Source organism: Micromonospora sp. L32 (genome assembly GCF_052068055.1).
In the GTDB taxonomy this organism is placed as follows: Bacteria; Actinomycetota; Actinomycetes; order Mycobacteriales; family Micromonosporaceae; genus Micromonospora; species Micromonospora purpureochromogenes.
Window position 1 is genome coordinate 1 of the sequence record NZ_JBQHDD010000007.1, and the last position, 57,671, is coordinate 57,671.

Genomic DNA, 57,671 nt, shown 5'->3' on the forward strand with positions numbered 1-57,671 from the left:
GCCTGGAGGTAGTGGTGCAGCGCAGCCTTCGGGTCGCCAAGATCAGCCATGCCTTCCAGTCTTCCTTATGAGCCTGAGCGAACCGTGCGAGGTGTCGCCTGCAGGATCAGCGCCCGGCTGGACGGGAGCGGGATAGACAACACGGGTTCACGGTGACCGCGCCCGGTCACAGCACTTGGGATGCCGAAGGCACCAGCTTGTTCGAACCGGCCAACCGGCAGCCGACCGGCGCCCAGGGAGCAGTCTCGTAAGACTGCCGGCGCGCTGACGGATCAAAAGTGCTTGGGCGGCTGGTCGCTAGGACGCCTGGCGGATGGGCATGCCGGCCAGCCAGACGTCGGCCAGGTCGCTGAGGGGGACGTCGAGGGCCTGGCTGAGGCAGACCACAGTGCCGAACGCCGGTGCGGGAAGGCGGCCCGCCTCGATCTTGCGCAGCGTCTCGGGGGACATGCCGGCTGCCAGGGCCACCTCGACGAGGCTGCGGCCGGCCCGCGCGGCCCGAAGAGCGGCTCCGAGGCGCTGGCCCGCTGCGATCTGTTCGGCGGTGAGTGGTTGGCGAACCATGCCGGCAGGATATCCCACCGGAGCAGCCCCGACCTGGCGTGGTATAAAAATACCGCATACAGAGAGGGAGGCTGTCGTGATCGAGCTCAAGTCCGCCGAGGAGATCGGCCGGATGGCGGTGACCGGCCAGTTCGTCGGCGAGCTGCTCGCCGAGCTGAGCGGTGTCGCCGCAGTCGGCGTCAACCTGATGGACCTCGAACACCACGCCCGCCGCCGGATCAAGGAACGCGGCGCCGAATCCTGCTACTGGGACTACGCCCCTTCGTTCGGCCGCGGCCCGTTCCGCAACGTGCTGTGCCTGTCGGTCAACGACGCGGTGCTGCACGGCCTGCCGCACGACTATGTTTTGCGGGACGGTGACCTGCTCAGCATCGACATGGCGGCCGGCATCGACGGCTGGGTCGCCGACTCCGCGCTCTCCGTCATCGTCGGCACCCCCGACCCGGCCGACCTGAAGCTGATCGAGGCCACCGAGGTGGCACTGGAGGCCGGCATCACCGCCGCCCAGCCCGGCGGCCGCCTCGGCGACATCTCCGCCGCGATCGGCGAGGTCGCCCACTCCTACGGCTACGGCGTCAACGCCGAGTTCGGCGGTCACGGCATCGGCCGCACCATGCACGAGGCCCCGCACGTCTCCAACAACGGCCGCGCCCGCCGCGGCATGAAACTCGAGCCCGGCCTCACCATCGCCATCGAGCCCTGGTTCTGCCGCTCCACCGACAAAATCAAGTTCGACAACGACGGCTGGACGATCCGCTCCGCCGACGGCTCCCGCACCGCCCACTCCGAACACACAGTCGCCATCACGGCTTCCGGCCCCCAGGTCCTGACCCGCCGCCCCACTCACGGCGCCACCTCGGCCGACCCCACCAAAGAGCCCGCTACAGCCTCCTGACCCACTGCCCGCCCTGGGGCGCGACTCAGGACGTTCCGGGACGGGATGCCAGCGGAGGCGGGGGAACGTGGCCTCCTCACCAAGGTCGCGGCCAGGCAACCCGCTTTATGGATCAGCCTGGGTGCTGTCCGGATCGCCGCCTGCACTGTTGTCCGATCCAAGTGCGCACGTGACCTACTCTCCAGGGCAGCGACGCCAGGCCCGGTGCGCGGCGTGGGCTGGTGACAGCCAGGGAGGCGGCGACATGTCCAGGGCGCAGTTGTACGACACCATCGGAGCCACTTACACCGTGACGCGGCGCACCGAGCCGCGGATCGCCGCAAGGGTCTGGGCTGCGCTCGGCGATGCACGGACGGTATTGAATGTCGGGGCTGGTACCGGCTCCTACGAGCCCGCCGACCGTGACGTCACCGCGGTGGAACCGTCGGCGCTCATGCGTGCGCAGCGCCCCACAGGCGCAGCGCCGTGCGTGGCTGCCGCCGCGGAGAGCCTTCCGTTCGAGGACCAGTCCTTCGACGCAGCGATGGCTTTCGCCACCATCCATCACTGGCGGGACCCGATCGCGGGCCTGCGCGAGATGCGGCGCGTTGCTCGTCGCGTGGTGGTGTTCACGCACGACACCAGTGACACCGGATGGCGTCGTCGGTTCTGGCTTACTCGCGACTACCTTCCTGAAGTCGCGGACATCCTTGTCGGCCGGCCTTCGCTGACCGAGCTGGCCAGCGCGATCGGAGCCCGCGTGGAGCCGGTGCTCATCCCGTGGGACTGCGTTGACGGCTTTTTCGAGGCCTACTGGCGCCGGCCCGAGGCGTACCTGGACGAGAACGTCCGTCGCGGGGTATCGGTCTGGGCCAGAGTCGGGCCGGACGCGGAGCAGAGGGCAGTGCACAGCCTCCGTGATGACCTCGCCTCAGGTCGGTGGGCAGAACGAAACCGCGACCTCGTCGATCTCGATGCAGCAGAGCTTGGCCTTCGCCTGCTTGTCGCCTGATCCCGCCACATCCGGGTACGACTTCGCTGTCCGAAGCCATGGGTGGCCCAGGCCCCACTCGCATCGGTCAAACGGTTTGCTTCGAACCCAGCGGCCGTCGTCACATGTTCAGTAATGTCCACGGCAGACGACCATCTAGCGTAGGCAGCCCAGCGCATCTCCCTGAGCGGGCCCACGCGCCGCCGCACCGGCGCGCGCCGGCCGCTGTCGCTGTCGCTCTGCGGCCGTCACGCCTGATGAAGCTGGTCGACGCGGGGAAGCGTGATGGTGAATGTCGTCCCGACGCCGACCTCACTCGTGACCGTGATGGTGCCCTGGTGATCCGTGACGATCTGCCGGGCGATGGCGAGGCCGAGGCCACTGCCCCCGGTACGGCGGCCCCGCGCGGCGTCGGCCCGCCAGAACCGGTCGAACACATGCGGCAGTGCGTCCGCTGCGATTCCCGAGCCGGTGTCGACGACCCGGACGACCGCCTGCGTGTCGGTGCGGCTCGCGACCAAGCTGACGCTGCCGTCGGCAGCGGTCGCCCGTAGCGCGTTGGTGACGAGATTGCCCACCACCTGGCGGAGCCGGTCGGGATCGGCGTGTACCGCAACCGGCTCGGCCGCCACGCGCAACGACACCCCGGCCGACTCCGCCCTTGCGTGGTGGGCGGTGCGGCAGGTCTCCAGGAGTTCGGCCAGATCCACCGTGACCCGGTGGTACGCCAGGTTGCCGGCCTCGGCCAGGGCCAGGTCCTGCAGGTCGTCGACGATGCGCTGTTGCAGCACCGCCTCTTCGTGGAGTGATGCGAAGAGATTCCGGTCCGGCGTGATCACGCCGTCGGAGAGCGCCTCGAGATAGCCGCGCAGGTTGGCCAGCGGGGTGCGCAGTTCATGTGCGACGTCGGCGACCATCCGGCGTTGCCGCTCCTCCCCGCGCTGCAGGGAGTCGGCCATCCGGTTGAACGACCGGGCCAACTCCGCCAGCTCGTCGTTGCCCGACACCGGCACCCGTCCGGTGAGGTCGCCCCGGCCGAGCCGCTGAGCGGCCGCGGTGAGCGTGTCGATGGGGCGCAGCACCCGCCGGCTCAGCAGCACGGTGCCGATGACCGCGACCGCCGCAACGCCCGCTGCCGCGGCGAGCAGTGGGCCGGCGGTCAACACGGACGCCGGATCGCCGCGAGCACCGAGATAGACCCGGGCGGGTACCGGCGCGACGTCACTGATGTCGTTGGTGAAGGCCTGGGCCAGGCAGGAATCCAGTGCTTCCACCGTCGAGGTGCCGCACACCTGCACCGAGGCAGCGTCTGCCAGGTGCCGGCCCGGCTCTGCCGCGACGTCGGCGCAGCCGTCGACGATCTCTGCGACACCAGGGCGATCCCGCACGTCGGCCGCGCTCAGGCCGGCGTCGAACTGCGGAACTCCGATGCTGGTGGGTGAAGCGACAACAGGGACGGATTCCCGGGTCAGGCAGGCCGCGAACAGCACGCCGGTGCGGTAGCCGGCGATCGCGGCGGCCACACCTTTCTGCCGGCTCGCCGGCTCCGCTGGCAGTGCGGCCAGATTCAGAACCGGCCGCGGGTCGACGACCCCGACCATCGTGCCGAGCGGCCGGGCGGTGCGGTCCTCCTGGGTGTCCGTGTCCACGATCACCTGGCCCGTGTCAGCGACCAGGTGGATCCGCTGACCGGTCTGGGCGCGCAAGTCCCGCACCAGGCCGGGCACACCCTCCCAGGTGCCGTGCCGGCTGCCGTACGTCGTGAGTCGGCCGACGACCTCATCGAGTTGCGCCCGGTCGGTGGTGGCCGAGTCGTTGATCTGTTGCGAGGCCTGCCGCAGGGTCAGCCACGCGGTCGCCGCGGTCGCGCTCACCGCGACGAGGATGACCAGCCAGAGCACCCGTAGCCGAAAACTCACCGGCTGGCTCCGGGCGTGCCCTGGGGCGTCGGCGCCGCCGCCGGTTCCGGCTCCGGTTCGGCGAGCCGGTAGCCGCGGCCGTAGACGGTCTGCACGTACCGCGGCTCGGCAACGTCGTCCTCGATCTTGCGGCGGAGGTTCATCACGTGCGCGTCAACGGTACGTTCGAGCACGAAACGATCGAATCCGAAGGCCCGGTCGATGATCTGCGCCCGGGTGAACGCCCGCCCGGGCTCGCCGGCGAGCACCTCGAGGATGCCGAACTCCTTGGCCGTCAGGGCGACCGGCCGGCCACCGACGCGTACCTCGAACCGGCCGGCGTCCACCTCGAGCTCGCCGACGCGCAGCACCGCCCGGTTGTCGGCGCTCACCACCCGGGCCCGGCGCAGCAGCGCCCGGACCCGAGCGGCCAGCTCGCGTGGGCTGTAGGGCTTGGTGAGGTAGTCGTCGGCACCGAGGTCGAGGCCCAGCAGGACGTCGTCCTCGGTGGTACGGGCGGTCAGCAGTAGGATCGGAATGTCCGATTCGGCGCGCAGGATCCGGCACACGTCCAGGCCGTCGAGGACCGGCATCATCACGTCGAGGACCACCAGGTCCGGCCGGCGGGACCGGCACTGGTCCAGCGCGGCCCGCCCGTCGCCGACCAGCAGCACGCTGTGCCCCTCGCGTTCGAGATAGATCCGCACGAGGTTGGCCTGCTTGGGGTCGTCCTCGGCGACCAGGATCCGCCCGCTCATGTTTTCCCCGTCCTGCCTGCTGGTTGCGGGGTCAAGTAAACCCGAAACCCGTGAAGAACTGATGTGGGCGGGCTCCGGAGGCGGCGAGTGGGATATCCGCACAGCTGGCCCACGGCTTCTTCAAGGGTTCTTCACAACCGGCTGCCTACCGTTCCCGTCGTGTCAGTCAGGAGCCGGACATGATCTTCGAACCAGCACACCCAGGCCGCCGCGACGAGCAACAGCGGCGGGCGGTCCGGCGGCGGATCCGGGAGACGCTCGCGGTGCGCCGGGCCGCCGCGGTCGGCGGGCAAGGGGCCCCCGAACCGCCGGATGAACCGCCCGTCGAGCCCGGGGCTGCCGGGTGACGCCGGGTACGCGTGGTCGGCGTGCGGGGACCGGTGTGATCAACGAGAGTGCCCAGCTGGCCGATGCCGTGATCGATCTTGCGGCGATCGCGGAGAACATCCGGGCGATCGCGGCGATCGCACGTACCGGGCTGATGGCCGTGGTGAAGGCCGACGGGTTCGGGCACGGCTCGGTGCCGGTGGCGCGGGCTGCGTTGGGCGCCGGCGCCGCCTGGCTGGGTGTGACCTCGGCGACGGAGGCGGTGGCACTGCGATCGGCGGGCATCGACGCGCCCGTCCTGAGCTGGCTGCACCGGCCGGACGAGGACTTCACCCGCCTGATCGCCGCGGACGTCGACATCGCGGTGTCGACCCTGACCCACCTGCGCGCGATCGCCGACGCGGCCACGGAACTCGGTGTGCCCGCCGCGGTACAGCTCAAGGCGGACGTCGGTCTGTCACGCAACGGTGCCGACGGCGACGAATGGCCCGAGCTGGTCGCCTGGGCTCGCAAGCACGAGGCGGAGGGCAGTGTCCGGGTACGCGGGGTGTGGTCCCACCTGACGAACGCCGACGTGCCGGGCTGCCCGAGCATCGCCCGGCAGCTGTCAACGTTCCAGGAGGCGCTGCGGATCGCTCGGGAAGCCGGGCTCGACCCCGAAGTGGTGCATCTGGCGAACTCGGCGGCGGCACTGGCCGCCCCGCAGACCCGGTTCGATCTCTGCCGGATCGGCCTGGCCATGTACGGCGTCGACCCGTTCGGCCCGGCCGGTCCCCGCCGTTACGGCCTTCGACCCGCCATGACCCTGCGGTCAAGGGTGATCAACCTGAAGCGCGTGCCCGCCGGTACCGGCGTGTCCTACGGCCCCGATCATGTGACCGATCGGCCGACCACGCTCGCTCTGCTGCCGCTCGGGTACGCCGACGGCCTGTCGCGCACCGCCGAGGGCCGCGCGTGGGTCTGGCTCGCCGGTCGGCGCTGCCCGATCGTCGGCCGCATCGCCATGGATCAGTGCGTCGTCGATGTCGGCGACCTGCCGGTGGCGCTCGGCGATCCGGTGGTCGTCTTCGGTCCCGGCGCCGAGCCCGGCTCGCCCGACCCGGCCGAGCCGACGGCCGCCGAGTGGGCGCGGTGGGCCGGCACCAACCCGCACGAGGTCTTGACCGGAATCGGCGCGCGAGTGGCGCGCGTACACCTACACGGGGAAGCGGCAACATCATGACTGTTCGTTTGGCGGTGCTGTTCGGCGGGCGCAGCGGGGAGCACGCCGTCTCCCGGCGCTCGGCGGAGAGCATCCTGGCCCACCTCGATCCCGCCGCCTACCAGGTGACCGAGGTGCTGATCGAGCGGGACGGCCAGTGGCGGGTGAACGGCGACCGGGCCACGTTCGCGCAGGCGCTGCGGACCCTCGGCGACCAGGACGTGGTGTTCCCGGCGCTGCACGGCCCGTACGGTGAGGACGGCACCGTCCAGTCGATGCTGGAGTGGCTCGGCGTCGCGTTTGTCGGAAATGGTGTCTTCGCCAGCGCCGCAGGGATGGACAAGCCGGTCACGAAGAAACTCCTCGCCGCCGACGGCCTGCGCGTGGCCGACGGGGTGACGCTGCGGCCCGACGAGGATCTGTCGTCGCGGGATCAGGAGCGGCTGGGGCTGCCCGTCTTCGTCAAACCGGCCCGGGCCGGCTCCAGCCTGGGAGTCTCCAAGGTCGAACAATGGGCGCAACTGCCCGCCGCCCTGCGGCTCGCGCGCGAGAGCGACGCGAAGGTTCTCGTCGAACGCGCCGTGCGCGGGCGCGAGATCGACGTCGGCGTCCTTCAGCATCCCGACGGCCGCGTCGAGGCCGGGCCGCCGCTGGAGATCCGGGTGGCGAACGCCGCCTTCTTCGACTACGACGCCAAGTACGACGGCGGTGCCATCTTCCACATTCCGGCCCGCCTCGACCCCGGCACCACCCGACTACTGCAGGACCGGGCCGTGCGGGCCTTCCACGCGCTCGGCTGCCGTGGGCTGCTCCGCGTCGACTTCTTCCTCCCGGATCCGGACGCCGACCACGGCGCAGGGTGGACCGGAGACCATCGGGAGCCGGTGATCAACGAGGTCAACACCTTCCCCGGATTCACCGCCGCCTCGCAGTACCCGCAGATCTGGCAGCGGGCCGGCGTCGGCTACTCCGCACTGCTCGACATCCTCATCCAGGGCGCACTGCACCGACGCGACACCGCCTCCCCCTGCCCGAGTCCCTGCTGATGGCCGTCTACACCGCGGAACATCTCCGTGGTCTCCGCATGATCGTCACGGGCGGGGGAACGGGTGGGCACACCTACCCGGCGCTGACCACGATCCATACGCTCCGCGACCGGCTGGCGGCAGCCGGCACCGCACCGGACGTCCGCTGGGTGGGCGTCGCCCACGGACTGGAGGCCAGGATCGCCCGGCAGGAGGGCATTGCCTTCACGGCGATCACCACCGGCAAACTGCGCCGCTCGCCGAACCTGCACGAGTGGGGCCGCAACGTCGCCGACGCCTTCCGCGTGCCGCTCGGCATCCTCCAGGCCATCATGATCGTGGTGCGCACCCGGCCCGAGGTGGTCTTCTCCACCGGCGGATACGTCTCCGTCCCGATCGGGATCGCCGCCTGGATGACCCGCCGCCCGCTGGTCATGCACGAGCAGACCCTCACCGTCGGGCTGGCAAACCGGATCCTCGCCCGCCTCGCCGATCGAGTCCTGCTGAGTCACGAGTCTTCCATCGACCATCTGCCCGCCCGAGCGAGAACCCGGGCGGTGGTCACCGGCAACCCGATCCGGCCCGAGATCCTCACAGGCGACCGCGAGCGGGCGCTCGCCGCGTACCACCTGGATCCGCGCCTGCCGCTGGTGTACGTCACCGGCGGCGCCCAGGGCGCCGTCCAGGTCAACAACCTGATCGCCGACATCCTCCCCGGACTCCTGCAGAAATGTCAGGTGCTGCACCAGTGCGGCGACTACTCCCTCGACCGGATGCGGCAGGTCGCGGCCGCCCTCCCGGAACACCTGCGCAGCAGGTACCGGGTGGTCGACTACGTCCACGGCGAGCTGCCCGACGTCCTGAGCGCCGCGGACATCGTCTTCGCGCGCAGCGGCGCCGGCACCGTCGCCGAACTCACCGCCCTGGGCAAGGCATGCGTCTTCATCCCGCTCATCCCCACCGGCGGCGACGAACAGCGGCGGACCGCACGGCACCTCGCCGACGCCGGTGCCGCCCGCATGCTCGCCGGCCCCGAGGCCTCCGCCCACCGCCTCTACGAGGAGATCATGGTGCTGCTCGACCACCCGGAGCGACGCCGGGAGTTGGCCAACGCTGCCCGCCAACACGGCCGGCCGTATGCGGCCACGGCCGTGGCCAGCGCGATCATCGACGCCGCTGGGCGGTACCGGTCATGATCCTGCTGTCTGATCGGCGAATCTCGGCCATCCCGCTCGGCGACAACGGGGAGGCCCTGGTCGACGTACGCCAGGTCGCGGACCTTCGGGTGGACGACCGGCTGGCCGACGAGGCCGGCGCGTACGCGCACCTGCGCGAGGCGACGGTGCAGCGTCTGCTCGCCGCCCAGCGGACCCTGCCCGAAGGGCTGCGACTGCTGGTCATCGAGGGGTACCGGCCGCTCAGCCTGCAGACGACCTACTTCGAGAGCTACCAGGACGAACTGCGCCGCAGGTACCCGGAGTGGGACTCGGCGCGCCGGCGCGTGGAGGCCAGCAAGTACATCTCGCCGCCCGAGGTGGCTCCGCACAGTACCGGCGGGACGGTCGACCTCACGCTCTGTACGGCCGATGGGATCGAACTGGACCTGGGCACGACCGTCAACGCCAGCCCGGTGGACAGCGCCGACGCCTGCTTCACGGGATCACCCCACATCTCCCCGCGGGCCCGCACCAATCGCGGCATCCTGGGCCGGGCGCTGTCGTCCGCCGGCATGGTCAACTACCCGACCGAATGGTGGCACTGGTCGTTCGGCGACCGCTACTGGGCGCTGAGCACCGGGGCCGCCCGGACCCGGTACGGGCCGGTGGATCTGCCGTGAGGCGGCTGTACGAAATCGACCTGTTGCGGATCATCGCAGCCCTGGCGGTGATGATCTTCAAAGGCCACTTCCCAGTCTTGGGGGTGGCCTTTCTGCTGTCGAACAGCAACGGCGTCAGCGGCCGAGCGAGTCGCCGAGGCGCTTGAGGGCTTCCCGCGTCGCCCTGGGACGAGACCTGCGTGTAGAGCTGCATGGGCGGTCTGTTCGACGCCCCAGCGGTATCGACGGCACTCCCGACCGGGTCGGCTGACCCGGAGCCCCACCACTTGCGTGCGGACATCTACAGTCCCGCCCGTGAACCGTCCGGGCACGGGGTGCGGATAACAGGTGATGCTTCCCGACTCCGCGAAGGGCCATACATGAAACACCTGCGACGAGTGAAGGATGTCGACGTCGGTGCGGTGACGGACGCAGCGATCATCGCGCGGTCTGTGCAGGAACCCGAAATCTTCTCCACGATCTTCGACCGGCACGCGCCGTACATCCATCGCTACCTGGCACGGCGCCTCGGTGTGCCGGCCGCGGACGACCTGGTCGCTGAGACCTTCCTCGCGGCGTTTCGTCGTCGGGATCGATTCGACATCACCTGTCCGAACGCCCGGCCCTGGCTGTACGGGATCGCCACCAACATCGCCGGCCAGCACCGGCGGACGGAGGAGCGCGAATACCGACTGCGGCAGGCGTACGTCCCCGCGACGAACGAGGCATCACATGCCGACCGGGTCGCCACCGTGGTGACGGCGCAATCGCTACGCCGACTTCTCCTCGACGCGTTGGCCACGCTTTCCGACGGAGATCGCGACGTGTTACTGCTGATCGCCTGGGAGGAACTGACGTACGAGGAGGTTGCCGCCGCACTGGGGATCCCGGTCGGCACCGTGCGATCACGACTCAATCGAGCCCGCAGGCTGCTCCGCGAGCAGTTGGGCGGCGAACCGGCCAGCACGATCGAGGAGGCACTGAGCAATGGATGAGATGCGACTGCTCCAGCAATTCGGAGACGAGACCGAGCTGCCGACTGCCGAGCGGTTGAGCCCGGCCCGCAGCCGGCTGACGACCGCGATGGCCGCGATGACGGCACAGTCGTCCGTACCCATGACGTCGACCGTGCCCTCGGCGCTTCGTCCCTCGAGGCGACCGACCTGGCGGCTCGTGCTCAGCGGGGTGGCATCGGCGGGCGTCGCGGCGTCGCTCGCCGCGGTACTGGTGCTTGCACCGGACCGGCTCGGTGGCAGCACGCCGCCCGCGCGGGCCGATGCCACCCAGGTTCTCCGGAACGCGGCAACCGCCGCGCTGCGAGTGCCCGACGTCAAGCCTCGGCCCGACCAGTTCGTCTACTCCCGCAGCCGGGAGGGTCGGGGGATGCGGGAGAGCTGGATGTCGGTGGACGGAACCCGAGACGGACTGGTCATCGAGACCTCTGCCACCGGTCGCACGGAAAGCATCGTCCCCGGCTGCCGGAACGGACGGGCGGCGGTGCTCAAGGGCGGCGAGGTAGTTCCGGGCGCGACCGAGCGGTGCACCCCAGCACCGGCCTACCGTGCCGACCTGCCCACCGATGCCGCCGCCATGCGGACCTTTCTGATCGAGCATCGCAGCGGTGAACCAGGCGACGCCAATGCCGCCGGCAAGGACGTGCTCTACTACCTCACCGGCAGCTATCTACGCCCGCGCACCCTTGCTGCGCTCTACGAGGCCGCGGCGACGACGCCGGACCTGCAAGCCGTTGAGCAGGTCAAGGACGGCGCGGGCCGATCGGGCATCGGGATCACCTGGCCATCGACGCCCGGTTCAGGCGAAATTGTGCTCGTCTTCCACCCCGAGACCTACACCTTTCTCGGGGTGGGCGGATCGGCGGGATCGTCGGCCGTGCTTGGCCTGGCCATCGTCGACCGAGTTGGTCAGACGACCTGAATTCCGTCTCACCGGGCGGGCCGCCTCGGCGCGCCCGCCCGGTCTCCGGATCTGAACCGTCGGCTTCCTACGGGTTGGCCGCCCGGCGCGTGGCCCTTTGTCGCCAGGAAGCCGCCAGGAGGAGGACGGCCAGTACGACGGCGGCGGCGAGGCCGAGGATGGCCGCCAACGAGAACGATGATCCTGCCCCAGCATGACCGTCAAGGCCGCCTCTGACCTCGGCAATGGGACGGTCCTGCTTCTTTTCATCGGGGGTGACCAGGCGGCCGACCGACGCGTCGGGCGGGAGAGCGAAGCCCCAGTCCAGCAGGGCCGCCGCCTCGCCCAGGCTCCCCAGTGGCGCGGTCTCCGCGCCGAGCAGGGTCACGGCGAGCCGCCGGCCGTTACGTTCGGCCACCCCCACGTATGTCTGTCGCGCCAGGTCGGTGAAGCCCGTCTTGCCGCCGAGCGTCCCCGGGTAGTGGTCCAGCAGGGTGTTGTCGTGTTTGATGGAGAAGCCTGGCGTTCCCGGCATTGCCGGTATCTCCGCCACCCGGGTGGCGATGTATCGCCGGAAGTCTGCGCGGGCGTAGGTGGCGCGCGCGATCAGCGCCAGGTCGTACGCGCTGGTGTACTGACCGGGACCGTCCAGGCCGGACGGTGTCGCCGCGTGGGTCTGGTTTGCGCCCAGCCGCTGTGCCTCGTTGTTCATCGCCTGCACGCCGCCCTGCCGCCCGGCGGTGCCGCCGCCGGCGCGGGCCAGCACGTTCGCCGCGTCGTTTCCCGATTTGAGGAGGAGCCCCAGCCACAGGCTCTCGACCGAGTAACGGCCGCCCTCGATCACCCCCATCAGTGAGCTGGCCGGATCGAGATCCTGCAGATCCGCCCGGGTCACCTGGACCACCTGCGCGGGGTCGAGGTGCGGCATCAGGGCCGCGGCCAGCAGCATCTTCTGCACGCTGGCGGGCGTGCGGTGTTCGTGCGGGCCGCATCCACCCAGCACCGCGCCACTGTCGAGGTCGGCCACGACCCACGAGGTGGCGGTCACCGACGGCGCCATCGACGCGCCCGCGGGAATGGCCAGCCCCGCCGTCGCCAGCGTCTCGCCGCCGACGGCCAGGTCGGCGGGACCGACCGGTGGCGGCGACGGTGCGGCGGGCGGGGGCACTGGCGGCTTCACGGCCGGGCAGGGCACGTACGGCGCGGGCGCCGCCAACGTCGAGGACCCGACTGCCACGGCGGGCGTGGTCAGTACGGCGCTGAGCACCACGGCAGCAATACGAACGACCGTCATGTTAAAGCACCGTAACTGCTGACAAGGCAGGCACAGCCCGGTTGTAGAAAGACGGCGAGAATTCCGTTCTTTGAGTGCGCTGCGCTCTTTCGATCACCTTGTGCCGTTTACCAGGGCCCTCTGTGAATATTGGGACGTACGCGATCGCTGTGTCCGAAGACGAACAGCACAGCGTGGCCTGACCGGACCGAAAGCGGAAAGGCCGGGCGTACCCGGTCAGCACGGGACGGGCGGCCAGTGCCTTGCACTTTCGGCCGGAACAGTCGCGAACAGAGACACCCGGGACGCCTTCGCACGGCGGTGCCCGCGCCCGGCGGGCATCAATATCTAGACCACGCCGGACAGGTACTCCCGACGTCGCTGCGGTTCAAACTTTTCGATCGCGTACCGCAGCATGACCCGCGGCATGACCCGGTAACGTCGGGCCAGAAACTCCTCCTCCGCCGCTCTGTCACGGTTGCCCACCTCGCGCAGCATCCAGCCCACCGCCTTCCGGACGAGGTCGTGCGGGTCGTGCAGGAGCCGCTCACTGAGGCGGAAGGTCCAATGGAAGTCACCGGCTTTGATGAAGGCGAAAGTTGCCATGATGGCGATGCGCCGGTCCCACACCAGGCTTGACTCGGCCAACCGATCCAGAACGCGCCGATCCTTGTCGATCAGCCAGGGGCCGACGATGTACGGCGCGGATGAGTCCACCAGGTCCCAGTTGTTGATGCGGTCGGTGTTGGCGAGGATGATGCTGAAGATCTGGCCCCGCTCCTCCTCGTCTCCCTTGGTGAACTTTCGCACCAGGATGAACAGCGCCGTCAGCCTCTCCTCGTGCACGCTGCTGGTCAGCAGCTTCGCCGTTTCGGCCAGGGAGAGGGCGCGCCAGTACCGGGCGGCCACCCTGCGCTGCTCCGGCACGGAGACACCAATGGCCGTGTCGCCCTCGCCATACCCGCCCGGAGTCATCTGCAGAAACCGGCTCGATGCCTCCGCCCGCCGCGGGTCGGCGAGGCTGGCGAGCTCGTGACGGACGTCGGCAGTCGTGGCCATGACTGTGCAACCTACCGCGACCGCCGTTGCCTACGGTGCTGCGTCTATTGACGGGATCCGCTCTCGCCGACGCGGCACTTCTGGTCGACGCTGTCCTGATCTGCGGGCCCGGCGGTTGAGGATGGGCCGATCGGCCGGCCAGGCCCGATGGCTCGGGACCAGAAGGCCTCGGTAGTTTCCCTGTCATGAGTGAGGACACCTTCCGCTCGGTGGAGATCGAGCGCACCAGCGTGGGGAAGTACGTCGCGCGGAATGTCCGCGGCGGATCGCTGTCGATGGGCACGGGCGAGGACGCCAGCTTTACGCCGGTGGAACTGCTTCTGGCTGCCATCGCCGGCTGCACCGCGATAGACGTGGACCACATCACCAGCCGTCGCGCCGAGCCGACCCAGTTCTCCGTCGAAGTCACTGGCGACAAGATCCGGGACGAGGCCGGAGGAAACCGGATGCAGAACCTCAGGGTCGAGTTCACCGTGACGTTCCCGGTGGGCGCGGACGGCGACAGGGCGCGCGAGGCGCTGCCCCGGTCGCTGCAACAGTCGCACGAACGACTGTGCACCGTCTCCCGTACCGTCGAACTTGGCACTCCCGTCTCCATCGTCGAGGCTGCCGGTTCCACCGGAGACTGACGTCTCCGGGCGTCACTTCCCCGACACTTCCGTCTACCCGCCGTCGGATCGCTCGCTTCGCGCCGTAGGGCGGACGGCCCCGAGGATGCCGCGCTCCGGGCCGCGTGGCCCAGCGCAGGCCGAATCTCGCCGCAGACCAGTCGCGCCTGACTGACCGGGCGTGCTTGCGACCGCCGTAAGGCCGTGGGGCAGAGCCCCTCGCTCGGCGCCACAGGCGCGGATGCTGGGCTGCCGGCTACCCGTCCGCGACCCACACTCGGCCCGGTTCGAACGGAAACTGCGCACGATGGCATCACTCTGCTTGCGCATGGCATCAAGATGATGCCATGCTGGCGTCATGGAACTCCGCGCTTACGTCGACGCGATCCGGCATCAGCTCGCGGTAGCCGCCGCCGCAGGCGGTGACGATGCCCGGGAACTGGCCGAGCGGCTCACCGCACCGCTGGAGTCCGCGATCCGGCTCGCCCTGCTGGACGCGCTTTCCGAAGCGGCCACCGAGATCACCCGCGATCTCGCGCCCGGTTCGGTTGACCTGCGCCTGCGTGACCGGGAGCCCAGCTTCGTCGTGACGCCACCGCCCGCCGAGCAGTGGGCCGACGATCCAGAGGCGGCAGCGCCGGCCCCGCCGAATCCGGTGCCGCAGCCGCCCGCGGACGGCGAGGACGAGGCGACCGTGCGGATCAGCCTGCGCCTGCCGGAGCACCTCAAGGCGCGCGTCGAGCACGCGGCCGGCCGCGCCGGCGTCTCGATCAATACCTGGCTGATCCGGGCTGCAGCCGCTGCCGTCGACACCGACAACCAGCAGCACCGGGCCGACGCCCCCCGGCGATCCGGCGTCGCCACCGGCGGTCAGCGCTTCACCGGCTGGGTGCGCTAGCAGCGCCGGCCCCATCGACTACCCGAGAGGGGAGCACCATGCCATCCTTCGACACCCCCGGACCGATTTCGGCATCGGTCGAACTCGTCGCCGGCGAGGTGCGGATCACCGCCGGTTCGCGAACCGACACCGTCGTGCAGGTGCGGCCGGCCGACGAGACCGACGACCGCGATGTGCGCGCAGCGGCGCAAACCCGGGTGGAGTACGCCTCCGGCCGCCTCGTGGTCCGCGGCCCCAGGCAACCCGGCTTCGGCATCTTCGGCAGGACCGGCTCGGTCGAGGTGACCATCGACCTACCGGCTGGTTCCGGCGTGGACGGGAAGCTGGGCGTCGGTGCGATCAGCTGCTCCGGCTCGCTGGCCGACTGCCGTCTCAAGACCGGCGCCGGCGACCTGCAGGTCGAGGACACCGGCACACTCAGCCTCCACACCGGCTTCGGCGCGGCAATCGCCGAGAACGTGGCAGGCGACGCCGAGGTCACCACCGGCTCCGGCAAGCTCAGCGTCCGCGCCGTCGGCGGTCGCGCCGTACTGAAGAACGGCAACGGCGACACGTGGATCGGCGAGGCGGGTGGCGAGCTGCGGGTCAATGCCGCGAACGGCCACGTCGCCGCCGAGTACGCCGCCGCCTCGGTCACGGCGAACACCGCCAACGGTGACATCCGCATCGGTGAAGTGGTCCGCGGATCGGCCACGATGCGCACCGCGGCCGGGCGCATCCAGGTCGGGATCCGGCGTGGTACCGCAGCCCGGCTCGACCTGCACACCCAGTTCGGCAAGGTTCGCAACGACCTGGACGCCGCCGCCGGTCCCGCCGACAGCGACGAGAAGGCCGAGGTGCGGGCTCGCACCGCCTTCGGCGACATCGCGATCCACCGCGCCTGAAGCATCCCACCAACTGTTTGACCGGTCGCGGGCGTCCCGCCCGGACCGGGGATGATGCGCACCTTCGTATCCCGGTCCGCCCGTGCGGCCTGACCGACGATGACGCGCGCCTCCGTATTCGTGCACAGCCCTCGATCAGTGGAGGAAGCAATGGCGGTAACGACCGCGACGCGGCCGGCCATCTCGGTGTCCGGCCTGCGCAAGACGTTCGGGGACAAGGTCGTCCTGGACGGCATCGATCTCATGGTCACCGAGGGAACGGTCTTCTCGCTGCTCGGACCCAACGGCGCGGGCAAGACCACCGTGGTGCGGATCCTGTCCACCCTGGTGCCCGCCGACGCCGGTTCGATCCGCGTCACCGGCCACGACCTCACCAAGCAGCCCGACGGAGTACGGGCGGCGATCGGTGTGACCGGCCAGTTCTCCGCCGTCGACAACCTCCTCACCGGCGAGGAGAACCTCAAACTGATGGCCGACCTGCACCACCTCGGGCGTACCGAGGGCAGACGCCGCATCGCCCGGCTGATAGACCGTTTCGACCTCGGTGAGATGGCGAGCAAGCCCGCCTCCGTCTACTCCGGCGGCATGCGGCGCCGTCTCGACCTGGCGATGACCCTGGTCGGCGACCCGCGGCTGATCTTCCTCGACGAACCCACCACCGGCCTCGACCCTCGCAGCCGGCACGCGATGTGGCAGATCATCCGCGGACTCGTCGCCGAGGGCGTCACCGTGTTCCTGACCACCCAGTATCTCGACGAAGCCGACCAGCTCGCCGACCGCATCGCCCTACTCGACCACGGCCGCATCGTCATCGAGGGCACCCCCGACGAACTCAAGCGCCGTATCCCCGGCGGACACATCCTGCTCCGCTTCGCCGACCCCACCGCGCTGCACACCGCCGCCCACACACTCACCTTCGCCCAGCGCGACGACGTCGCCCTCACCCTGCAGATCCCCAGCGACGGCGGGGTCCGCTCACTGCGGGCCGTGCTCGACCGGCTCGACGACGCACACGTCGAGGTCGACCAACTCTCGATCCACACCCCCGACCTGGACGACGTCTTCTTCGCCTTCACCGGCACGCCCGCGCCCGCTGCAGGACGCGACCTCACCGAGGGACACTGATGACCAGCCTCGCCTACACCCTGACCGACTCGGCGACCATGCTCCGCCGACAGATCCGCCACATCCAGCGCTACCCCTCGTTGACCGGGATGCTGATCGGTCTCCCCGTTGTCATGCTGTTGCTGTTCGTCTACGTGTTCGGCGGGACCCTCGGCGCCGGACTTCCAGGCGGCGGGAGCGGCGACCGCGGCGCCTACATCAACTACCTGGTTCCCGGCATGCTGCTGTTCGCCGTGTCGGGGGCCGCCCAGGGAACCGCCATCTCGATCGCGATGGACATGACCGAAGGCATCGTCGACCGCTTCCGCACCATGGCCATCTCCCGGGCATCCGTCCTGACCGGACACGTCCTCGGCAGCTTGATACAGACCATGCTCTGCATCGCCGTCCTGCTCGGCGTCGCACTGGCCATCGGCTTCCGTCCCACCGGCGCCCCGGTCGAGTGGCTCGCCGCCGCCGGCATGCTCGCCGCGATCGCGTTCGCGCTGATCTGGCTGTCGGTCGCGCTCGGCCTCGTCAGCGACAGCGTCGAGACCGCCAGCAACCTGCCGATGTTCCTGATTCTCCTACCGTTCCTGGGCAGCGGTTTCGTGCCCACCGACACCATGCCCGCCGGGCTGCGGTGGTTCGCCGACCATCAACCGTTCACGCCGGTGACCGAGACGCTGCGCGGACTGCTGCTCGGCTCGGGAATCGGGAACAGCGCGGCGATCGCGCTGGGCTGGTGCGCGGTGATCTCGCTGCTGTCCTACCTGTGGGCCAAGCACTCGTTCCACAAGCGGGCGGCCCGCTAGGAGGTGTCCTGGAGGTGCCCGTTCCCGAGGGCTGGCGCCGGGTGAATGACCCCTCCTGACCATGCTTCGGCCCGTCCGCGGGTGCCTCGTCGCCGGGCGCGCTGGCCGGCAGATCTGGACGTTCCCTCAGTGAAGAGTGCGTGACTCGAACGCCTCGTCTGGGCCTGCCATCTGATCAGGAATCGAGAAGCGCCAGGGTGTCGTCGGGCCCTAGCCTTTTCCCAGGTAGCCGGCATCACGCCGAACCTTTACGACAAAGGGGAGCCCTAGAGTGTCCGCGAAGAATTCCACCACCGTGTCCGACGGCTTCAGCGCTGAGGAGCGTGCCGCGATGAAGGAGCGCGCCGCCGAGCTGCGCGCCGAGGGCAAGAAGGGGACCAAGAAGGCCGAGGGGCTGCAAGCGCTCCTCGACAGGATCGCGCAGATGGCGCCGGAAGATCGTGCGCTCGCCGAGCGTGTGCATGTGACGGTGACCGCTGCCGCCCCGGAGCTGTCGCCAAAGACCTGGTACGGGATGCCTGCCTACGTGAACGCGGACGGCAAGGTTGTCATCTTCTTCCAGGACTCGGGCAAGTTCAACTACCGGTACTCGACCCTGGGCTTCCAGGACACGGCCAACCTCGACGACGGAGACCTGTGGCCGGTGGCGTACGCGCTGCAGAAGTGGAGCCCCGCGGTGGAGAAGAAGGTCGTCGAGCTGGTGAAGGCCGCGGTCTCCTGACCGCTGCGGACGCGATGTCAGGAGTTGCGCGGGGTTGCCAGGCCGGATTCATAGGCGAGGACCACGAGTTGGGCGCGGTCGCGGGCGTGCAGCTTGGTCATGGCTCGGTTGATGTGGGTTTTCGCGGTCAGCGGGCTGATCACCATGCGTCCGGCGATCTGGTCGTTGGACAGGCCCTGGGCGACCAGGGCGACGGCCTCGCGTTCGCGGCTGGTCAGCTCGTCCAGCCCGGTGTCGGCGGCGGTGTGGAGCGGCTGGTTGACGTACCGGTTGATCAGCCGGCGGGTGATCGACGGTGCGAGCAGGGCGTCGCCGCGCGCGGCGACGCGTACGGAATGGAGGAAGTCTTCCGGTTGGATGTCCTTGACGAGGAATCCGGCCGCGCCGGCGCGCAGCGCGTTGAAGACGTATTCGTCCAAGCCGTAGTTGGTCAGGATGACGACGTGTACCCCGGCCAGCGTCGGGTCCGCGGCGATGCGCCGGGTCGCCTCGATGCCGTCGACGACCGGCATCTGAATGTCGATGAGCGCGATGTCGGGCAGGTGTTCCCTGGCCAGCGCCAGGCACTCGCTCCCGTCGCCGGCCTCGGCCACCACCTCGATGTCGTCCTCGACGTCGAGGAGCGCGCGGAACCCGCTGCGAATGAGCGGCTGGTCGTCGACCAGCAGGACCCGGATCACGACGTCTGGTCCACGGGGAGTTCGGCCCGGACGCTGAAGCCGCCCTCACTGCGCGGTTCCGCGCGCAGACGGCCGCCGAGGGCGGTGACTCGTTCGCGCATCCCGAGCAGCCCGACGCCGGGCATCGGCGCGGTGTCCGGCGTGGCCCTGCCGTCGTCATCGACCTGTATGGCGAGGACGTCGGCACGGCAGTCGATCCGGACCGACGCGGTAGCCGCGGCGGCGTGCCGGGCGATGTTGGTCAGCGACTCCTGAACGATCCGGTAGGCGGTCCGGCTCACCGCGGCCGGCACGTCGTGCCGCTGTCCCTCAATCGTCAGCGTCGCCGCCAGGCCGGTCCTGCCAGCCCGCTCCACCAGCTCCGGGATGTGGTCGAGCCCGTGCGGCGGGGTGGTGTCGTCGTCGCGCAGCGCCTCCAGAGTCGCTCGCAGCTCCCGGGCCGCCTCACGACCGGCCTCCCGGATCGCCAGCAGGGCCTCCGGCACCGGCTCACCCCGCTTGTGGGCCAGGTGGACGGCGACTTCGGCCTGCACCTTGATGACCGAGATCTGGTGGGTGAGCGAATCGTGCAGCTCCCGCGCGATGTGCAGCCGCTCCTCATCGGCGCGGCGCCGTGCGGTCTCCTCCCGGGTGCGCTCGGCTTCGTCCGCCCGCCGCTCGGCCTGCCGCAGCGCCTCCCCGGCGGCGCCGGCAGCGATCAGCCAGGCGATTTCGAGGGCGCCTCGGGCCTGCGCGAACGCCTCGCCCGTGTCGTGCAGGCCCGAAGCCAGGGCCGCCAGGGGGAGAGCGGCCAGCAGGGTCACGCTCGCCGCCACCGTGATGATGCGGTGTCCCGCCCGCACCGCCGCGTACACCGCGAACAGATACGCGACCGCAGGCACGTCGAAACCGGCCGCCTGGTAACCCACCGCGCACAACCCGGTCACGGCCAGCACGGGAACCGGAGCCCGGCGACGCGCGGCCAGCGCCAGACCACCCGCCGCCAACAGCGCGTAGCCGAGCAGGTCGACGTTCGTGTCTGACTGCTGTCCGGACAGCCCGGCGGCCAGCAGCGCCGCCGCCACGCCGACGGCGATCGCCCAGTCTCGGACCCCGGCCGGGACACCGAACCGTCCTCTGTCCATGCGCGCACCCTAGCCGGACGCCGCTGCGAGCGAATCCCGCTCCCGGACGACTGCTGTATACCGCGCCCGCAGTACCTTCGCGGCGCCTGCGGCATCCGCGGCAGCCGGCTACGGCATCGGCGGCAGCGCGAATTGCCTGCGTCCGCAGGACGACCGGCGGTGGGTCCAGCGGACAGGATCAGGCGACGTCCAGTCGTCAGAGGAGAAGGAGCACCTCATGTCCGTCCGTCACCTGCTTGCCGCCGCCGAGTTTGCCATGCTCGGAGATTTCGGGCCTGCCACACCGTCGGCCGCGCACGTCGTGGCCCAGTCAGCCGCCGCCAGTTCCTACACCTTGACCGCCGGGCGTTTCTGGTCCCTGGTGGCCGCGCTGCTGGGGCTGGTCGGCGTGGTCATCGGTGGGCTGGCTCTGGCCCGCTCGGCCGGTCGTATCGGCACCGGCACCGGGAAGGGAGGGGCCATCGTGGCCCTGGCGGCGGGGCTGGCCGCCGCGGTCATCGGCGGGCTGGTTGTGGCCGGCGCCGATGGTGGTCCCGGTACCGGCGGCGGAATAGTCGGCGGCTTCGTGGCCCTGGTGGTGGGGCTGATCGCCATGGTCCTCGGCGGGCTGGGTCTGGCCCGCTCCCACCGCACCGGCTGACCGGCTGGTCGCAGCGAATACGAGGGCGCGCTCAGGTCTGCCGGAAGACCGCCCCACCAGGTTCCAGCGCGCCGTACGCGCCCGTCGGGCCTCCGCACCACCGGCACGAACGCCGACGGATCTTTTCCCGGCGGGCTGCGGTCAGGTGGTCGGCGTGGCGGGGGACTGGTGAGCGGGTTGGAACAGCTCGATCAGGTTGCCGGCGGGGTCGGCGAGCAGGATCTGCCGCCCGCCGGGCCCGGAGATCGGCTCGCTGCGGAACGACAGCCCCGCGCCACGGAGCCGGTCGACCTCCGTGTCCAGGTCGTCAACGATGAGGTGGATGCGGTTGCGGCCCGGGCTGGTGGCGTCGTTGGGGGTGGCGCGGGCGCCGGAACTGGCTGGCCCGGACAGCAGCAGCCGCAGCGGGCCGCGCAGCACGTCAGCGAACGCGGGCGCGGCGCTGGTGTTCAGGGTGAAGCCGAGATGGGTGGTGTAGAAGTCGACGGCCGCCTGGACGTCATCAACGAGGTAACGGACGTTGGCGTACTGGTCGGATGCTGTCACGACGGAATCTCCTTCAGGACCGGGTGGCGGTGAGCACGGGCAGCAGGTGCCTGACGCGGGTGTCGATGTCTGTCGCGGTGTGCTGGAAGGCGGGGTAGCTGGTCTGGTCGGTGTCGCCGGCCGTGGCGGGGTCGGGGATGCTCCAGTGCACCCGCCGGGGATGGTCCGGGAAGTCGGGGCAGGCCTCGCGGGCCTTGTCGCACAGGCTGATCACGTGGTCGAACCGGCAGCCGGTCAGGGTGTCCAGGTGCCGGGGGCGCCGGCCGGTGATGTCGATGCCGAACTCGTCATGTAGCACCCGGATGGCGTTGGGATGATGGCGGGGCTTGGGTCGGCTGCCGGCGCTGGCCACCTCGACCTGGCCGCCGGTGCGGTGGCGTAGCAGGGCCTCGGCGATCGGTGAGCGGGCGCTGTTGCCTGTGCAGACGAACAGCACGCTGACGCGAGGCGAGCGCCGCAGGTCCACCGGTGTGTGCGGGGCGGGCTCCCGGCGCAGCGCCGGGTGCAGTGCGGCGCCGGTGTCGGCCAGCGCATCCGTACAGCGATCCAGATCCAGGTGGTAGTAGCTGTCGCGGCCGTCGAAGCTGCTGCGCGTGGCCGTGACCAGCCCGCCGTCACGCAGCAGGCGGAGATGGTAGGAGACCAGGTTCTGCGGCTCACCCACCAGCGTCACGAGTTCCCGGACCCGGTAGTCGCTGTCGGCGAGTGCGATCAGCAGCCGCCACCGCAGCGGGTGGGGGGCCAAGCGCACGAACGCCGGGGGAGCCTGACTCGACAACGCCACGATCAACAGAATACATCAAATCAGTTTGATGAAATAGCGGGCCGACGCTGGAGCCCGCAACCGGGTCGAGATCGCCGCGTGGGCGTGGGAGAACCGCATCCTGGAGAGACACGAGGGACAGGACCGGAGGCGGGACCGGGTCTTCGGTCAGCGTCCGAGCCGGCAGTGCGGGACCAGTCCGGACGGCGGCCGGGAGGACCGGCCGGCACCGACCAGGGCCACATCGAGAAAGGCACCGACCCCGACCTGCGCCACGAGGGCCAGGTGGGTGATCAACAGCAGCCGCCGCGTCGTCTCCTCCGGATCACTGGGCGTCGCCGCTGGTCGTCGATGGTCACGCCGGGAGAGGAGGGCGAGCAGACGCGGGTCCGCCCGCGCCCACGGCGCGAGCCCGGCACCGGGCGGCACCGGGAGTGGCCAGTGGACAGACCCGGGCGGGCCGATTTCCTCGGCCAGTAGTTCGGCGGTGTGGTCGAGGACCTGGTCCGCCCACGGTTGGGGGAGGCGTCGCAGGCGGCTGACCGCCGCCTCGAAACCCGCCCGATCCGATGCGCCGGCCGCGCGGACGCCGTCCACCACGGCGCTCCACAGTGCCCGCTCGGTCGGCGTGTTCGGTGGATACGACATGCTGTCTCCCTTCGGCCCTCGCCACGGGGTGAGTCGATGCGGGTCCTTCGCCGACGCCCCGGTGTCGGGACCGCCCGCCCTGGAGGTGGCCGGCACGGGTCCCGTAGGAGGGCGAAGGCCCGTGCCGGCCGTGGTGACCACCCAAGTCACCGTCTTCCCGCTCGCGGGCGTCCGGATGGATCGTGTCCGTGTCCGGTCGGCCCGCAGCGGCGTCTCACCCGCCGGGGAACCGTCCGCCGTCGTCCTTTCGGACGCGGCGGCCTCCGGTGTCGCCCCGGACCTGTGGCGGGGGAGGCGCCAAGATGAGTCAATAATACGACAAAATTAACTGAATGTTACATTTCGCCTGCATGGGACGTACGTGTCGCCTGGTCATCGCATGGCGGCCGCCTCCTGCCGCCGAACGTCCGCCGCGGTGACGCCGCCCGGTTTCTCTCCGACCGACTGAGCGGGTCCGGACGCCCTCGTGGGACGTGTCCAGGGCAGCAGCCGGGGCCGACGCCGGGCGCTGACGTCCTCGATCCAGCCCAGGGCCAGCACCACACCGGCGAGGATCACCAGGGCCACGGCCAGGTAGCCCACCTGGCCCACCCGCCAGAGGCCCATGCCGTCGCCGACGGCGAAGCAGACCGCGATGGCGGCGTTGTGCCAGAGGTAGATGGTCAGGGCCCGGCTGTTCAACGCCGTGACCAACCGGTCGAGCGGCCGGATCCGGGTCAGCCAGCCCATCGGGGGCGTGACCCGGAGCAGGACCAGCACGAAGGCCAACGACCAGAACGCCTGGGCGACGGGGATGTCATTGAGGTCCAGGCCCCCGGCGGGGTGGGTGGCGAGCCAGCCGAGCGCGAGCCCCAGGCACCCGGCTGCGGCGGCCAGCAGCGCCGACAACGGAAGCCGCCGCAGCCGGCCGTCGCGGTGCGCGAAACCCACCAACCAGCAGGCGCCGAACGTGGCCAGGTCGGTCAGCGCCGACCCCACCGGCCCGCCGGGTGACGGGTCAGCCGTCTGCAGCACCACCACGGCGGCCAGCGGGACGAGTACGGACCCGACCGGCCACCGCCGGTACACCGCGAGCAGCCCGGGGGAGAGCAGGACCAGCCACAGGTACGCCACGAGATACCACAGCACCCCTGTCACGTCCGCCGCCCACTCGTTGCCCGGCGGCTGCACCAGCGGAACCAGCCAGCTCAACAGCGCCGGCCAGGCCGGCCGGTCGGACCAGCCGTGCCAGACCATCACGGGCACCAGCACGAGCCCCATCGCGCACAGGGCCGGCAGCAGGCGGCGCAGGCGGCTGATGACCGCCCGGTCCGGCGCCCGGTCCAGCGAGGCGGCCATCAGCGAACCGCCCAGCGCGAACATCACCCCCATGGCGGGGAAGACGAAGCTCAGCCAGGCGGCGCCGAACATGTGGTACACGACGACGCGGCCCAGCGCCACGGCCCGTAGCGTGTCGAACCAGCGGTCCCGGACCGGGTGTCCTCCCGCGCCACCGTCCGTCGACGCGGGTGGCGCGGCCTGGTGCCGCACGACGTCGCCAGCGCGCTTGACCTTGCGCCAACCCAGGCGGGAGCCGGTCACCGCCGTCACCACGGACCGGGCCAGTACCAGGTACATCAGTTGGCGGTAGGCGAACTGCTGAATCGGCAGGGTGAGCAGCGGGCGCAGCGGTTCCCCGTCGAGCCGGAAGGCCACCGCCGCGGTCAGGGCCTGCACGACCAGCATCGCGACCCACGCCACGGCCGTCGTCTTCGTGTCCATGAAGAAGAGCCCGTACAGGGCGAGCAGGTCGAGCACCGGACCGAGCAGGGGCAGTACCACGCCGAAGAGGGCGAGCATGGGCAGGCCGAAGCGGCCGAAGCGGCCCGAGGCGCCGCGGTCGAACACCGCACTCCGGTGCTTCCACATCGCCTGCAGGGTGCCGTAGCTCCACCGGCAGCGCTGTCGCCACAGGTCGCCCAGCGACGCGGGCGCCTCCGTCCAGGCGCGGGCACGGTCCTGGTAAACCACCCGCCAGCCGGCACGGAGGATCGCCATGGTGACGTCGGTGTCCTCGGCCAGCGTGTCGCCGCTCATCCCACCGACATCCGTCAGGGCGCGCCGGCGGAAGGCGGCGATCGCCCCGGGCACCGTCGGTATGCAGCCGAGCGTCTCGTAGAACCGGCGGTCCAGGCTGAAGCCGATGACGTACTCGATGTGCTGCCACTGGCCGAGCATCCCGTGCCGATTGGTGACCTTCACGTTGCCGGCCACCGCGCCCATCCGCGGATCGGTGAACGGTTCGACGAGCCTGCGGATCGCGTCCGGCTCGAAGACGGTGTCCGCGTCGACGGTCACGATGATGTCGTGCGAGGCGTACAGGAGCCCGGTGTTGAGGGCGCTCGCCTTGCCTCCGTTGGGCTTGCGGATGACCCGCACGGTGTCGAGGCCGAGCGCGTCGACGAGGTCGGCCGTGCCGTCGGTCGAACCGTCGTCGACCACGATCACCTCGATGCCCGGGTGGTCGTTGGCGGCCAGTGAACGAACCGTGGCAACGATGCCGGCCCGTTCGTTGTAGGCGGGCACGATCACCGACACCGGTGCGGTGGTGACCCCCCAGGGCCAGCGGTGCGCCCGCCGTCGCCGCGCGAGTTTGCGGGCGAGCAGGACCAGCAGCAGCGTCCGGCCCAGCATGAGCGCCCCGACCACCACGAAGAGGACGGCCAGACCTCGCAGGATCGAATCGGCCAGCACGATCGCCCAGCGGATCGGGGCCGCCCGCCAGCGGTCTGCGGTCGACGCCCGGACGTTGCCGACGAAGGCTTCCGCGCCCGGCCGCGCCCGGTTCATCCCGTCGCTCACCGTGGTGAAGGTGTAGCCCCGTGCCTGCATCAGGGGAATGAACCTGTCCAGTGCGGCGATGGTCTGCGACCGGTCGCCGCCGGCGTCGTGCAGCAGCACCACGGCACCCGCACCCTCCGCCGGCGTCATGTTCCGCACGATCGCGTCCACGCCGGGGCGGGCCCAGTCCCGGCCGTCGATGTCGTTCACCACGGTCAGGTAGCCGAGTCGGGCGGCCGCCCGGATGACCGGCCAGTTCGAGTCGTCGACGGCGCTGGGCACCGACGAGTAGGGAAACCGCAGGAGGCTGGTCCGTACGCCGGCGGCGTCCACGATCGCCATCTGGGTCTGTGCGTACTCCATCCGCTGCCGCCAGCTCGGCAGCACGCTCACGTCCGGGTGGGTGAACGTGTGCACGCCGAGCTCGTGCCCCTCCGCGACCGTCCGCCGGGCCAGGTCGCGGTGCCTGGCCGACTGCGAACCGATCACGAAGAACGTGGCCCTGGCCCGGTGCCGCCGCAGGACGTCGAGCACCTTGGGGGTCCAGGTGGGATCGGGCCCGTCGTCGAAGGTGAGAGCGATGGTCTTCGCGGGCATCCGGTAGGACCGGGGTTGCTCGCCCCGCGCGTCGAGGACCGGGCCGCCGCGCAGGATGTCGGTCGGAACGGTGAGCTGGTCCTCGGACTCGCTCACGTGGTCGGGTCTGAATCCCGCATTCGCGTACGCCTCGACCAGGAGCACACACACGACCACCGTCAACAGGGACGCGCAGACGAACCGGCCGGTCCACAGACCGGGGCGGCCGGACCTGCGCCGCCCGGGTGGGCCACTGGCGCGAGGGCGACTCCGAACGGTCATCTGACCGGCACCGGGCCGGGAGCGGGCAGGGCCGGCGAGGCCGTGACCGGTGCCGGTTCGCTGCTTTCGGGGGTCGACGGCGTTGCCTCCCGGCCGGGAACGGGCCGGGCCGGCGAGGTCCTGACCGGTGCCGGGTCGATGCTCTGGGCGGTCCGGGGCGCATCGAACTCGGGCCGGTCGGGTGCGGGATCGAGCGGCTGGGCTGGCAGGTCCGGCTCGTTGGGCTCCCGTTCCTGACGGGCTGGACGCGGTGCCCGGGCCACCGTGTCCGAAGGCCTCTCGGTCGTCTGTGGGTACGCGGCGTCGAGTGGCGATGGTGTGCTGGCCGGCGGGCGTCCGCTGCGATCGAGTAGAACGCCGCCGACGGTGAGCGGCCCGGGTTGCGCCGGCGCCGGCGGACCGGGCAGCAGGCCGCTCCCGGCCATCGGCAGGTACGTCAGCGACGCGAGGGCGACCATCACTCCCGCCCGTCCGATCCGTCTGCGGCGGGTCCCGGTGACATCGACGAACACCGGTCTAACGGGTCCGGACGGGAGGATTGGCGGAGCGAACTGCGGGCGACGGGGGAGTCCATCGAAGGAGACGCGAAAGGGCACCGGTCGAGGCTACGAGTCCGCTGACAGGGGATATGTCCTGATTGACCAATCAAGCGGTCCGTGGATGTACCACTATCTGCGCATTCGAATTTCGGGTCATAGACACACCAAACAGAACATCCAAACCTTGAGCGACTGAACAGGATGTAAAGGTTGAAAACACTGGAACTCTGAGCGACGGAACAGGACACAGAGGTTGAAAACGCTTGGGCGCGCCGCGAGTGAGGCAGCCTCATACCCGGCCAGCTGGGGCGGTCCGGTGGGCCGGTAGGGGCCAGCCGGTCCTCGCGCCCTGCCTGCCGGCGGGCTCGCGGGGTCCGACGTCGACGCTCGATGCCGCCGCTCGCGGACGGCCGAACTTCACAGCAGGGGTTGCATCCCGCCCCAGCTCACACCGAGCCGGATTCTGGCGGCGAAGCTCGTGCCCTGACCGCGGTAGAAGTACAGGTAGCTCGTGGACTTCTCGATGGCGAGCAGATCCGGGTAGCCGTCGCGGTTGAAGTCACCGACGCCGACGAGGTCACGCATGCTGTTCCACGCGGTGCCGACCTGCAGCCTCGTACCGAGCCCGCCTGCCCGTCCCGGGTAGAGGAAGAGGTTGCCGGTGGACTTCTGCCGGGCGAGCAGGTCTTGGTAGCCGTCGCGGTTGAAGTCGCCGACTCCGGTGAGTTCGTCCATGGTGTTCCAGCCGGTTCCGAGACTCGTTCGTGGACCGAACGACGTGCCGCGGCCCGGGTACAGGTACAGGTATCCGGTGGAGGTCTGCACGGCGAGCACGTCCCGGTAGCCGTCTCGGTTGAAGTCGTTGGCCGGGGTGATCTCGCGCATGGAGTTCCAGCCGGTACCGAGGCGGATCCGACTGCCCCACCCCGACGGCGTGCGCGGATACAGCCACAGATGGCCGGTCGCCTTGTCGCGGGCGACGAGGTCTCCGTGACCGTCCCCGGTGAAGTCCGTCCGGACGATGACGTCCATGCCGTTCCATCCCGTGCCGATGGTCGTGCGGATGCCGAGGGACGTCCCGTTGCCGGGGTAGAGATAGAGGTTGCCCGTGGAGGGCTGGCGGCTCAGCAGGTCGGACCAGCCGTTGCCGTTGAAGTCCCCGAAGGGAGTCGCCGGAATGGGAGCGACGTCAAGGTAATCGTTGTCGATGTTGATCGTCACCCCGCCCCACGTCTCGTTGTGGTCGCCTCGGTACTGCTTCATCCGTCGCTGGGGAGACCAGTACGAGCTGGGGATCGCCGGGTCGGACACGGTGGCGACTCCGTCCCAGCGGGCGAAGTCCAGGTAGTCGGGGCGGACGTAGCCGGGGGTGTTGTAGGCCGCGACCTGGTCGGCGACGCCCGAGGCCATGCTGCTGTAGAAGCCGGAGAGGTAGCCGAGGTCGTGGAGCCGCGCCGTCCAGGCGCTCATGAACGCGAGCACCGCGGAGCGGCAGGCCGAGTCGTCGGTCCGGTACGCCTCCATGTCGAAGATGAGTACGCTCTCCGGCGCCAGGCCCAGCGCCTTCGCCTGTGCGACCGCGTCGTCCGCCTGGGTGCGTCCCTGCGCCGCCGCGTTCGCTGCGTCGATGAGATAGCGCTTGGTGGACGTCGTGCACGGTGCCTGCAATCCGAGATAGACCGGCACGAGATGCCAGCCCGCCGCCTGCTGCGCGGCGACCCACGAGGGGGTCAGGTTGGGCTGTGCGCACGCGCGGTTGACACCGCCGAAGTAGATGACGATCGCCCGGTAGGGCGAGGCCGCCAGCCACGCCTGCATGGTCGCCGACGATGGGGCGGTGCAGGCGTCGAAGCCCAGTCCGGTGAACGTGCCGGGCGACGGGCCCGTCACCGCGGCCGCCGTCGTGCGGCCGGCGGTGGCCGGGGCAGCGGTGGTGCGGCCGGAGGCCGGCGCTGCTCCGCCGAACGCCAGCAGGGTGACGACGCCGACCAGGAGGGCGCAGCTCAGGCGGCGCGCGCTTCGAGGGAGATACATGTTGTCCATGCCGGTCTCGATTCCGGTCCAGATGACCAACCGAGTGGTCCTATCCCTCAGCGGACCAGGTCAGACATGGTTTCACCAGAGCCGAACGGGCTGGTTTCGGCTGCTGCTCGGAGGCGTTCCGAGCGACCGCGGCGTGGCGTACCGGCATGACCGGCGACGGCAAGGTGGACCTCGTGCAGCGGTGTGGGGGAACGGTTGCGGCGGGTCGACGAGGAGTTGCCGGCCCCGCCGTTTTCGTCGCCGTCCCGGAGACCCGGTGGTCGAAAGGTCCGGTTGGCGGGTCGCCGGTTACCGTTGCCGGTGTGCGGGCGGAGGCGGGGGAGACGATCGGCTTCTCGGTGCTCGGCTCGATCAGGGTCGTCCGCGCCGGCGCCGAGCTGCATCTGGGGGCCCGCCAGCAGCGTCTGGTGCTCGCGTTGCTGCTGGCCCGGGCCGGTTCACCGGTCTCCCTGGCCGAGCTGGTCGACCTGCTCTGGGACGAGGAGGCCCCGGCCAGCGCCGCGAACGTCGTGCACCGGCACGTCGGGGTGCTCCGGCGGCTGTTCGAGCCCGGCCTGCCTACCCGGTCGGCGGGCCGGCACATCCTCCGGGAGCTCTCGGGCTATCGGTTGCGCGCCGACGAGGAGTCCCTCGACCTGCTGAAGTTCCGGTCGCTGAGCCGGCTGGCGGGCCGGAGCCTGCAGGACGGCGACCCCGAGTCGGCGCTGCGGCATTCCCTCGACGGGCTGCGGCTGTGGCGCGGCCGGTGCGCCGCGGGCCTGGAACCGGCCTCCCGCCTGCATCCCGCGTTCCTCGCCGTGGAGGCCGAACGCGCCGAGGCCGTGCGCGAGGCCGCCGACGCCGCCGAGCGCTGCGGCCGGATGAGCGCGGTGCTGGCGCCGTTGCGGCAGGCCGCCGAGCAGCACCCGCTCGACGAGTCGCTGCAGAGCCGGTTGCTGCTGGCGCTCGCCGCCGACGGCCGCCAGGCGGAAGCCGTCGAGATGTACCGGATGGTGCGCCGCCGACTCGCCGACGACCTGGGCGTCGATCCGGGCGACGAGCTGCGGGAGGCGTACGACCGGCTGCTGCACCAGCGCACCCAGCCGGCGCGTACCGAATCGCCGTCGCCGTTTCCCCGGCCCGCGCAGCTGCCGCCGGACCTGCCCTTCTTCAACGGCCGGGACGACCTCGTCGCCGAGGCCCGCGCGGCGGTCGCGCGCCCGGGCGGGCCGGCGGTGCTCGCGATCGACGGCATGCCCGGGATCGGCAAGACCGCCCTCGCCGTCCACCTCGCCCACGAGTTCGCCGCCGGTTACCCGGACGGGCAGCTCTACGTCGACCTGCGCGGATACGACGGCCGGGAGGCCGCGATGAGCCCGACCGAGGCGCTGCGCGGCTTCCTCGGCTCGCTCGGGGTGCCCCAGGAGGGCATTCCCGCCGAGCTGCACGCCCAGGCGGGGATGTACCGCAGCAGACTTGCCGGCCGGCGCGTGCTGATCCTGCTCGACAACTGCCGGGATGCCGAGCAGATCCGGCACCTGCTGCCGGGCAGCCCCGGTTGTCTGGTGATCGTCACCAGCCGCAGCCGGCTCAGCACCCTGCTGACCACGGCCGGCGCCCACCCGTTGCCGGTCGGCCTGCCGAGCGTCGACGAGGCCCGCGCGCTGCTCCTGCCAGCGCTCGGCGCCGGCGGCGGCGCGGCGGACCCGGTCGCGATCGACGCCATCATCGCCAGCTGCGGGCGGCTGCCGCTCGCGCTGGCCGTGGTGGCCGCCCGCATGGCGAGCCTGCCACCGACGCCACCGGCACAGATCGCCGCCGAGCTGGCCCAGGCGCCCGGGAGCCTGGACGGCTTCGACGGCGACGACCCGCAGACCGGCCTGCGTGCCGCCTTCTCCTGGTCCTACCAGGCACTCTCCGCCCCGGCCGCCCGGCTCTTCCGGCTGCTGCCGATCCAGCCCGGCCCCGACATCTCGATCGCCGGGGCAGCGGCCCTGGCCGGCGTCCCGCTGCGGACCGGGCGGGCGCTGATCGGCGAGCTGAGCCGCGCGCACCTGATCAGCGAGGACCTGCCGGGCCGTTACCGCGCCCATGCCCTGCTGCTGGCCTATGCCACCGAGCTCGGTGAGGAGCACGACAGCCCGGCCGAGCGTGTCGCCGCGGAGCTGCGCTGCCGGCAGTTCCAGCCGGCACCGGCTGACCGGCGCACCGGGGGCTGCTGGCCTACGCCGACCACCACCCGATGATCGAGCCGGCGCCGGGCGAGGCTCCGCTGCGCTTCGCCGGCCACGGCGACGCTCTGAGCTGCTGGCCCTGATCCCCTACGCGCAGGCCGGGACCGGTCGGCGGCTGGCTGGCCTGCTCGTGGCGGTCACGTCGCGTCCGTGACCGGTTGCGATCGGCGACGGCACTCGATCCGCACTTACGCGTCATTTTATTCGCATCGATCGTCCCTAGGCTCGTGCCTCATTCACCGTTGCTCCTGCCTGTGGGGGGAAACATGGTGCTCCGGGCACTCGATGACTCGCCGGTCGGCCGGGCTGAGCGCATGACCGCGCTGCATGCGGAGCACGCCCGTGCCGTGCTGCGTCTCCTGCTGGTGTTGACCCACGGTCAGCGGCAGACCGCCGAGGATCTGCTCCAGGAGACGATGCTGCGGACCTGGCGGCACCTCGACTCGGTGCCGGCCGAGCCCGATGCCGCCCGCCGGTGGCTCTGCACCGTCGCCCGGCGGCTCGTCATCGACGGGGTCCGGCTGCGGCGGGGCCGCCCGGCCGAGGTCCATCTCGTCGACATGACCTGGATTCCCGCTGGTGACGACACCACCGGCAGCGCGCTGGCGTCGCACGCCATCCGGCACGCGCTCAGCCGGCTCAGCCCGGCGCAGCGCAGTCTGCTCTCCGAGGTCTACCTGGTCGGGCGGTCACCGGAAGAGGTCGCGGGCCGGCTGGGGGTGCCGATCGGCACGGTGAAGTCCCGGACCCACTATGCGCTGCGCGCCCTGCGCACCGGCCTCAAGGCGGCCTGAGCAGGGACGACTCCGCCGATCGGCGATCAGCGCCGCTGAGTCGAAGATCACATTGCCCCGGCGCTCCCGTCGGGCGGCGCGGGCCCTGCCATGCTATGGCGATCGTGGCAACCAGCCCTGTGTGGATCGCATCGAGATGACCACCCCGCTCTCCTTCGCCGTGCTCGGCCCGGTGCGGGCCTGGCGCGGCCCGTCCGAGGTCGACCTGGGTACCCGGCAGCAGCGGCTGATCCTGGCGTTGCTGCTCGCCCGGGCCGGCGGCGCGGTCAGCGTCGCCGAACTCGTCGACCTGCTCTGGGAGTCCGACCCCCCACCCAGCGCGGTCAACGTGGTGCACCGGCACGTCGGGATGCTCCGGCGGCGGTTCGAGCCGGGCCTGCCGACGCGGGCAGCGGGCTCGGTGCTGATCCGCGACGGCGCAGAGTACCGGCTGCGGATCGACGGGGAGGCGCTCGACCTGCTGCGCTTCCGGCGCCTGGTCGCCCAGGCCGCCGCCAGGTCCGGCGAGCCGGCGGTCGAGCTCTACCGGGAGGCGCTGGCGTTGTGGCGGGACCGGTGCGCCTCGGGCCTGCAGCCCGGGGGTCGGGCCCATCCGGAGTTCGTCGCTGTCGACGGCGAGCGGTTCGCGGCCGTCCGGGCGGCGACCGACGCCGCCTTGCGGGCCGGGTGCGTCCACGCGGTGCTGCCCGCGATCCGGCTGGCCGCCGAATACGAGCCGCTGGACGAGGCACTGCAGGCGCGGCTGCTGCTCGCGCTCGCCGCGGACGGCCGGCGGGCGGAGGCCCTCGCGGCTTATGCCGACATCGAGCACCGGCTCGCCGACGAACTCGGCATCCAGCCGGGCGGCGACCTGCGCGCGGCCCGGGACAGCGTGCTCGACCATGACGCCTCGAGCGACGGCTCCAGGTCGCGGCGCGGCGTCAGTCGCGCCGAGCTGGAGTTGTCGCAGCCGACCCGGGCCGAGCCGCCGGCGCAGTTGCCGGCCGACCACCCCCACTTCACCGGCCGCCGCGACGTCCTGGCCGCCGCGGAGGAGCTGCTGGCCGGGGAGCGGCGGACCAGCGCGCTGGTCATCGACGGAATGCCCGGCGTCGGGAAGACCACCCTCGCGGTGCACCTGGCCCACCAGTTGGCCGCCCGCTACCCCGACGGGCAGTTGCACGCGGACCTGCGCGGTTTCGACTCCGGCGACTCGGTGATGACACCGGCGGAGGCGCTGCGCGGCTTCCTGTGGTCCCTCGGGGTCGCGCCGGCCGCCATCCCGGCCGAGCTGCACGCCCAGGCCGGCCTCTACCGCAGCATCCTGGCCGAGCGTCGGATGCTGATCCTGCTCGACAACTGCCGCGACTGGGACCAGATCCGGCACCTGCTGCCCGGCACCGGCGGCAGTCTCGTCATCGCCACCAGCCGCCGCCGGATCACCGGCGTGGCCGGCCAGGGGGGCGCCCACCCGCTGCACCTCGACCTGCTCACTCACGCCGAGGCCCGCGAGCTGCTCACCCGCCGGCTGGGCGACGCGGCGGCCGCCGACCCGGCCGCCGTCGACGAGATCATCGCGCGGTGCGGCCGACTGCCGCTGGCCCTGGCGCTGGTGGCCACCCGCAGCGTCGGCCGGCCCGGGCTCAGCCTGCCCGCGGTCGCCGGCGAACTGGCCGAGGCCGACGGCCGGCTGACCGGCTTCGGGGACACCCACGCCGACCTGGAGGCGATCTTCTCCTGGTCCTACCGGGCCCTGACTGCCGACGCGGCCCGGCTCTTCCGGCTGCTGCCCCTGCACCCGGCCGGGGAGCTGAGCGCGGAAGCGGCGGCCGCCCTGGGCGGCCTGTCCCTGCGCTGCGCCCGCGGCCTGCTCGCCGAGCTCGGGTCGCAGCTGCTGGTCCAGCCCGGCAACGGCCGGTGGCGGATGCACGATCTGCTGCGCGCCTATGCCGTGGAGCTCGGGGAGGAGCACGACGACGCGGCCGAGCGGGACGCCGCCGTCGAGCGGGTCTACGACTACTACCAGCTCAGTGCGTACGCGGCGCATCTGCCTCTGCAGCCGCAGGTGCCGCTGCCGGAGCCGGAGCCGTCCGAGCGCGGGGTCACCGGGCGCGGCTTCACCGGCCGGGCCGACGCGATGGCCTGGTTCGCCGCCGAGCAGCGGGTGCTGACCGCCATCGTCGCGCGGGCCAAGGAGCGCGGCCGGCCGCGCACGGCCTGGCAGATCGCGTTGGCCCTGCAGAACTTCTTCCAGGACACCGCGCAGTTCCGGCAGTGGGCGGCAACGATGAGCACCGGCCTCGCCGCGACCGGGGACGACCCCGCCGCCCAGGCCCTGCTGCACCGCAGCCTCGCCGGCGCCTGCTACTTCCTGGCCGATCTGGACCGCGGGCTGTCGCACCTGCAGCACGCCCGGGCGCTCTTCGAGCGGCTCGGCCGGCGCAACGAGCAGGGCCACGCGGAGAACAACATCGCCGAGATCCGGCTGGACCAGCGGCGCTACCACGAGGCGATCCGGCATGCGGAGGCCGCGCGGACGCTCTTTCGCGCCGAGGGCAACGTGCGGGGCGCCACCAACGCCCTGCTGGTCATCGCGCGGGCACAGGGCTGGCTCGGCCGGCACGCCGAGGCGCTGGGCATGTTCGTCGAGGCGCGCCGGCAGTTCGAGGCCCTCGGCGACCTGCACGGGACGGGCACCACCCAGGCCTGGCTGGCGCACACGTACTCGATGATTGACGACGTGCCGCACGCGATGGCGACCTGGCAGCAGGCGATCGACATCTTCCGCGACGCCCGGGCCACCCACCACACCGCGGAGGTGCTGGTCTCCATCGGCGACTTCCACTCGGCCAACGGCGACCCGGCCCTGGCCGGGCAGGCGTGGAGCGAGGCCCTGGCCGAGCTCGACGGGACGGACTCGCCGATGGCCCGGCGGATCCGCGACCGGCTGCTCTGGCACCGGTGATCCCGGACGCGGCGCCGGTGGGCGCCGCGTCCGGGGGCCGTTCTCAGTACCGGTAGGCGCGGATGACGGTCTGCTTGACCGTGTTACCGCTGGTGTCCGTCGCAGCGGCGCGCAGCGAGACGAAGCCGGTGCCGGCCGGGTTGCGCACCCAGGCGACCGCCTTCTCGCCGGACCGCCGCACGGTCAGCTCCTGCCAGGTCTTGCCGTCGTCGAAGGACGCCTCCACGGTCAGCGCCGTGGTCTGGCCCGGCGCCGCCCCGACCTGACGGTCGAGCGAGACCGGGATCGCGAACATCCGGCCGGCCGGCGCCCGGTTGTCGATGTCGAGCTCCGGGGTGTACCGGATCGCCGTCATCGGCAGCTTCACCAGTTCGCCGTCGCCCACGTGCCCGGACTTGAAGGTCCACTCCGCGTCGACCACCGTCGACAGGGTGAACGCCGGGTCGCTGCGGAACGTCGCCGCCAGCCGGTAGTCACCCGTCTCCGCCGGCACGTTCCACACCCAGGGCGTCTGGTTCGCGTCGCCGACCTTGACCCCGTTGCGGTAGAGGTTGACCTCCACGCTGCCGCCGCGCACATGCCGGAAGCCCATGTGCCCGGTGCCGTCGCCGTGCAGCGGCCCCGGCCCGCCGATCAGGTCGCCCCAGTAGCGGGTGGCGAACTGCTGGCCGAAGTTCGGTTCCGGGAAGACCGGCCCGGCCACCGCGTTGGCCCACTTCACCGTGTACGTGCGCCCGGGCCGGAAGCTGGTCCACGGCGACTCGTAGTACGTGTACCTCAGCTGGGCCGAGGTCGACTTCCACACCGCCTGCTTGTCCTGGTTGTAGTACTCGGTGATGGTGCTCGGCGCGTCGTACGTGAAGCTCGGCGGGATGTTGCGCTCGTCGCGGTAGATCGGCGAGTTGCCGGGCGCGTGCGCGACCGCGGTCCGCGCAACCGGCACGCCGGCCACGTCCGCGCTGATCTGGGAGCGGACCGTGGCGAAGTCGCCCGCGCGCAGCTTGCGGGTCAGCCCGGTCATCATCTTCTTCGGCTCGTACAGGTAGACCCGGTAGGCGTACGGGCTGTTGTGCAGGGTGAACTCCGGGGTCACCTGGCCCCACATGCCGTTGACGTAGGAGACGAAGCCGGGCGTCTCGCCGGCCCCGATCTGTGCGGTCCGCAGGTGGTCGAAGGGGATGTTCATCAGCACGCCGTACAGGTCGTTGCTGCCCCAGATCTGCGGCTCCTCGGTCCGGATCGTCCAGCCGAACTCCTGGTGGACCGCGGTGGCCTTCGAATTCGGCACCGACACCGCGATCGGCCTCGCCATGCGGGCGTCCATGGTGAGCGCCTGGTCCGTGGTCAGGTCGAGGCTCGGGCGTACCAGCGTGATGACGTCGTCGCCGCTCACCAGGTAGGTCTGGACCAGGTAGCGGCCCGCGCGGACCCGGTACCCGGTGGTCGCGAGGTCGCCGAACACCTGGATGGTCTGCCGGTCCAGGTCGGTCAGGACGGTCACCCAGCCCTGCTCGGGCGTGGGCGCTCCACCGTCCGGCCCGATGAGCTTGAGGGCCAGATCGTGGCGGGCGACGTCGAGCGCGACCGGGGTCTGCACCTGCGCGCCGCCGCCGGTGGCGGTCACCTCACCGCCGAAGTAGTGGTCGGGCAGGTCGGCGCCGGCCTGCACGGTGACGGTCACGGTGGCCGTACCGCCGGCCGGGACCGTCACCGAGGAGGCGCTGAGGCTGAACAGGCCGGCCGGCGCCGGTGCGCCCTCGGCGTCCTTGGCGTCGAGGGAGACGGCCAGGGTGAGGGCGGAAGAGCCGCTGTTCGCGTACGTGATCGTGTGCTGCTGCGCAGCGGTGGTCCGCTCGAAGGCGACGCTGACCGGGCTCGCCGTGACGGTCTGCTGGATGGCCCGGGCGACGTCGAGGAAGCCGGCGCCCTGCTCGTAGACACCGATGCCGGCGTTCGGCTGCGCGGCCGCCATCAGCGTGGACTTGATCCGGTCAGGCGTCCAGTCCGGGTGCTGCTGGGCCAGGATCGCCGCCGCGCCGGCCACGTGCGGAGCCGCCATCGAGGTGCCGTTGAGGCTGGCGTACTGCGGGTTCTCGTCGTTCGGCCAGAGGTCGGAGGTCGAGCTGCGGGCGGCGACGATGCCGACGCCGGGCGCGGTGATGTCCGGCTTGATGCCGGCATCGCCCGCGCGCGGCCCCCGGCTCGAGAACTCGGCCAGCTCGCCCGTCTTGGTCACGGCGCCCACGGTCAGCGCCTCGGCCACACCGCCGGGCGAGCTCACCGTGGACTCGCCGGCCTCGCCGCTGTTGCCCGCGGAGACGACGAAGAGCACCCCGTGGCGGGAAGTGAGGTCGGTCAGGGCCGCCTCGATCGGGTCGGTCCCCGGGCTGTCCGGGCCGCCGAGGCTCATGTTGACGACCTTGACGCCCTGCTCCGCCGCCCAGGTCATGCCGGCCAGGATCGCCGACTCCGGGCAGCCCTCCGCCATGCAGACCTTGGCGCTGTAGAGGGTCGCACCGGGCGCCACGCCCTTGTGACGGCCCTGCGAGGCGGCCGCGCTGCCGGCGATGGTGGAGGCGACGTGGGTGCCGTGGCCGACCCGGTCGAGGGCGTCCGGTTCGGCGGTGAAGTTCTCCGCAGCGGCGACGCGGCCGGCCAGGTCGGGGTGGGTCTGGTCGACGCCGGTGTCGATGACGCCGACCTTCACCCCCGTTCCCGTCCAGCCGGACTGCCAGGCCTGCGGCGCGCCGGTCAGCGGGACGCTGACATCGAGGGTGGGCTGGCGCAGCCCGTCGAGCCAGATCTTGTCGAACCCGGCCCGCAGCTGCCGCTCGGTGCCACTCCCGGCGAACGTGACGGTGTTCCAGAAGGACACCGCGTCCGCGCGGCTCTCCGCGACAGCGCTCGCCCCGGAGAGCTGCCGGGTGGTGCGGGCGCCGGTGAGGCCGGCGGCGGTGCCGCTGCCGTGTTGGAGGATGAGCGGCAGGGTGGCCCGGGTGTCGTCGTAGCCGAACTCGACCAGCTTCGAGATGTCGAAGAGCCGCGTGTCGAGCTTGCCCCGGTTGAGCAGGCCGACGGCGTCCGCGGGGATGACCCGCACGTCCTTGCCGGCGCTGTGGGTGAGGAACGGAATCCGTTCCCGTCCCTTGCCCGGCACCACGTCGACAGTCGTCTGGCCGTTCACGGTGCCGAGGTGGACGGTGTCGCCGGTGAGCAGAGTGACCGTCCGGGGCTCGGCCGCGACCTTGGGTGTGGTCGTCGGCTTCGCGGCCCCGGGCTGCGCCGATGCCGGCACACCCCCCGGAGCCGCCGCCGAGACGCCGAGCACCAGCAGTGCCAGCGCCGATATCTTGCGAATTGAGCGCATCATTCTCCCTGGAGGAACGCGAGAGGTATCCGAGTGCTCCGGACGTGACCGGCGGATGAAAGTTCATCCGGTGTGACCTGGGTCACTTCCTGCCCCGATCCGCGGGCGTCCTGGTTCGCGCCACGCGGCACCTCGACCGCCCCTACCCGGTAGCTCAGGCGAGGCCGGCGACCACCGCGCTGTCATCGCATCGAGCCCGCTCGGCAAGCGGGTGCGGTCGGGCGAGCCGGCCATGTCCTGGGTCGTCGGGTACGGCGGCGATCCCGTGTCTGGTTGTCCCGTCCGCTGCGCCTCGCACCGGGTCTGAGACAGGAGCGCACCATGCGGGTGGCGGTCGCCGGCGCATCCGGCAACATCGGGTCCCTCACCGTGACGGCCCTGCAACGTCACGGGCACGACCCGGTACCCATCAGCCGGTCGCACGGCGTCGACCTGCTGACCGGACGGGGGCTGGACGAGGCCCTGAGCGGCGTCGACGTCGTCGTCGACGCGATCAGCGCGCCACCTGCCGACCGCGAAGCCACGGCGAGGTACTTCGCCACCACCACGCAGAACCTGCTGCGAGCGGAGCAGCAGGCGGGGGTGCGACACCACGTGTTGCTCTCGATCGTCGAGGTGCACCGCATCGCGGGCACCGCGCACTATTCGGGCAAGCGCGAGCAGGAGCGCCTGGTGTCCACCGGACCGGTGCCGTGGACCATCGTGCCCGCCACCCAGTTCTTCGACTTCGCCGCCACGGTGGCCGGATGGACCGAACGGGATGGCACCGCCTACCTCGCGCCACTGCTCGTCCAGCCGATCGCGCCGGCTGACGTCGCCGAATTCCTGACGGTGGCCGCAGGTGGCTCACCGCAGGGACGCCATCCTGGTGTGGCCGGCCCCGATCGGCACGACCTCGTGGACATGGCGCGCCGTACCCACCAGGCGTTGGGACGTGACCTGAAGATCGTCCCCACCTGGGAGGCGATCCTCGGCGCGGACATGGCAGGAAACGTGCTACTGCCGGGACCGGATGCCCGGATAGCAGCCACGACCTTCGACGACTGGCTCGCGGAGCAGGCGGCCGATTGAGTACGGCCCGGGCCGGGGGGCATCACCGGCACCGATCGCTCGCTATCGTGCCCTCGTTCCGGCCACCCGGCCGGCCACCACGCGGGAATCCACCGCACAGGGTAGCCGGATCGTGATCGGGACCGACAGCTACGTACGGCCGTCCGACGAGAAGGACTGGGTGCACGTCGACCTGAAGCGGGTGAAGCGGGACGGCCCTTCCTGCGCTTCGACTGGGCCGACCCGACCGGCCTGAAGACGTTCACCTCTACGATCACCTCGGCGCAGCGGACCGGCCCGCACTCCTGGACCGGCCGCTTCGACCCGGACGGTGAGGACGTGGAGTCGTTTCTGCCCGTGGGCGCGCCGAGCATCGTCTCGATCGGTATGCCCCTGTCGCCGTTCACGATCACGACCGACGACCGGGGCTGGGTCACCTCGATCAGGGTGGAGCTCACGCCCAGTGCGGGCCCGAAGCTGACGATGACCACCACGATGAGCGGCCACGGGAAGGCCCAGCAGATCAAGGCGCCGGCGCGGGCCGGGGAGGCCGCCGACTTCTATTACGCCAGGTGACGCCCAGCTCCTCAGCCGGCGGCGTGGCGGCGCCGGTCCCGGCGGGCCGACAGCACGCTCCAGCCGATCGAAACCGACAGGGTCACCACCACCACCAGCAGGGTGAGCCAGAGCGGCAGCGCGCCCACCGGCGTCTCGGCCAGGATCAGCTTCGCCCCGGCGAACGCCAGCAGCACCGCCAGCCCGTAGCGCAGGTGCCCGAAGTGCCGCAGCAGTCCGGCCAGACAGAAGTAGAGGCTGCGCAGCCCCAGCACGGCGAACGCCGTCGCCGTCCAGACCAGGAAGGTGTTGGTGGTGATGGCCAGGATCGCCGCCACGGAGTCGATCGCGAACACCACGTCGGTCGCCTCGATCGCCACCAGCGCCACCAGCAGCAGCGTTGCATGCCGCCGGCCGTCGACCCGGACGGTGAACCGGCCGCCGTGGTACCGCTGCTCGGTCGGCACCACCCGTCGGAAGAACCGGACCACGACGTTGCGGTCGGGGTCGACGTCGGGCTCGCCCCGCACCGCCAGGCGCCACCCGGTCCAGATCAGGAACGCCCCGAGCACGAACCCGGCGAAGGCCAACCGGTGCAGCAGTTCCGCTCCGGCGAAGATGAAGACCAGTCGGAACGCGAGCGCGCCGATCACACCCCAGAACAACACCTTGTGCTGGTATCCCTCGGGCACCCGGAAGTAGCCGAACAGCAGCGCGAAGACGAAGACGTTGTCGATGGAGAGCGCCTTCTCCAGCAGGTAGCCGGAGTAGTACGCGACCGCCGGCTCGCCGCCCCACCCCACCCAGACGATCAGGCCGAAGGCCAGCCCGGCGGCGATCCAGACGGCGCTCCAGATCAGCGCTTCCCGCAGCTCGATCACGTGGTTGTCGCGGTGGGAGAGCATGTCCACCGCGAGCATGACGGCGATGACGGCCCCGATCGCGGCCCAGGCCCAGAGCGGAGCCGGGAACATGCCCGGGTCCATCAGACGCCCTCCGCATCCACCAGAGGAATCGACGGCGGCTGTCGCCGCCGTGCAGCCGGATCACAGGCAAGCGGCTACCGTGCGAGCGGAGCGGTCAGCTGGTGTTCCGTCGCCGGGACGCAACGTCGCTGAGCTTAGCCAGCGATCACGCCGCACTGCTGTCTGCCCGGTCGGCGTCACCCGTCCGGGGGCGGCCCGCCGCTGATGTCACCAGCCCGTGGCCGGCAACCGTCAGTCGGGCAGGCCGGTGCAGGCCGCGCCGTCGATGGTGCAGGCCGTGGGAGTCGAGCTGATCGGCGCGCCGCTGACCCGGAAGGTGACCTGGACGGAGCTGCCGGCCGCCACCTCTGCGGTCGTCTCGTCCGGCACGAAGGTCCAGGTCGCGCCCGCGCGGGTGGCTCGGGCGCCGGTGACCGAGGAGATCTCGAGGGATTCCCGAGGCAGGGTGATGACCAGGGTCCAGTTCGTCACCCTCGTCCGACCGGCGTTGCTGATGGTCACCTCGGCGCCGTAGCTGAGCAGGGCGCGCTCCTCGATGGCGAAGGCGGCGCGCAACGCGGCCGAGGTGCTCGACCCCGCCGCCGCTGACGGGGTTCGCCCGGACGGTGCCGTCGCCGGCGGGGCCGCCGCGCCGACCGGCGGGCCGGCCGCGGTCGTCGTCCGCCTCGCCGCCGCCGGGCTGGAGGCGGCCGGCCTGGCCTGCGGGTCGGGCCCACTGACCGCAGGGTCCGTGGGCAGGGCGACGTCCGGCGGCGGGTCGAGGGCCACCGGGGCCAGCCGCTCCGGCGTCCGCAGGACCAGGACGACCGAGGCCGTCGTCGCGACCAGGACCACCAGCGTGGCGGCCAGCAGGACCCGGGTACGCCGGGACGAGGCCCCGAGGCCGCCGATGGCGCGCCGCGCGTGCCCGGCCAGGGCCACGGTCCGGTCGAGCAGGATGACCGCTACGGTCCGCCGTGGCTGGGGCGGTGATGACGGCACGTGCTCTTCTCCCTCAGATCCCTCACCGTGCGCGCGTCCCCGGCCCACGCCGTCGGTCACAGCGCCTGGAGCCCGGTGAGCATCGCTTCGAGTAGCTCCCGGGACGGCAGCTCGGACAGCGTCGGCGACACGTGCGTCTCGATCAGCCCGGCGTCCAGCAGCTCACCGAGCAGTACCCGAACCGTACCCAGCGGCAGGTCCAGTTGCGCGCCGACCTCCGCCACCGACAGTGGATGCCGGCACAGCTCGAGGATTCGCGCCTGCTCGGGAAAGAGCGGCGTGGCCGCGGGAGCCGCGGCCCGGGCCACGACCACGGTGATGAGGTCGAGACGCCCGGCGTCGTCCACGCCGGCCGCACGGGTCACCACGTACGGCCGGGCCAGGAGCCCGGTGTCGTCGTCGTACCAGGCCTCGTCAGGGTCGCCGGCGGTCGGCATTTGTGTCTCCGCTCGTCGCCGTCCAGGGCCGTTCCAGGTCGTCCGGGGCGCCATTTTGGGGGATCATCTGCCGTCCTCTGCTGCGGTCGTGGTGGGCATCTGCGTGGGGTCGGCGATGTCGGGCCGGGACGGCGGTGGTCCACCGTGGGCCGGCACCGGCAGTTCGTCGCCGTTCTCACCTGGCTCCCGCACCGAAGCGGGGTGCGGCCCGGCGGTTGCCTGCTGCGGCGTGGTCGGCGTGACCAGGCCGGCGGGGAGCAGCACGACCGCCGCCGTTCCGCCGCGCGAGCCGGAACGCAGCGAGACCTGGGCGCCGCAGCGCGCGGCGAGCAGCGCGGCGGCGTGCAGCCCGGCCCGGCCGACGGGCGGGCCGTCGGCGGGCGGGTCGGCAAGCAGTTCGTTCGCCTCGGCCAGGTCGCTCACGCTCAGGCCCGGTCCGTCGTCGGTGACCACGATGGCGCAGCCCTCCGCCTCGGGCTCACCGGCGACCCGCACCGTGGTGTCCGCCGGTGAGCACCGCAGTGCGTTCTCGATCAGCTCGGCCAGCAGGTGGACGACCGGAGTGACGGCGGGTCCGGTGAGTGACCAGGGCCAGTGCGGTGCGACGAGCACCCGCCGGTAGTCCGCGACCTCGGCCATCGCGCCGCGCGCCACCTCGAGCAGCGGCACCGGCCGCCGCCAACGCCGGGCCGGCGTCGCGCCGCCGAGGATGATCAGCTTCTCGACGTTTCGCCGGAGCCGGGCGGCGAGGTGGTCGAGCTGGAACAGGTCGGCGGTCTCCTCCGCCGAGGACTCCCGCCGCTCCATCGCGTCGAGCAGGGTGAGCTGGTCGCGCAGCAGGACCTGGTTGCGCTGGGTGAGCCGCAGGAACAGCTCCCGGGTGGCGGGCTCGGTCAGGTCGGGTCCGGCCGGCAGCGTAGCGGAGTCCGGCCGCCCGATGAGCCGGCGGACGGCGCCGGTCCAGGTGAGGAGCAGGGCGAGCACCGCGATCAGGCCGAGCCCCAGCACGGCGCCGGTGCGGACGACCACCAGAGCCGCGTCCGGCGTGGCCCGCTCGGCACTGTCCCGGGCGGTGGCCCGCACGAACTCGTGCAGCCCGGTCAGGGCCGCGTCCGCCGTGGCGCGCCAGTCCTCCTCGGTGACCACCGGCTGGCCGTCGTCGGCGCGGAGCAGCGCGTCCTCCAGGGACAGCAGGCCGGTGAAGCGGGTGCCGTCCACCAGCGCCTGGTAGCCGTTCCGGTCGGCCGCCGGCAGTCCGGCGACGGCCTCGCCGCGGGCGTACCGCTGGTTGGCGACCAGCGCGGCGAGGCGGCGCCGGTCGTCGGCGGTGATCCGGTCGCCGGCCAGCGCGGCGGTGAGCAGGGTGTCCTCCCGGGCGAGCAGCTCCCGGGCCCGGGCCAGCGCGACGATCGCCCGGGTCTCGGCGGCCGGCTCGCTGTCCCGCACGCTCCATTCCGGGCCGTACACGGTGAAGGCGGTGTCGATCAGGCGGTCGTAGCCGGCGACCGCGTCGGCCCGGCCGGTGTCGGCCACCGCCCGCAGGCCGGCCAACCCACCCAGCTGCCGGATGAGTTCGTCGGCCCGCTCCCGGCCGCCGCCGGTGAGCAGCCCGAGGCCGTCGGCGACGGAGGCGCGCAGCCCGGCGACCGCACGGTCGGTGCCGTCGCGTGCCCCGGCCAGCGCGGAACCCGCCCGCCCGCCCCCGGCGACCGCCCGGGCGGTGAGCCGGCGCTCGACCTGAAGTTCGAGGATCAGCCGGTCGGTGGGTTGGCCGAGGGTCTGGGCCAGCGCCCGTACCCGGAGCAGGTCGGCCGCGTCCCGGCCGGTCAGATACGCCGCGTACGACCAGAGCGTGATCAGGACGACTGCCAGCGCGACGAGCCGGGTCCGCATGCCGTGGCCGCCGGTCTGGGTCCGGCTCACGACCCGGACCGTTCCGGCCAGGGCTGCCCGGCCACCTGGCGCGACCGGTCGGCCAGGATCGTCCGCAGCAGGGCCAGCAGCTCCGTCCGGTTGGCGCAGTCGAGCCGGGAGCGCATCCGGGCGACGTGGTGCTCGACGGTCTTGGCGGAGATGAAGAGCCGGTCTCCGATCTCCCGGTAGGTCAACCCGGCCAGCACCAGCTCGGCGACCTCCCGCTCCCGGTCGCTGAGCCGGTGCGGAGCCGGACCGGCGAGGGCGTCGACGGACGCCGGCTGCTGCCCGGCCTTCGCCCCCGCCGGCCGACCCTGCAGCATGCGGGCGCAGTCGAGCAGCGTGGTCATCGCCCGCCGGTCCGAGGTGCGGATCGCCGCCTGCCCGGCGAGGCGGGCGCCGTCCCAGCACAGGCCGGCGTCGTGCAGGCCGCGGGCGGCGGCCTCCACCCGGACCGGGTCGACCATTCCGCGCAGCACGTCCACCCAGGCGGCGGCGGCCGCGGCGACCACGGCCGCGTACCGGTTGTGGTCCGCGGCGGCGACCAGGGCGGCCACGTGGTCGTCGGCGGCCGCCGGCTCCTCGGCCAGGATCGCCGCGTGCAGTCCGCTCCAGTGCAGGGGCGTGCTCCACAGCGGCGGGTCGCCGAGCCGGGCCAGCAGCAGGCGTGCCTCCCGCAGGTACGGCTCCAGCCGGCCGAGGTCGCCCAGCCGGGCTCCGGCGATGGCCAGCTCGCCCAGCGGCAGCAGCGTGAACAGATCGACGGGGTGGCGGACGACGGCCTCCAGCGCGTGCCCCCAGCTGCGCTGGAGCGCGCCGAGGTCGCTGTTGCGCCGGGCGATCCCCAGCTCGAGCGCGGAGGCGAAGAACAGGTCCCGGGACTCGAGCGGCCGGCCGTCGCCGGTCACCGCCGCGAGGTGGTCGGCCGCGACGACGGTACGGCCCCGGACCATCGCGATCCACGCCTGCAGCAACCGGTGGCGGCGGGCCATCAGGGGGCCGCCCGTCCCGCTGGTGGCGGCGCGGTCGAGCACCCGCTCGGCGATGTCCAGTTCGCCGCAGTGCAGGCCGGTCAACGCGGCGAGCGCCGCCGGGCTGTCCGGCAGGAGCGCCGCCCGGCCGGCCGGCTCCAGCAGTGCGGCCGCCTGCACGAGGGTGGAGAGCGCGGCGGTCGGTGGGCCGGCGACGCTGTCCCGGATCCCCTCGGCCATCAGCCGGGCCGCGCTGGCGTGCAGGGTGGGCGGTCCATCCGCCCGGTCATCCCCGGGCGGGGGCGTCCCGTCGGCCGGGCGGCCGGCCGCGAGCGCGCCGACGGCGGCGAAGGACTCCGCCGAGGGCGTACCCGACCATCGGTACAGCTCGACGCTGCGACCGACCTGACCACGGTGCGCCAGCGCGGTCGCGGCGACCGCCGCCGCCTCCGCCCGGTCGGCCGGGGCGGCCGTGGCGAGGAGTCGGTCGGCCAGCCGGAGGGCGGTGTCCAGATCGCCGGCCAGGGCCGCGGCCACGGCATGTCGGACCGCGGCCGGCCGCCCGGCGGCCGTGGCCGCCGCGAACAGCTCCGCCGCGAGGGCCGGCTCGCCGGCCAGCGCCTCCTCCGCCGCGGCCTCCAGTGTCGGTGCCGGACAGTCGGCGGCCACGTGCGCCGCGTACAGCGAGCGGACCAGCGGAAGCACCGGCCCACCCCGGGCGAGCTGCAGCTCGGTGAGCCGGCGCCACACCGCGCCGCGGTCGGCGGCCGGGCTGAGCGCGGTCACCGCGCGCCGCACGATCGGGGCGAGTCGGCCGTCCGCGCCGAGCAGGCCGGCCGCCCGGGTCGCGGCGATCAGCTCGTCCACGTCACCCGGCTCCCGGTCGAGCAGCGCCCCGAGCAGGTCCACCGGCAGCGGTACGCCGGCGGCGACGGCGAGCAGGAGCCGGCGGACGTCGGGCGCCAGGTCCTCCAGGTCCGGTCCGAACTCAAGGACGGCCTGCCGGGGCGGCTCGGTCGGGACGCCCGGCGGGATCTCCGTCCCCCGCAGGCCGCGGACCAGCCGCTCGACGTCGCGGGGAACGCCGGCGGTCTGCCCGTGCACGAAGTCGACCAGGTCGGGCCGCCGGCCGACCTCCGGCACCGCGCTGAGGTAGGCGGCGGTCCGCTCCCGGGTGAACGGGGTGAGCAGCACCAGGTGCCCGTCCCGTCGGAGCGCGTCGACCAGCTCGACCAGCGCCGCCGGCCGGGGCCACGGCCGGTAGCCGACGGCGAGCCGGTGCCGGCGGGTGACCACCAGTTCGCGCAGCGCCCGGAGCCGGGCGTCATCGAGCAGGTGGGCGTCGTCGACCACCAGCACGGCGTCCGGCTCGATCTCCTCGGGACGGTCGGGAACGCCCTCCAGCACGGTGCTCCCGGCCCGCCGGTGGACGCGGGCCAGCTCCTGGAGGTACGCGCTGCGGCCGTGGCCACCGGGCCCGGTCACGCCGAGCGCGAGCGGCGCGTCCGGATCGGCCGCGACCGCGTCGAGCAGGGCCTGCGGCCCCCGGTCCAGCACCAGCCGGGACCCGGCCACGCCGCTCATGATCATGGTGGTCATCCTTCACGTCCCCGGCCGCGGGCCAGCACCAGGCGGGAGGCCCGCGGCAGTTCCAGCGGGGTGATCCGGACCGGGGGACGGGGTGGTGGCTCGCTACGGGCGGAACGGTCGTGGTCGGGGCCACGCTGCGCCGTGACGGCCGGCGCGGCGGCCCGTCCGGTTTCGACGGCCGGGGCGGGCCCGCGGTCCGGCTCCGGCCGGCGCGGGCGTGGCGACACCACCTGGCAGGCGGCCAGCGCCGCGCCGGTGGCGGCGGTCAGCTGCGGATCGGGCTCCACCTCCACCGGTACCGGGAAGGCCGCGGCGAGCAGCTCGACGACCAGCGGGATACGGGTGGAGCCGCCGGCGAGCAGGACGCCGTCGAGCTGCGCCGGCAGCAACCCGGCGGAGTGGACGGTCCGGGTCAGCAGGTCGACGGTCGCCTGCACGGCCGGCCGGATCATGTCCTCGAACCGCACCCGGCTCACCGGCACCCGGACCGGCCCGGTCGGCAGGGTCAGCAGCACGTCGGTCTCCGTGCCGACGGTCAGTTCCCGCTTGGCCCGGTCGCACTCGGGCAACAGCGCGCGCAGCGTGGCGTGCGTCTGCCGAGGCCCGGCCGCGGCGAGTTCCCGGGCGAGCACGGTACGCACGTGCTCGGCCAGCGCCTCGTCGAAGTCCGCGCCGCCGAGCCAGTCCAGCCCCTGCGGCAGGCCGAACGTCTCGTACGTGCCGCGGGGGGTGCGGCGGACCAGGGCCGCCTCGAAGGAATTGCCGCCCAGGGCGTAGACGGCCGCCGCGCTGCCCGGGAAACCGCGCGCCGCGTGGCTCTCCGCCACCGTAACCGTACGGGGCAGCAGCGTCACGTTGCCCAGGCCGAACTGCCACAGCGCCTCGTGCAGCAGCTCGCGCCGGTGCCGCCCCCAGTTTGCGGGGTGGCTGAGCACGACGGCCTCGGCGGGCTCACCCTCCCGGTCGAGGACCCGTTCCACCACCCAGGCCGCCAGCAGCGCGGTCAGCATTTCCGGCGGGCAGGCCTCGCCGCCGAGCAGCAGGGGAACGTCGTCGCCGACCCGGCGGACGAACCCGCGGGCCGTCCGGCTTCCGTCCTCGACGGGGGGCTCACCGACCACCAGCGTCCCGTCGGCTGCCAGGTGCAACACCGACGGCACGGTCACCGACCCGCCGTCCAGCGTGACCACCTCGGGCCGCGCCCAGGTCGCACCCCGTCGCCGGGCCACGCTGGCCGCGGTGGTGGTGCTTCCGATGTCGATCCCCAGGACGTACGGCATCCGCAATCTTCCTTCACCGTGAGTTGGCCGGCCGGTGGCGACGGTGTCGGCACCGTGCGGCGACCCACCCCCGGCGACACCCCGTGGGCTCCTACGTTCGTACCAGAGATCGCTCCCGCATCGGGACCCTAAATCTGGCTGGCCCGGTTCCCCCAGTCCCCCTAACGTACGAGACGGTGAGCACCCTAATCCGGCGGGGCGGATTGCGGGCCGATCCCCGATGACCGATGCCGGCGCCCGGCCATAGCGTCCCTGTTGACGATCACGGTCGCTGACGCCAACGTCCGAGGAGAAACCGGCACATGGACCAGACCCTGCACGACTTCGTGCTCAACCTGCTGACCAACCCTGACGCCAAGTCGGCGTTCGACCTCGACCCGGAGGGCGCGCTCCAGGCCGCCGGGCTCACCGACATCACCGCTGCCGACGTGCAGGACGTGGTCCCGCTGGTCGTCGACTACGCCCCGGTGCACGGGCTGGCGCCGGTGGCCCCGGTGGCGGGGCAGCTCGGGGCCGACCCGCTGCTGGCCGACACCACCGACGTGGTGGCCCAGCTCCAGGCCGTGCCGCAGGACATCACCATCAGCAGCTCCTACTCCGGAGTGGACGTCAAGGCCGGCGTGCTGGGCGCCATCGCCGTCGACCCGACGGGCGTCGCCGCCGGGGCGACGCTGCTGCCCGGGATCGGCCTGGGCGTCGGGCCGAGCGGCCTCGAGACCGACCTGACCGGCGTGCACGACGTGGCACACACCCTCGACGCCGACGTGGTGGGCGCGGTGGACACCGTGGCCGACCCGGCGGTCGGTGACGTGGCCGGCATCGCCGGCAACCCGGACGCCCTGCTCGACGGCACCGACGCCGGCCTGCTCGGCACCCCGGACGGCCTGCTCGGCGGCCCGCTCTCGGGCACCTACGGCCAGGTCGGCGGGGTCGTCGACTCGCTCGGCGTCGACGACACCCTCGGCGGGCTCGGTGTGACCGACACCCTGGGCGGGCTCGGCGTCAGCGGCTCCGGCGGCCTGGTCCCGCAGGTCGACGTGTCGTCCACGGTGGGCGGCGTGACGCACCAGGTGGACGGTGTCGTCTCCGGCGTCACCGGCACGGTGGGCAGCGTGACCGGTGACGTCAACGGCGGTGTGAGCGGCGACTCCGGGGTCCACGCCGATGCGTCCGCGTCGGCCGGCGGCGGGCTGCTGGGTCTCGGCGACGGCCTGCTCTGATCGGGGCTCCGCGAAGGCCGAAAGCCGGATCGCCACGCGCGATCCGGCTTTCCGCCCGTTCTTGCCAGTTCGCTACTTGCTAATTGCTCCGAAATCCGCACACTTGGTGCGGTGATGGCGGGGATCTGGCTGGACGCGCTCGACGGGATCGCCCGCACGTGCCGCGAGCACGGGCGGGCGGACCTGCTTCAGGCGGTCCGGCAGAAGCGCGCCCAGCTGCTCGACCCGAAGCTGCGCGTCCTGGTCGTCGGCGAACCGCACCAGGGTAAGAGCCAACTCGTCAACGCGATCGTGAACGCACCGGTGTGCCCGGTCGGCGACGGCCGCACCACCGTCCTGCCGACCGTGGTGCAGCACGCCGAGGTCGCGTCGGCCACGGTGGTCCAGGCGGCGTCCGCCTCCGGGCGACCCGCCGGCGCCTCCGTACCGACGACCGCCGAGCGGACCCCGGTACCGTTGGACCAGATCGCGGCCGGGGTGGCCGGCACGCTGGGCCGCCGGTCCGGCGGCGGCCCAGCGTACGTCGAGATCGGACTGCCGCGCGCGCTGCTCGGCGCGGGACTGGTGCTGGTGGACACCCCCGGCACCGACGAGGTGGCCCTGATCGGTGCCGGCGCCCCGGCCGCCGCGCTGAACCGCGCCGACGCGGTGCTGGTCGTCTCCGACTCGACCCGGGAACTCTCCGTCGCCGAGCTGAACATGCTGTTGCACGTCACCCGGTCGCACCCGAACGTGGCGGTGGTGCAGACCAAGATCGACCTGGTGCCGGACTGGCGCGCGGTCGCCGAGCGCAACCGCCAGCACCTGGCCGAGGCGGGCGTACCGGCGGCGCTGATCCCGGTCTCGGCGGCGTTGCGCCTGCGCGCGGCGGTCACCGACGACCACGGCCTCAACGCGGAGTCGGGCTTCCCGCAGCTGATCGCGCGCCTGCAGCGGGACCTGGCCGGCAAGGGCGACGGGCTGGCCCGGGCCTCGGTCGCGATGATCGCCCGCACCGTGGTGGAGCAGCTCGCCGCGCCGCTGCGCGCCGAGCTGGAGAGCCAGGAGGTGGAGGAGCAGTCCGGCCCGATCTCCCGGCTGCACGCGGCCCAGCGCGAGGTCGACGAGCTGCGCCGCTGCTCCACCCGCTGGCAGAACACCCTCGCCGACGAGATGGCCGACCTGCTCTCCGACATCGAGTACGACCTGCGCGACCGGACCCGGCAGATCCTGCGGATGGTCGACGAGGCGTTCGACACGGCCGACCCGCTGGTCTCCTGGGACACCTTCCAGGAGTGGTTGCAGCGCAGCCTGGTCGAGGCCGCCGAGGCCAACCACGAGTGGTTGGCCCAGCGCTGCGACTTCGCTGCCCGGCGGGTCGCCGGCAACTTTGCCCGGTACGGCTACGACGTGCTGCCGCCCTGGTCCATGAGGGTGCCGGAGGATCTCGTGGACCGGCTGCCCGAGATGGAACGGCCGACCATCGACCGGTTCACCGCGAGCCAGAAGGTGATCACCGGCATGAAGGGCTCGTACGGTGGCCTGCTGATGTTCGGCCTGGCGATGACCCTCGCCGGCATGCCGATGATCAACCCGGTCTCGATCGGCGCCGGTGCGCTCTTCGGCGGCAAGAGCATCCGGGACGAGAGCAGGCAGCTGCTCCGCCGCCGCCAGGCGAGCGCCAAGACGGCGATCCAGCGGCACGTCGACGACTTCTTCGTCCGGACGACCAAGGACTGCCGGGACACCGCGCGGCAGGTGCAGCGGATGCTCCGGGACCACTTCACCGCGCTGACCGAGGAGTTGCAGGAGGCCATCGTCCAGTCGTTCCGTACCGCGAAGCAGGCCGCCGACACCGACGCGGCCGCCCGCAACCAGCGCCAGCGCGAGATCCGGCTGAAGATGAGCCGGTTGGCCGCCGTCTACGAGCAGGCCCAGCAGTTGACGGCCGCCCGGCCCGCCCCGGCGCCGTTGGAGCCCCGGGCATGACGGTCGGCCTGCGGCTGGACGAGGCGGTCTGGGGGCTGCTGCACCAGGCCCTCCAGCTCTACCGGGACAACCCCCGCGCGACCGGTCACCTCCGGCACCAGCTGGCCCGGCTGGAGCAACCGCTGCGGGTCGCGGTCGCCGGCCCGTGGCGGTCGGGCAAGTCGACCGTGCTGAACGCGATCATGGGCGAGGAGGTCGCGCCGATCGACGGCCCGGACGGCAGCGGCATCTTCACCTGGTACGAGGACGGTCCGCAGCCGCGCGCCACCGCCTACTCCAGCAGCCAACCCCCGCAGGAGCTGACGGTGCTCAAGTCGGCGACCGGGATGCGGGTGGACCTCGTCGGCTGGCGGGAGGGCGAGCTGCGCGACATCGTGGTGCAGTGGCCGACCCGGGCGCTGCGGCAGGTCACCCTGATCGACACGCCCGCGATCGTCGGTGCCGACGAGCACGGGCGGGCGCCGGTCATGGACCGGGTGCTGCGGGACGCGGACGCGGTGCTGTACCTGACCCGCGACGGTCGCGACACCGACCTGCGGGTGCTGGAGTCCACCCGGGACAGCCGGGTCGGGCAGGCCGCCCCGGTGAACGTGATCCTGGTGCTGTCCCGGGTGGACGAGACCGGCGGCGGACGGATCGACGGGCTGCTCACCGCTCGCCAGCTCGCCCGACGGCAGCACCGCGACCCCCGGGTGAACGCGCTCTGCGTGAACCTGGTGGCGTGCAGCGGGTTGCTCGGTCTCGCCGGACGGGTGCTCAGCGAGTCGGACTTCGCCGCGCTCGCGCAGCTGGCCCAGGTGTCGCGGGAGGAGCTGGACCCGCACCTGCTCTCCGCCGACCGCTTCGTCCGCGCCGAGCTGCCGGTACGGCTGGACACCGAGGTACGGGCCGCGCTGCTGAACCGGCTCGGCCTGATCGGGGTCCGGCTGGCGACCACCCTGGTCCGTACCGGCTGCGACAGCCGGGGCAAGCTGGCCGCCGAACTCATCCGGCGCAGCGGCCTGACCGAGCTGCGCGAGTCGATCAGCCGGTTCTTCGTCGACCGACGGGACACGCTCAAGGCCCGCTCCGCGCTCGCCGCGGTGGAGGCGCTGCTGCAGGCCGAACCCGGCCCGGGCACCGGGGAACTGCTCAGCGCGGTGGAGCAGATCCTCGCCGGTGCGCACGAGTTCCGGGAACTGCGCCTGCTCGCGGCGCTGCGGACCACCCGGCTCGGGTTCGACGCCGAGCTGGCGGCGGAGGCGCAGCGCCTGGTCGGCGGTGACGGGGTCGGCCTGGCCGCCCGACTCGGCCTGGAGCACGACGCGCCCGTACAGCGGCTCTGGGAGGTCGCCGCCGACGCGCAGTGGCAGTGGCGCAACCGCGCGGAGGATCCGCTGCTCCGGCTCTCCCAGCGGCGGGGCGCGCAGGTCGTCGTCCGCAGCTGCGAGGGGATGCTCGCCGAGCTGGCCGAGGGCGGCCGGTGACCTGTCGCCGGCCGGCGGGCAGGGTTCGGGGCGCCCGGCGGTTCGCCGGGCGCCCCGATTTCGCCGGTCAGCGCGGGGCGCACTGTCCCGAGGAGCCACCGGTGACCGTGCCGGGCAGCCCGTTGTCGCGGGGCGCCGGGACGTTGTCGGCGCAGGACAGCGCGCCGGTGACCGTGCTGGCGGCGAGCACCGGATCCGCGTTGCCGACGAGGCCGACCGCGCCGACAACCTGACTTGCCTCGATGGCGACCTCGCCGGTGGTGCCGGCCACGGTGACGCCACCCCGCACGGTCACGCCGTGCAGCACCACCGCGTCGGCACCGCTGGCCGACACCCCGCCGGAGAGCACGCCACCCCGCACGTACAGCGCGGCACCGGGCTGCACGGTCACCGTCCCGTTGATCGTCGCGCCGGTCAGGCACGTCACGCCGGACGTGACGGTCAGCGCGGCGTCCCGCCGTCCGGTGATCGTCGAGGTACAGGCCGGCGACGGCTTCGCCAGCAACTCCACCTCCGCGAGCGTGGCGGTCGGGTCGGCGGCCGTCACCTCCAGCCGGTAGTGGGCGTACCGGCCGGGCTGGTCGACCTGGAACGACCGGGTCTGCGACCGCCAGGGGAACGACTCGTCGGCCCGGTCGTCGAGCACCGTCCAGTTACGGCCGTCGTACGACCCCTTGAGCTGCCAGCCGTGCAGGTCGCCGGCGACCTTGCCGGAGGTGAGCGTGTAGTGGGTGACCTGCTCCGGGGTGCCGGAGACCTTCCACTGCACCGGGTCGTCGACCGCGACGGTGGTACCCGAGCTGTCGTCCCGCAGCGCGGCGGCCCCGCCGGTGACGGTGATGTCCGCCAGCGGCCGGGCGACCGGTCCCGGCTTGCTGAGCGAGGTCGGCAGGTCTTCGGCCGCGGTGGCCCAGGACGACGGGTACTCGCCCATCTCGAAGTCCAGCACCGCGCCGTCGGCCAGCTCACCGTGCGAGATCGAGGACTTCCGGTGGGCCTGCCCGTCGATCTTCAACCCCTGCACGTAGACGTTGCGGGCGTTGTTTTCGGGTGCGTTGACGACGATCTGCCGGCCGTTGGGCAGGTGCACCGTCGCCTTGCGGAACAGCGGCGAACCGATCACGTAGTCCGCGCTGCCCACCTGGAGGGGGTAGAAGCCGAGCGCGCTGAAGAGGTACCAGGCGGAGGTCTCGCCGTTGTCCTCGTCGCCCGCGTAGCCCTGGCCGATCTCGCTGCCGAGGTACATCCGCGACAGCGCCTCCCGGACCTTGGCCTGCGTCTTCGCCGGCTGCCCCGCGTACGTGTACATCCACGGGATGTGGTGGGCCACCTGATTGCTGAAGCCCCACATGCCCATCCGGACGTCCCGCGCCTCGATCATCTCGTGGATGGTGCCGCCGTAGGAGCCCGGGAACTTCGCCGTCTCCGGGGTGCGGAAGAACTCGTCCAGCTTGTCGGCCATCTGCTGCCGACCGCCGTACAGGTTGGCCAGGCCCTGGCCGTCCTGCGGGACGTGGAACGCGAAGTTCCAACCGTTGGTCTCGGTGTAGTCGTGCTCGTGGCCCCAGACCCGCGGGTCGTACTCCGCCGGGGTGGACTTCCACTTCCCGGCGGCGTCCCGCCCCTGGAAGAAGTCGACGTGCGGGTCGAACATGTGCACGTAGTTCTGCGCCCGGTTGCGGAAGTACTCCGACTCCTCGCGGTAGCGGGCCCGGTCGGTCTCCGGGGTGGCGGGGTCGTCGGCGAGGGCCGCGCCCATGTTCGCGATGCCGAAGTCGTTGAGGTAGCCCTCCAGCGCCCAGGAGACCCCTTCGGGTACGTCCGACGCGGTGTACCCCTGGAAGATCGACGTCTGGAGTCCCTTGCGACCGACGCTGGTGTTGTTCGGGTTGCTGCCCGGCGGGCTGACCGTGGCGTTCTTCACCGCCGCCTCGTAGGCGGCCTTGACGTCGAAGTCGCGCACGCCCTTGACGTACGCGTCGGCGAAGGACACGTCCGAGCTGGTGCCGGTCATCAGGTTCGCGTACCCGGGCGACGACCAGCGCGACACCCAGCCGCCGTCCTTGTACTGCTGCACGAACCCGTCGACCAGTTCGCCGGCGGTGTCCGGGTCGAGCAGCGTGTACGCCGACCAGGTGGTGCGGTACGTGTCCCAGAAGCCGTTGTTGACGTACACCTTGCCGTCCACGACCGGGGCGCCGGTCCGGGTGGGGGTGGTGCCGGCCGGGATCGTGCTCGACGTGGTCGACTGCACCGCGTGCTTCCAGAGCGGCGCCTCCGGCGTGCCCACGTTCTCGTGTGCGGAGTTGGGGTAGAGCGAGAGCCGGTAGAGGTTGGAGTACAGGGTGGTGAGCTGGTCCTCGGTGGCCCCTTCGACCTCGATCACCCGCAGTTTGTCGTCCCAGAGGCGCTGCGCGCGCTCGCGGACCGTCTCGAGGGTGTCGTCGCGGCCAATCTCGTTCTCGAGGTTGCGCCGGGCCTGCTCCACCGAAATGAGCGAGGTGGCGATCCGCAACTCGACGGTCTTGGTCTGTCGGGTGTCGAAGGCCAGGTAGCCGGTGACGTTGGACCCACCGCCGCCGGTGAGCCGGCCGCTGGCGGTGACCGGGGCGTCGACGACGCCGTGGACGAACATCCGGCCGGCGCCGTTGGACAGCCCGCTGCGCACGTCCGAGTAGCCGCTGACCACGCCGTCGGCGCCGAGGGTGAGGCCACCGTTGTTGTTGACGTTGTCGAAGATCAGGTTGCCCCGGTCGCCGGTGAAGGTGAACCGGAACAGCGCGGCGTGGTCGGTCGGTGCCAGCTCCGTCATGAGGCCGTTGTCGAAGGTGACGCCGTAGTAATGCGCCTTCGCCACCTCGTTCTCGTGCCCGAACGGCAGCGCCCGGGCGGACCGGCCGGCGGCGGGCACCCCGGTGGCCGGTGACGGCATCACCTGGAACGTCTGCCGGTCACCCATCCACGGGCTCGGCTCGTGGCTGACGGTGAACGCCTGCAGGGCCGGGCGGTTGGTGGCGGTGTTGCGGCTCTGGTAGTCGTACAGCCAGCTGATGGAGCCCGCGTTGGTCATCGGGGTCCAGAAGTTGAAGCCGTGCGGCACTGCCGTCGCCGGGATGTTGTTGCCCCGGGAGAAGCTGCCGCTGGAGTTGGTGCCGCGGGTGGTGAGCACGTGGTCGGAGGGGCGCGGCTTGGCCACCTCGGCCGGGTTGCCGGTGATCCGGATGTCGTCGACCCAGCCGTTGAACAGGCCGGTCCCGGTGGTGCTGTCGTAGGCCAGCAGGACGCGGTCGACGCGCTTGCCGGCGGCGATCGCGCCGATCCGGGACCGCTTGACGTTCCACTGGTCGGCGTAGAGCGACTTGGACTCACCCTGCGCCTGCGGGCTCAGCCCGAAGCCGTGCTGGTCCACCGCGCCCAGCTCGCTGAGGTAGGTGCCGTCGTCGAAGGCCAGGTCGACCGCCGCGTAGGTGCTCGGGTAGTCCAGGTCCTGCCCGGTCAGCTCCGGAAAGATGACGTACGACAACTCGGTCCGGTCGGTCACCGTGAGGTCGACGTCGAAGACCTTGTTGTACGCGTACCCCCGCCCGCTGACGGTCTGCCCGCCGGAGTACTGCAGGGCGCGGACCCCGGTCCAGCCGACGTTCGGCTTCATGGTCGGGCCGTTGACCGGGCCGCCGCTGCTCATGGTGCGCATGTTGCTGGGCGGCGGGGGAGTGGTGTCGCCGTTGGAGAGCTGAAGCTCGGCGAGCTGGGTGATGCCGCCCCCGCCGATCGCGGTGACGTTGAGCCGGTAGTAGGGATACGCGGTGGCGTTGTCGAACCGGTACTCCCTGGTCTGGAAGCGCTCGGTGAACTGCTGCCCGGTCCGGGTGTCCAGCGTGGTCCAGTTCTCCCCGTCGGCGGAGCCCTGCAGGGTCCAGTCCTTCGGGTCGCGTTCCGGTGCGTCGTTGGCGGAGGTCAGCGCGTAGTGCACGACGGCGACCGGAGCGTCGAGTCGGACCCGTACCCAGCCGGTCGGCGTGAAGGTCAGCCACTTCGTGCTGACATTGCCGTCGATGACCCGGTCCGCGGTCTCGCTGGGCGGGTTCTCCCCGTTGGCGGTGACCTCGGTGATCCGGCCGGCCAGGTTGCCGGGGATTCCCTTGACCGGGCTGCCGGTCACCCCTGAGGTCTTCTCGGCGCCACCGGCGTCGGTCTCGGTGGTGTTGATCCAGGTCGGCTGGGGATCGCCGGCCTCCAGCGAGGTGGAGAAGTCGGTGGCGGACGCTTCGGGGGCCGCCAGCGCGGGCGGCGGTGCGGCGGGAACCGCGAGGCTCGCCACCACCACGACCGGCACCAGGAACCTGCGTCTACTACGCCTCATGCGAAAACCTCCAGAGGGGACGGCCGAATGCGACGGTCGCGCACCCGGTTGGAGATTTCGTCAGCGTTCGCGGCACATGACAAAGCTGTCAAGAGCCCTAACTAAAGTTCCGACGCGAGCCGGTCAGGCTCTCCGCCGGCCGTGATTGACCGACAGCAGCAGACCGACGGCGGTCAGGGCG

The 57,671-nt window shown here is 72.0% G+C and carries 44 protein-coding genes and 1 pseudogene (1 of these 45 running past the window's edge); 24 read left to right on the plus strand and 21 right to left on the minus strand.

Annotation, left to right across the window (positions count from 1 at the left end; genetic code table 11):
- Positions 1–297: 297 nt before the first annotated feature.
- Positions 298–564, minus strand: a complete 267-nt coding sequence (locus ACTMTB_RS19870; RefSeq protein WP_280840919.1) for a helix-turn-helix domain-containing protein — start codon at positions 562–564, stop codon at positions 298–300.
- Between the two features lie 76 nt (positions 565–640).
- Here ACTMTB_RS19870 and map point away from each other — a divergent pair, with 76 nt between their 5' ends.
- Both map and ACTMTB_RS19880 read left to right on the plus strand, forming a co-directional pair.
- On the plus strand, positions 641–1,459 hold the full coding sequence (gene map, locus ACTMTB_RS19875; protein WP_441147667.1) for a type I methionyl aminopeptidase: 819 nt from the start codon (positions 641–643) through the stop codon (positions 1,457–1,459).
- A 253-nt stretch (positions 1,460–1,712) separates the two neighbouring features.
- A pseudogene (locus ACTMTB_RS19880) lies at positions 1,713–2,450 on the plus strand (class I SAM-dependent methyltransferase); the annotation flags it as partial.
- Between the two features lie 227 nt (positions 2,451–2,677).
- Here ACTMTB_RS19880 and ACTMTB_RS19885 read toward each other — a convergent pair.
- Both ACTMTB_RS19885 and ACTMTB_RS19890 read right to left on the minus strand, forming a co-directional pair.
- Positions 2,678–4,330, minus strand: a complete 1,653-nt coding sequence (locus tag ACTMTB_RS19885) for a sensor histidine kinase (protein WP_441147669.1) — start codon at positions 4,328–4,330, stop codon at positions 2,678–2,680.
- Positions 4,331–4,344: 14 nt separating this feature from the next.
- Positions 4,345–5,085 (minus strand): response regulator transcription factor, encoded by a 741-nt coding sequence (locus ACTMTB_RS19890; protein ID WP_441147671.1) that lies wholly within the window; start codon positions 5,083–5,085, stop codon positions 4,345–4,347.
- 382 nt (positions 5,086–5,467) lie between these two features.
- On the opposite strand from ACTMTB_RS19890, the gene alr reads away from it, so the two are divergent.
- From alr to ACTMTB_RS19925, 7 genes are all read left to right on the plus strand, one after another.
- Positions 5,468–6,634 (plus strand): alanine racemase, encoded by a 1,167-nt coding sequence (gene alr / locus ACTMTB_RS19895; RefSeq protein WP_441147673.1) that lies wholly within the window; start codon positions 5,468–5,470, stop codon positions 6,632–6,634.
- Entirely contained in the window at positions 6,631–7,659 is a 1,029-nt protein-coding gene (locus tag ACTMTB_RS19900; RefSeq protein ID WP_441147675.1) for a D-alanine--D-alanine ligase family protein, read from the plus strand. Before alr ends, ACTMTB_RS19900 begins: the two co-directional genes overlap by 4 nt.
- On the plus strand, positions 7,659–8,834 hold the full coding sequence (locus ACTMTB_RS19905; protein ID WP_441147677.1) for a UDP-N-acetylglucosamine--N-acetylmuramyl-(pentapeptide) pyrophosphoryl-undecaprenol N-acetylglucosamine transferase: 1,176 nt from the start codon (positions 7,659–7,661) through the stop codon (positions 8,832–8,834). The genes ACTMTB_RS19900 and ACTMTB_RS19905 overlap by 1 nt, the downstream gene beginning before the upstream one ends.
- On the plus strand, positions 8,831–9,475 hold the full coding sequence (locus ACTMTB_RS19910) for a M15 family metallopeptidase (RefSeq protein WP_441147679.1): 645 nt from the start codon (positions 8,831–8,833) through the stop codon (positions 9,473–9,475). The genes ACTMTB_RS19905 and ACTMTB_RS19910 overlap by 4 nt, the downstream gene beginning before the upstream one ends.
- A complete protein-coding gene (locus ACTMTB_RS19915; RefSeq protein ID WP_441147681.1) occupies positions 9,472–9,621 on the plus strand; it encodes a hypothetical protein in 150 nt (49 codons plus the stop codon). Before ACTMTB_RS19910 ends, ACTMTB_RS19915 begins: the two co-directional genes overlap by 4 nt.
- Positions 9,622–9,834: 213 nt before the next feature.
- A complete protein-coding gene (locus tag ACTMTB_RS19920) occupies positions 9,835–10,449 on the plus strand; it encodes an RNA polymerase sigma factor (protein WP_441147683.1) in 615 nt (204 codons plus the stop codon).
- Positions 10,442–11,389: a CU044_5270 family protein gene (locus tag ACTMTB_RS19925; protein ID WP_441147685.1), complete on the plus strand. Its 948-nt coding sequence runs from the start codon at positions 10,442–10,444 to the stop codon at positions 11,387–11,389. The genes ACTMTB_RS19920 and ACTMTB_RS19925 overlap by 8 nt, the downstream gene beginning before the upstream one ends.
- 67 nt (positions 11,390–11,456) lie before the next feature.
- On the opposite strand, the gene ACTMTB_RS19930 is transcribed toward ACTMTB_RS19925, so the two are convergent.
- On the minus strand, positions 11,457–12,662 hold the full coding sequence (locus ACTMTB_RS19930; protein WP_441147687.1) for a D-alanyl-D-alanine carboxypeptidase family protein: 1,206 nt from the start codon (positions 12,660–12,662) through the stop codon (positions 11,457–11,459).
- Between the two features lie 327 nt (positions 12,663–12,989).
- Positions 12,990–13,700, minus strand: coding sequence for a DNA alkylation repair protein (locus ACTMTB_RS19935; RefSeq protein WP_441147689.1), 711 nt, complete (start codon positions 13,698–13,700; stop codon positions 12,990–12,992).
- A gap of 185 nt (positions 13,701–13,885) precedes the next feature.
- On the opposite strand from ACTMTB_RS19935, the gene ACTMTB_RS19940 reads away from it, so the two are divergent.
- The 6 genes from ACTMTB_RS19940 to ACTMTB_RS19965 all read left to right on the plus strand — a co-directional run bounded on the left by ACTMTB_RS19940 (position 13,886) and on the right by ACTMTB_RS19965 (position 18,730).
- Positions 13,886–14,329, plus strand: a complete 444-nt coding sequence (locus tag ACTMTB_RS19940) for an OsmC family protein (protein WP_441147691.1) — start codon at positions 13,886–13,888, stop codon at positions 14,327–14,329.
- A 337-nt stretch (positions 14,330–14,666) separates the two neighbouring features.
- The gene (locus ACTMTB_RS19945; RefSeq protein WP_441147693.1) at positions 14,667–15,206 is read left to right on the plus strand and encodes a hypothetical protein; all 540 of its coding nucleotides are present in this window, start codon (positions 14,667–14,669) and stop codon (positions 15,204–15,206) included.
- Between the two features lie 38 nt (positions 15,207–15,244).
- On the plus strand, positions 15,245–16,090 hold the full coding sequence (locus tag ACTMTB_RS19950; RefSeq protein WP_441147695.1) for a DUF4097 family beta strand repeat-containing protein: 846 nt from the start codon (positions 15,245–15,247) through the stop codon (positions 16,088–16,090).
- A gap of 150 nt (positions 16,091–16,240) precedes the next feature.
- Positions 16,241–17,215, plus strand: a complete 975-nt coding sequence (locus ACTMTB_RS19955) for an ATP-binding cassette domain-containing protein (RefSeq protein ID WP_441147697.1) — start codon at positions 16,241–16,243, stop codon at positions 17,213–17,215.
- On the plus strand, positions 17,215–18,009 hold the full coding sequence (locus ACTMTB_RS19960; RefSeq protein WP_441147699.1) for an ABC transporter permease: 795 nt from the start codon (positions 17,215–17,217) through the stop codon (positions 18,007–18,009). Before ACTMTB_RS19955 ends, ACTMTB_RS19960 begins: the two co-directional genes overlap by 1 nt.
- Positions 18,010–18,280: 271 nt before the next feature.
- The gene (locus ACTMTB_RS19965) at positions 18,281–18,730 is read left to right on the plus strand and encodes an iron chaperone (protein ID WP_441147701.1); all 450 of its coding nucleotides are present in this window, start codon (positions 18,281–18,283) and stop codon (positions 18,728–18,730) included.
- Between the two features lie 17 nt (positions 18,731–18,747).
- Here the strand turns inward: ACTMTB_RS19965 and ACTMTB_RS19970 are convergent, their stop codons facing one another.
- A complete protein-coding gene (locus ACTMTB_RS19970) occupies positions 18,748–19,410 on the minus strand; it encodes a response regulator (RefSeq protein ID WP_441147703.1) in 663 nt (220 codons plus the stop codon).
- A complete protein-coding gene (locus ACTMTB_RS19975) occupies positions 19,407–20,474 on the minus strand; it encodes a sensor histidine kinase (protein WP_441147705.1) in 1,068 nt (355 codons plus the stop codon). The genes ACTMTB_RS19970 and ACTMTB_RS19975 overlap by 4 nt, the downstream gene beginning before the upstream one ends.
- A 277-nt stretch (positions 20,475–20,751) precedes the next feature.
- Here ACTMTB_RS19975 and ACTMTB_RS19980 point away from each other — a divergent pair, with 277 nt between their 5' ends.
- A complete protein-coding gene (locus ACTMTB_RS19980) occupies positions 20,752–21,174 on the plus strand; it encodes a DUF6223 family protein (protein ID WP_441147707.1) in 423 nt (140 codons plus the stop codon).
- 141 nt (positions 21,175–21,315) lie between these two features.
- Here the strand turns inward: ACTMTB_RS19980 and ACTMTB_RS19985 are convergent, their stop codons facing one another.
- From ACTMTB_RS19985 to ACTMTB_RS20005, 5 genes are all read right to left on the minus strand, one after another.
- A complete protein-coding gene (locus ACTMTB_RS19985; RefSeq protein WP_441147709.1) occupies positions 21,316–21,720 on the minus strand; it encodes a VOC family protein in 405 nt (134 codons plus the stop codon).
- Between the two features lie 13 nt (positions 21,721–21,733).
- Positions 21,734–22,504 (minus strand): arsenate reductase/protein-tyrosine-phosphatase family protein, encoded by a 771-nt coding sequence (locus ACTMTB_RS19990; protein WP_441147710.1) that lies wholly within the window; start codon positions 22,502–22,504, stop codon positions 21,734–21,736.
- Between the two features lie 147 nt (positions 22,505–22,651).
- Positions 22,652–23,131 carry a hypothetical protein gene (locus ACTMTB_RS19995; RefSeq protein WP_441147712.1) on the minus strand — a complete coding sequence of 160 codons (480 nt, stop codon included), beginning with the start codon at positions 23,129–23,131 and terminating at the stop codon, positions 22,652–22,654.
- A 372-nt stretch (positions 23,132–23,503) separates the two neighbouring features.
- Positions 23,504–26,644 (minus strand): glycosyltransferase, encoded by a 3,141-nt coding sequence (locus ACTMTB_RS20000; RefSeq protein ID WP_441147713.1) that lies wholly within the window; start codon positions 26,642–26,644, stop codon positions 23,504–23,506.
- A gap of 1,121 nt (positions 26,645–27,765) precedes the next feature.
- Entirely contained in the window at positions 27,766–29,391 is a 1,626-nt protein-coding gene (locus ACTMTB_RS20005; RefSeq protein ID WP_441147714.1) for a glycoside hydrolase domain-containing protein, read from the minus strand.
- Between the two features lie 302 nt (positions 29,392–29,693).
- Between ACTMTB_RS20005 and ACTMTB_RS20010 the strand changes: the two genes are divergently transcribed.
- The 3 genes from ACTMTB_RS20010 (at position 29,694) to ACTMTB_RS20020 (ending at position 35,342) form a co-directional block, all read left to right on the plus strand.
- Positions 29,694–31,616, plus strand: coding sequence for a BTAD domain-containing putative transcriptional regulator (locus ACTMTB_RS20010; protein WP_441147716.1), 1,923 nt, complete (start codon positions 29,694–29,696; stop codon positions 31,614–31,616).
- 302 nt (positions 31,617–31,918) lie between these two features.
- Positions 31,919–32,398 carry a sigma-70 family RNA polymerase sigma factor gene (locus ACTMTB_RS20015; protein WP_441147718.1) on the plus strand — a complete coding sequence of 160 codons (480 nt, stop codon included), beginning with the start codon at positions 31,919–31,921 and terminating at the stop codon, positions 32,396–32,398.
- A gap of 121 nt (positions 32,399–32,519) precedes the next feature.
- On the plus strand, positions 32,520–35,342 hold the full coding sequence (locus ACTMTB_RS20020; protein WP_441147719.1) for an AfsR/SARP family transcriptional regulator: 2,823 nt from the start codon (positions 32,520–32,522) through the stop codon (positions 35,340–35,342).
- 43 nt (positions 35,343–35,385) lie between these two features.
- Here ACTMTB_RS20020 and ACTMTB_RS20025 read toward each other — a convergent pair whose 3' ends face one another.
- Positions 35,386–38,709 carry a S8 family serine peptidase gene (locus ACTMTB_RS20025; RefSeq protein WP_441147720.1) on the minus strand — a complete coding sequence of 1,108 codons (3,324 nt, stop codon included), beginning with the start codon at positions 38,707–38,709 and terminating at the stop codon, positions 35,386–35,388.
- A 321-nt stretch (positions 38,710–39,030) separates the two neighbouring features.
- Here ACTMTB_RS20025 and ACTMTB_RS20030 point away from each other — a divergent pair, with 321 nt between their 5' ends.
- Positions 39,031–39,780, plus strand: a complete 750-nt coding sequence (locus tag ACTMTB_RS20030) for an SDR family oxidoreductase (protein ID WP_441147722.1) — start codon at positions 39,031–39,033, stop codon at positions 39,778–39,780.
- 318 nt (positions 39,781–40,098) lie between these two features.
- A complete protein-coding gene (locus ACTMTB_RS20035) occupies positions 40,099–40,335 on the plus strand; it encodes a hypothetical protein (RefSeq protein ID WP_441147724.1) in 237 nt (78 codons plus the stop codon).
- An 11-nt stretch (positions 40,336–40,346) separates the two neighbouring features.
- Here the strand turns inward: ACTMTB_RS20035 and ACTMTB_RS20040 are convergent, their stop codons facing one another.
- The 6 genes from ACTMTB_RS20040 to ACTMTB_RS20065 all read right to left on the minus strand — a co-directional run bounded on the left by ACTMTB_RS20040 (position 40,347) and on the right by ACTMTB_RS20065 (position 48,473).
- Positions 40,347–41,288, minus strand: coding sequence for a TerC/Alx family metal homeostasis membrane protein (locus ACTMTB_RS20040; protein ID WP_441147725.1), 942 nt, complete (start codon positions 41,286–41,288; stop codon positions 40,347–40,349).
- A 243-nt stretch (positions 41,289–41,531) separates the two neighbouring features.
- Positions 41,532–42,281 carry a cellulose binding domain-containing protein gene (locus ACTMTB_RS20045; protein WP_441147727.1) on the minus strand — a complete coding sequence of 250 codons (750 nt, stop codon included), beginning with the start codon at positions 42,279–42,281 and terminating at the stop codon, positions 41,532–41,534.
- Between the two features lie 56 nt (positions 42,282–42,337).
- Complete coding sequence (locus ACTMTB_RS20050) at positions 42,338–42,718, minus strand: DUF742 domain-containing protein (RefSeq protein ID WP_441147729.1); 381 nt, start codon at positions 42,716–42,718, stop codon at positions 42,338–42,340.
- Between the two features lie 63 nt (positions 42,719–42,781).
- Positions 42,782–44,641, minus strand: a complete 1,860-nt coding sequence (locus ACTMTB_RS20055) for a nitrate- and nitrite sensing domain-containing protein (protein WP_441147731.1) — start codon at positions 44,639–44,641, stop codon at positions 42,782–42,784.
- The gene (locus ACTMTB_RS20060; RefSeq protein ID WP_441147733.1) at positions 44,638–47,202 is read right to left on the minus strand and encodes a LuxR C-terminal-related transcriptional regulator; all 2,565 of its coding nucleotides are present in this window, start codon (positions 47,200–47,202) and stop codon (positions 44,638–44,640) included. Before ACTMTB_RS20060 ends, ACTMTB_RS20055 begins: the two co-directional genes overlap by 4 nt.
- Positions 47,199–48,473, minus strand: a complete 1,275-nt coding sequence (locus ACTMTB_RS20065) for an Hsp70 family protein (protein WP_441147735.1) — start codon at positions 48,471–48,473, stop codon at positions 47,199–47,201. The genes ACTMTB_RS20060 and ACTMTB_RS20065 overlap by 4 nt, the downstream gene beginning before the upstream one ends.
- A 302-nt stretch (positions 48,474–48,775) precedes the next feature.
- Here ACTMTB_RS20065 and ACTMTB_RS20070 point away from each other — a divergent pair, with 302 nt between their 5' ends.
- The 3 genes from ACTMTB_RS20070 (at position 48,776) to ACTMTB_RS20080 (ending at position 53,127) form a co-directional block, all read left to right on the plus strand.
- Positions 48,776–49,693, plus strand: coding sequence for an IniB N-terminal domain-containing protein (locus ACTMTB_RS20070; RefSeq protein WP_441147737.1), 918 nt, complete (start codon positions 48,776–48,778; stop codon positions 49,691–49,693).
- A 114-nt stretch (positions 49,694–49,807) separates the two neighbouring features.
- Positions 49,808–51,661, plus strand: a complete 1,854-nt coding sequence (locus ACTMTB_RS20075) for a dynamin family protein (protein WP_441147739.1) — start codon at positions 49,808–49,810, stop codon at positions 51,659–51,661.
- Positions 51,658–53,127: a dynamin family protein gene (locus ACTMTB_RS20080; protein ID WP_441147741.1), complete on the plus strand. Its 1,470-nt coding sequence runs from the start codon at positions 51,658–51,660 to the stop codon at positions 53,125–53,127. The genes ACTMTB_RS20075 and ACTMTB_RS20080 overlap by 4 nt, the downstream gene beginning before the upstream one ends.
- 67 nt (positions 53,128–53,194) lie before the next feature.
- On the opposite strand, the gene ACTMTB_RS20085 is transcribed toward ACTMTB_RS20080, so the two are convergent.
- Both ACTMTB_RS20085 and ACTMTB_RS20090 read right to left on the minus strand, forming a co-directional pair.
- Positions 53,195–57,490: a GH92 family glycosyl hydrolase gene (locus tag ACTMTB_RS20085; protein WP_441147743.1), complete on the minus strand. Its 4,296-nt coding sequence runs from the start codon at positions 57,488–57,490 to the stop codon at positions 53,195–53,197.
- A 123-nt stretch (positions 57,491–57,613) separates the two neighbouring features.
- Positions 57,614–57,671 carry the final stretch of a hypothetical protein gene (locus ACTMTB_RS20090; protein ID WP_441147745.1) on the minus strand. The gene runs 3,107 nt beyond the window's last position, so 58 of the gene's 3,165 nt are visible here — the last part of the coding sequence; its start codon lies beyond the right edge, outside the window; its stop codon occupies positions 57,614–57,616.

Coding starts and splice junctions, on each gene's coding strand:
- ACTMTB_RS19930 (WP_441147687.1), bottom strand. CDS start 12,662: ATGACGGTCGTTCGTATTGCTGCCGTGGTGCTCAGCGCCGTACTGACC.
- ACTMTB_RS20075 (WP_441147739.1), top strand. CDS start 49,808: ATGGCGGGGATCTGGCTGGACGCGCTCGACGGGATCGCCCGCACGTGC.
- ACTMTB_RS20065 (WP_441147735.1), bottom strand. CDS start 48,473: ATGCCGTACGTCCTGGGGATCGACATCGGAAGCACCACCACCGCGGCC.
- ACTMTB_RS19955 (WP_441147697.1), top strand. CDS start 16,241: ATGGCGGTAACGACCGCGACGCGGCCGGCCATCTCGGTGTCCGGCCTG.
- ACTMTB_RS19905 (WP_441147677.1), top strand. CDS start 7,659: ATGGCCGTCTACACCGCGGAACATCTCCGTGGTCTCCGCATGATCGTC.
- ACTMTB_RS20080 (WP_441147741.1), top strand. CDS start 51,658: ATGACGGTCGGCCTGCGGCTGGACGAGGCGGTCTGGGGGCTGCTGCAC.
- ACTMTB_RS20030 (WP_441147722.1), top strand. CDS start 39,031: ATGCGGGTGGCGGTCGCCGGCGCATCCGGCAACATCGGGTCCCTCACC.
- ACTMTB_RS20085 (WP_441147743.1), bottom strand. CDS start 57,490: ATGAGGCGTAGTAGACGCAGGTTCCTGGTGCCGGTCGTGGTGGTGGCG.
- ACTMTB_RS20025 (WP_441147720.1), bottom strand. CDS start 38,709: ATGCGCTCAATTCGCAAGATATCGGCGCTGGCACTGCTGGTGCTCGGC.
- ACTMTB_RS19980 (WP_441147707.1), top strand. CDS start 20,752: ATGTCCGTCCGTCACCTGCTTGCCGCCGCCGAGTTTGCCATGCTCGGA.
- ACTMTB_RS19890 (WP_441147671.1), bottom strand. CDS start 5,085: ATGAGCGGGCGGATCCTGGTCGCCGAGGACGACCCCAAGCAGGCCAAC.
- ACTMTB_RS19935 (WP_441147689.1), bottom strand. CDS start 13,700: ATGGCCACGACTGCCGACGTCCGTCACGAGCTCGCCAGCCTCGCCGAC.
- ACTMTB_RS19925 (WP_441147685.1), top strand. CDS start 10,442: ATGGATGAGATGCGACTGCTCCAGCAATTCGGAGACGAGACCGAGCTG.
- ACTMTB_RS19870 (WP_280840919.1), bottom strand. CDS start 564: ATGGTTCGCCAACCACTCACCGCCGAACAGATCGCAGCGGGCCAGCGC.
- ACTMTB_RS20070 (WP_441147737.1), top strand. CDS start 48,776: ATGGACCAGACCCTGCACGACTTCGTGCTCAACCTGCTGACCAACCCT.
- ACTMTB_RS19945 (WP_441147693.1), top strand. CDS start 14,667: ATGGAACTCCGCGCTTACGTCGACGCGATCCGGCATCAGCTCGCGGTA.
- ACTMTB_RS19995 (WP_441147712.1), bottom strand. CDS start 23,131: ATGTCGTATCCACCGAACACGCCGACCGAGCGGGCACTGTGGAGCGCC.
- ACTMTB_RS20050 (WP_441147729.1), bottom strand. CDS start 42,718: ATGCCGACCGCCGGCGACCCTGACGAGGCCTGGTACGACGACGACACC.
- ACTMTB_RS19940 (WP_441147691.1), top strand. CDS start 13,886: ATGAGTGAGGACACCTTCCGCTCGGTGGAGATCGAGCGCACCAGCGTG.
- ACTMTB_RS19920 (WP_441147683.1), top strand. CDS start 9,835: ATGAAACACCTGCGACGAGTGAAGGATGTCGACGTCGGTGCGGTGACG.
- ACTMTB_RS20060 (WP_441147733.1), bottom strand. CDS start 47,202: ATGACCACCATGATCATGAGCGGCGTGGCCGGGTCCCGGCTGGTGCTG.
- ACTMTB_RS20005 (WP_441147714.1), bottom strand. CDS start 29,391: ATGGACAACATGTATCTCCCTCGAAGCGCGCGCCGCCTGAGCTGCGCC.
- ACTMTB_RS20015 (WP_441147718.1), top strand. CDS start 31,919: ATGACCGCGCTGCATGCGGAGCACGCCCGTGCCGTGCTGCGTCTCCTG.
- ACTMTB_RS20040 (WP_441147725.1), bottom strand. CDS start 41,288: ATGTTCCCGGCTCCGCTCTGGGCCTGGGCCGCGATCGGGGCCGTCATC.
- ACTMTB_RS19960 (WP_441147699.1), top strand. CDS start 17,215: ATGACCAGCCTCGCCTACACCCTGACCGACTCGGCGACCATGCTCCGC.
- ACTMTB_RS19900 (WP_441147675.1), top strand. CDS start 6,631: ATGACTGTTCGTTTGGCGGTGCTGTTCGGCGGGCGCAGCGGGGAGCAC.
- ACTMTB_RS19910 (WP_441147679.1), top strand. CDS start 8,831: ATGATCCTGCTGTCTGATCGGCGAATCTCGGCCATCCCGCTCGGCGAC.
- ACTMTB_RS19950 (WP_441147695.1), top strand. CDS start 15,245: ATGCCATCCTTCGACACCCCCGGACCGATTTCGGCATCGGTCGAACTC.